We start from the raw sequence: 57,671 nt of genomic DNA on the forward strand, positions 1-57,671 counted from the left end.
CCAGATCAAGACGGCAGAAATTCTGATCCGTCATGGCGCGGGTACAGTCATTGACCAGCAGCGCCGCACCATCCGGTGTGAAAGCTGCCGGAGTGCGCCAGCCAGTGCCCTGATAAACACATTTGGCTTCACCTGTCGCAACTGTCATCACATAGAGATCCATATGGGTGCGGTCACGATAATTGGCGGAATAGGCAATCTGCGTGCCGTCCGGTGACCAGCAGCCCCAGCCATGCACCACGGTTACATCCGTAGTCAGCTTACGCGGCTCACCTTCCGCATTTTCAATCAGCCAGAACTGGTGACGCTCATCACCACCCCAATCGGTGCTGATCAGCAGGTCACGGCTTTTCGGGTTGAAAGACAGTGTGCCGACAGGTTCCCGCAGATTGGTCAGCTGCTTCGCTTCGCCACCGGCCAAAGGCTTGATCCAGACCTGTGCGGTGCCGCTTGCATCGCTCAAAAATGCCAGCAATTCGCCATCCGGTGAGATGGCCGGTTTTACGGCTTTGCGGATATCCGTATAGGAGGACATCTGAACTGCGGTAGGATCGGATTTCAGTGTATCAAACATGAAGCTGCCCGTTATTTTCAATTACAATGATGCGCTTTTCAAACGCTGACTGCTTTTGCCAGACGCGCAGAGGCGTCTGCAAGAGCTATGGCCATCGGACCGGTTGTCGACTGATGATTAGACAAAGTAACAATGGTGAAACTGGCTTCCGGCCATGCGGTTTTCAGCTTCCATGCTGTCACCATCGGGGTCACGGTATCATAACGCCCCTGTACAATTTCTGCCGGCAGATGGCGGATACGGTCGAGATTATCCAGCAATGCATTGGCAGGCATGAAGGCACCATTCATGCAATAATGCGTGAAAATGCGCGAAACAGCCAAAGCCGCATCACTCTGCAACAAGGTCGAGACATGCTCTGCGCTCGGCTCCAAAGTCTGAGTACGAGCAGAAAAACCGCGCAGGCTCTGCGCCGCTGCATGTTCCACCGCCGGATCACCGCAAGTCAGTCGTTTATAATAGGCTTTCAGCAGATCGCCGCGTTCATCCTCCGGCACAAATTCTGCAAATTCCTGCCAGTAATCAGGAAAAATCGTTCTGGAACCGTGGAACCACCAGTCACTGTCTTCGCGGTCACCAAGGAAAATCCCGTGAATGCGAAAACCGAGGCAGCGTTCCGGATGTGCCTGACCATAGGCCAGAGACAGGCAAGAGCCCCACGAACCGCCGGTCACCAGCCAACGCTCAATGCCGAAATGCTCACGGATGCGTTCAATATCTGAAATCAGATGCTGCGTGGTATTCTCGCGCAATTCTGCAATTGGTGTTGATTGTCCGGCACCGCGCTGATCGAAAGTAATGACACGATAGGTATCAAGATCGAAGCTGGCAACCTGCTTGGCCGATACACCGGCGCCTGGTCCGCCATGCAGAAACACAGCCGGAATACCATCCGGATTGCCGTAATCATAAACCGCAATTTCATGAATATCGCTGACTTTCAGACGAAAGCTGTCTCGTGCCTGACGCAGTTCTGCCACGGCCTGTCCTCCTGCTGCTGCTTGTTACAAACAGCACTCCATTGCCCACTCATACGTCTGAATTATTTTGCCTCTTTGTGGCATTTATTTTTTAATTTCAGACGTGAAATTTATAGGCGGCGAACAGCTTTCAAGGCCAATGCAATTTCTGACTACCCATACCAAAATGGAATAGTTTTATCATTCATCGCATCAAATTGCCGGAAATCGTCGTTTTTAACAGCGTTCCATCTTGGAAAAGCCTTTGATTTTTATGGGGAAATAAAAAACTCCGGCAGCGATGCCGGAGTTTCCAATCAGACTGAACCTTCTTCTTTAACGAAACAGGATCAGAGATTTTTCAAAGGTTGTCCACACACCCCAGATAATCGGGATACCCACAGCAGCCCATGCAAGAGCAGCTTTGGCATCCAGCCCGCCTGTGCCGATACCGAAGGAGCCACTCGGTCCTGTTGCTTCAGCTTTAACTGCGGCCTGAAGTTTGGCAACTTCCGCATCCGACATAAACCACTTATCGCCCAGCGGTTTGATGAAGAAATTCGCAATCAGACCCAGTGCCAGCATACCGGCCAGAATATACATTGTATAATCATAGACCTGCGCGCGTGGCACACCGGCAGCAATCTGGAACTCGCGGATATAATTCACCACGACCGGCCCGACGATCCCCGCCGTTGCCCAAGCCGTCAGCAAACGTCCGTGAATAGCCCCCACAAATTGCGTGCCGAAAATATCCGCCAGATAGGCAGGAACAGTCGCAAAGCCACCGCCATACATTGACAGGATAATACAGACCATCACCACAAACAGTGTGACCGAGCCCATATGCGCAGCAGTTGGCAACAGAGTGTAAAGAACGATGCCAAGGGCGAAGAAGGTGAAGTAAGTCGCCTTACGGCCAAGGCGGTCAGACAGAGAAGCCCAGAAAAAACGACCGCCAATATTAAACAGCGAGATCAGTCCGGTAAAACCGGCCGCAATCGCGGCAATTGCTGCCTTCTGTTCTGTGCTCAGTTCTGTGAAGGTCAGCCCTGCCTCACCGATCAGACGACCGCCGAAAATCTCCTGTAACATTGGCGATGCCATACCGATCACACCAATACCGGCAGAGACGTTCAAACACAGCACTGCCCAGATCAGCCAGAATTGCGGGGTTTTATGCGCATCACGCAAATGCACATGACGGCTGGTAATCATCGCTTTTTTAGCCTGCGGTGCTATCCAGCCTTCCGGTTTCCACCCGGCAGGCGGAATACGGTAGCCAAAGGCACCGCCCATCATGAAGACGAAATAACCGGCAGCCATTACCAGAAAAGTCTGCCAGACGCCGACTGTTTCCGGCGTTTTAAAATGCTCCATCAACAAATCAGCCAGCGGCGCACCGATCATCGCACCGCCACCAAAACCCATAATTGCCATTCCGGTCGCCATACCACGACGATCAGGGAACCATTTGATCAATGTTGAAACCGGTGAAATATAGCCAAGACCAAGACCGATACCACCAATGAAACCGGCACCAACCCACATCAGCCATAATTGGTGGGTCATCACGCCGATCGCGGCAATCACCATACCGCCGCACCAGCAAAGCGCTGACACGAAACCGGCTTTACGCGGCCCCACGCGCTCCAGCCAACCGCCCCAGATCGCGGCAGAACAGCCAAGCAACACAAAGAACAGCGTATAAATCCAGCCGAGATCAGCCACACGCCAGTTACAACTGGTGGTAAACAAGGCGGTCAGCAGGCTCATATCGGTACAGGCACCTGCCGCATCACCGGTCAGCGCACGGCTGAGCGGCAGCCAGAACACACTGAAACCATAAGCCATGCCGATACATAAATGGATTGCCAGCGCCGCCGGTGGCACCAGCCAGCGGTTAAAGCCGGGTTTGGCGATAATCCGCTCGCGGTCGAGTATCCCCGGCCCGCTCAAACCGCCCAGTGTCTGATCTGTAGCACTCATAACATAGTCCTCCCTTCTGCGGACGCGCCGCAGCCTGCCCTCTCCCGTGAGCATCCCTCAATTATCGTAATGAAGTGTATGTCTGCCTGAATCAAACAGCCGGACACAAAACTGTATCCGGCTGCGCTTTCTTACGCATTTGGGCGTTTAATCAGCGGTGCCGCTTTTATAACCAGAGGATGTAGTCCCTCTCCGCCTGCATCAATCAAATCGAATAATTGTGACCGCATACGCGGCTCCCAGAACATATTGATATGTTTGGCAACACCTGCCGCCTGATCAATCTGCGTCTGCGAACTAAAGAATGTGGCAATCTGCGATGCCATCATCGGAAGTCGGCTGCGATAAGTATGTTCACTCATAGCTTAACTCACCGTATCCAAAGCTGTTTCAATATGACGGCTGGCTTCGGAATGTTCGCGATATTCCTGCTGCCATTGTGTCGGGCCGTTGGATGCGCTGATCTGCACCGCAGTCACCTTATATTCCGGACAGTTGGTTGCCCAATCCGAGAAATCTGTGGTCACCACATTGGCCTGTGTGGTCGGGTGGTGGAAGGTCGTGTAGACCACACCCGGTGTCACACGATCTGTAACCAGCGCCCGCAAGGTTGTTTCACCGGCACGGCTGGCGATTTTCACCCAGTCACCATCACGCAAACCACGCACTTCCGCATCATGCGGATGGATTTCCAGACGATCTTCCGCATGCCATGCCACATTCTCGGTACGGCGGGTCTGTGCGCCCACATTATACTGCGACAAAATACGTCCAGTGGTCAGCAGCAGCGGGAAACGCGGGCCTGAGCGCTCGTCGGTCGCCACATATTCGGTGCGCATGAATTTACCTTTGCCGCGCACGAAATGATCAATATGCATCACCGGCGTGCCGAGCGGTGCTTTGGCATTACATGGCCACTGCACGGAACCTTCACGTTCCAGCAATTCATAGGACACATTGGCAAATGTCGGCGTGGTCATGGCAATTTCGTCCATGATCTGCGACGGATGCGTATAGTTCCAGTTCAGCCCCATCGCACGGGCAAGGTTCTGCGTCACCTCCCAGTCGGCATAGCCGTTGGTTGGTGTCATGACCTTGCGCACGCGGTTGATACGACGTTCCGCATTGGTGAATGTACCGTCCTTTTCAAGGAAGGTCGAACCCGGCAGGAAAACATGGGCGAAATTGGCAGTCTCATTGAGGAACAGGTCCTGCACCACCACACATTCCATAGCCTCCAGACCGGCAGCCACATGGCGGGTATCCGGATCGGACTGCAGAATATCCTCACCCTGAATATAGATACCCTTGAAGGTGCCTTCCACCGCCGCATCCAGCATATTCGGAATACGCAGACCCGGCTCATCCTGCAGGATCACACCCCAGATATTTTCATAAATCTCGCGGGTTGCAGGATCGGAAATATGACGATAGCCCGGCAGTTCATGCGGGAATGAGCCCATATCACAGGAGCCCTGCACGTTGTTCTGACCGCGCAGCGGGTTCACACCCACGCCCTTGCGGCCGATATTACCGGTGACCATAGCAAGATTAGCAATCGCCATCACGGTGGTGGAACCCTGACTATGCTCGGTTACACCAAGGCCATAATAGATTGCACCATTGCCGCCTGTTGCAAACAGACGGGCTGCGCCGCGCACTTCTTGCGCCGGAACACCGGTCAGCAGTTCCACAGCCTCTGGGCTATATTGCGGCTGGGAGACGAATTCCACCCAATCACGAAACTCTTCATTCTCGCAACGCTCGCGGATGAAAGCATCATCCTGCAGGCCTTCCGTCACAATCACATGCGCCAGCGCGGTCATGATTGCCACGTTTGTGCCCGGACGCAGTGCCAGATGATGTGCTGCCTCAATATGCGGTGAGCGCACCAGATCAATACGGCGCGGATCAATCACAATCAGCTTGGCACCTTGGCGCAAACGCTTACGCAGGCGCGAACCAAATACCGGATGGCCGTCGGTCGGATTGGCACCGATTACCATCACCACATCGGTATGTTCAACACTGTCAAAATCCTGCGTCCCCGCAGAGGTACCGAAAGTCTGGTTCAGACCATAGCCGGTCGGCGAGTGACAAACACGCGCACAGGTATCGACATTGTTATTGCCGAAACCGGCACGGATCAGTTTCTGCACAAGGAAGGTTTCTTCATTGGTGCAGCGTGACGAGGTAATACCACCGATGGAATTGCGCCCGTACTGGGTCTGCAAGCGTTTAAATTCGCTCGCCACACGACCATAGGCTTCTTCCCATGACACTTCGCGCCACGGATCGGTGATCTTTTCGCGGATCATCGGCTTGAGAATACGGTCTTTGTGATGGGCGTAACCATAAGCAAAGCGGCCTTTAACGCAGGAATGACCACGATTGGCCTTACCGTCTTTATACGGCACCATACGCACCAGTTCTTCGCCACGCATTTCCGCTTTGAAAGAACAACCGACACCGCAATAAGCACAGGTCGTGACTTTGGAATGTTCCGGCTGACCGATTTCGATCACCGATTTTTCTGTCAGCGTTGCTGTCGGGCAAGCCTGCACACAGGCACCACAGGACACACATTCCGAACCTAAGAAGCTCTCATGCATACCCGGTGAGACGCGGGAATTAAAACCACGCCCTTCAATAGTCAGCGCAAAAGTACCCTGCACTTCCTCACAGGCACGCACGCAGCGTGAGCAGACAATACATTTGGAAGGATCATAGGTGAAATACGGATTGCTCTCGTCTTTCGGCATCCATTTTGCATTCAGCGCACCGTCGTTGCGGCCTTGTTTGAACACGTGGTTCGCACCGTCCTGACCGTAGCGCACATCACGCAGACCTACAGCTCCGGCCATGTCCTGCAATTCGCAGTCGCCATTGGCGGCACAAGTCAGACAATCCAGCGGGTGATCGGAGATATAAAGCTCCATCACGCCTTTGCGCAAAGACTTCAGGCGACCGGTTTGGGTATGAACCACCTGACCTTCCATCACCGGTGTGGTGCAGGAAGACGGCGTACCGTTACGCCCTTCAATTTCTACGAGACACAGACGGCAGGAACCGAATGCATCCACCATATCGGTGGCGCAAAGCTTCGGAATGGCAATACCGGCTTCCATAGAAGCCCGCATGATCGAGGTGCCTTCCGGCACGGTCACCTGATTGCCGTCGATGGTCAGGGTCACCATTTTGTCCGAGCGTGAAGCAGGTGTGCCGTAATCGATTTCTTTAATTAAGCTCATCTTCTGTCACTCCTATTCCGCTGCCTGCACGAAAGTCTGGCTTTCAGGGCGCGGACGAAAATCCTCTTCAAAATGCGTCAGGGCACTCATCACCGGATAAGGGGCAAAGCCGCCAAGCGCACAAAGGGAACCGAACTTCATGGTCTGGCAAAGATCTGTCAGAACCTCGATCTGCGTATCGGTTTCTACACCGGCTGCAATTCTGTCGATCACTTCGACACCGCGTGTCGAGCCGATACGGCATGGAGTGCATTTCCCGCAGGATTCAATGGCACAGAATTCCATCGCGAACCGCGCCTGTTTCAGCATGTCTGCCCGATCATCAAAAACCACCAGACCAGCATGACCGATCAGACCGTCTTTGGCCGCAAAGGCTTCATAATCAAACGGCGTATCGAACAATGCGCGCGGGAAATAAGCACCCAATGGCCCGCCAACCTGAACCGCCTTAACCGGACGACCACTTGCGGTACCGCCGCCGATATCATCGACAATCTCGCCCAGCGTCAGACCGAAAGCGGTTTCAAACAACCCGCCATATTTAACATTACCGGCAATCTGCAACGGAATTGTACCACGGGAACGTCCCATACCAAAATCACGGTAATAGGCAGCGCCCTTGTCCATAATCACCGGAACAGAGGCCAGTGAAATCACGTTATTGATCACGGTCGGTTTGCCGAACAAGCCTTTATGGGCAGGCAATGGCGGCTTGGCACGCACCAGTCCGCGCTTACCTTCAAGGCTTTCCAGCAACGCGGTTTCTTCACCGCAGACATAGGCACCGGCACCGGTGCGCACTTCCATATCAAAGGCGAAACGCGAGCCAAGCACCGAGGCACCGAGAACGCCAGCTTTGCGGGCAATCTCGACAGCCTGTTCCATCATCGCAATCGCATGCGGATATTCCGAGCGCGTATAGAGATAGCCTTTGGTGGCACCCACTGCGATACCGGCAATCGCCATCCCTTCGATGAGAACGAAAGGGTCACCTTCCATAATCATACGGTCGGCAAAAGTACCGCTGTCCCCCTCATCCGCATTACAGACAATATATTTACGCGGGCTCTGGGTATCGTGAACCGTTTTCCATTTGATACCGGTCGGGAAACCGGCACCACCACGACCACGCAAGCCGGAATCCGTGACCTGAGCCACGATATCCGCAGGCTGCATCGCAACTGCATTTTGCAGGCCTTTCAGCCCATCATGAGCGCGGTAATCATCCAGCGACAAAGGATCGGTCACGCCGCAACGGGCAAAAGTCAGACGGGTTTGCTTTTTGAAAAACGGGATTTCTTCTGTCAGCCCCAGCGATAGCGGGTGTTCTTTGCCCTTAAGCAGGCCGCTGTCAAACAGCGAGGCCACATCAGCCACATCCACAGGACCATAGGCCATACGGCCTTTGTCGGTTGCCACTTCAACCAGCGGTTCCAGCCAGACCATACCGCGGGAGCCATTGCGCACCAGCTTGATATCCAGACCGCGCTTGACGGCTTCACCGGCAATCGCATTGGCAACCTGATCGGCACCAAGCGCCAGAGCGGCAGCATCACAAGGCACATAAATTGTTACACTCATGCCCGTGCCTCCGCGATCATTTGTTCTGCCTTGCCTTCATTCAGACGACCGATCAGCCGGTCACCCACTTGCGCCGCAGGCGCACAGGCACACAGACCAAGACAATAAACCGCCTCAAGTGTGATTTTACCGTCGCCGGTTGTTTCACCCCAGCCGATACCGAGCAGCTTTTGCACCGCCTCTGCCACGCGGTCGCCGTCCATAGACTGGCAAGCCTCAGCGCGACACAACCGGATCACATGGCGACCGGCAGGCGATGCGCGAAAATCGTGATAAAAAGTCATAACGCCATGCACTTCCGCGCGCGAAAGGTTCAGCGTCTCGGCAATCAGTGTCAGCGTTTCCGCCGGTACATAACCAAACTCTTCCTGTATGGCATGCAAAACAGGAAGCAACGGGCCTTCGACAGCCTTATACTCATTGATAATCTCTATCGTCCGCGCAGCAATGTCATTATTGACTGAACGCTTCTGAGGACTGCCTGTATTTCTCGTATAAACTGAATTCGAGCCTGACATACCGTCAAAGTCTCCCGCAATAGTCATGTTTTCTGTTCCCCACCTTAGAACAGATCAAAGCTATAGCTCGAATTCAATAGGGCAATCCCGTCGATCAATAGAAAAAATCTATCAAGATAGCGGCATCATAATACGGGACAGAGCACGTGCTTCATGCAAAAGCGCAGCGATCAGCGGCGTATGCGGTTCACGCTGCGCAGCAATCAGTCCGACACTATGGCTGGCCTGCGGTTCAACAATCGGAATTGAACGGATCGGCTCGCTAAAGCCCAGAATTTGGGAAAGATTCAATGGCATAATGCTTGCCCACTTACCCGTTCGGATATGGGAGAACAGCACAATCATCGAATTAGACTCCAATGTCGGCTGCACAGTTATACCCGCTTGCGCCAGATGCTGATTAATAATGCGACGGTTCTGCATATCGCTTGTCAGCAGGCATAGCGGCAGGCCACCCACTTCTGCCCATGTGACACTTTCACGCTCCGAAAACCGGCTCCCGACCGATGTAATCAACTGATAGCTCTCACGATAGATCGGCACCGCGGTAACTTTGCCAAGCGGCTCATTGTCCAGATAGCTGATTCCGGCATCAATATCGAAATTCTCGAGTGCCGCCAGCACTTCAACAGAAGTGCGGGAAATGACAGTAAAAGTCACATCCGGATGTTTTTCACGAAAAGGCGTTGTCAATTGTGAGACCATCGCCAGTGCAGTAGGAATTGCCGCAATACGGATATGCCCGCCAAGACCGAAACGTGCCGCCCGCATCTCTTCTTTCATCGTGCGTGCATCGCCGACAATGCGCCGCGCCCATTCCAAAACACGCTGGCCTTCCGGTGTCAGCCCCTGAAAGCGCGAACCGCGCTGTACCAGCATAACTCCCAGCATATCTTCAAGCTGACGAATACCGGCAGATAATGTCGGCTGGGTAATACCGCAATCTTCTGCTGCTTTGCCAAAGTGCTTTTCCCGTGCAAGCGCAATGAAATATTCCAGCTTGTCGATCATAGTGTTCCCCGTTATTTTCTGCTCTGTTATATGCAAGATTATAAGGACGACACAATCTGCCGTCTGAGATTATGCCTGACAAGACAGGCGGAGACAGCTTTTGGCCGATACCCAGCCCCGCAAAAAACCGCACCCGCACAAAAAGCTCATGATCCTGAGCGGCACCGCGATTGCCTTGGCTGTCACATGGGCCAGTCTCGAAATTCTCGACAAGGCTTTTCCGCCGCCACTGGAGGTTGTCCGCCAGACATCCAAAGAAGTGATGGATCGCGATGGTAATCTGTTGCGCGCCTTTGCTATTCCGTCCGGTCATTGGCGGCTTGCCACCACCCATAAAGATGTCGATCCGCAATTCATCGAAATGCTGATTGCCTATGAGGATCAGCGGTTCCGCGACCATGCCGGCATTGATCCGCGCGCTATGGGGCGTGCGGCGGTACAACTTGCCAGTCACGGGCGCATTATCTCCGGCGGCTCCACTCTGTCGATGCAGGTCGCCCGCCTGATTGAACCGCGCACAGAGCGCTCTTTTTTCGCCAAGTTCCGCCAGATGCTGCGCGCTGTGCAAATTGAACGGCGTTTGTCAAAAGAAGAAATTCTCGATGCCTATTTGACGCTTGCGCCTTTTGGTGGCAATCTTGAAGGGATCCGTGCTGCGAGCCTCGCCTATTTCGGCAAAGAACCGCGCAGGCTCACGACCTCGGAAGCAGCCCTGCTGATTGCCCTGCCGCAATTGCCGGAGCGCCGTCGCCCCGACCGCTACCCTGATAATGCGCGTGCCGCCCGTGATCGGGTGCTCAACCGCTTAGCCGTTGTCTCGCTGATCGGTAATGATGAGGCAGACCGCGCCGCACATCTGGCCATACCAAAACGCCGCTTGGCCATGCCCGCCCTTGCGCCGCATGTCAGCGAAACCGCTTTACGCAAAGATAGCCAAGCCAATGTGCATCATGTGACGCTCAAGCGCTCTGTGCAGCAGGCGCTGGAAACTGTGGCAATGGATTCCGCCAAGCGCCTTGGGCCTAAAATCTCCGTCGCCATGGTGATGGCCGATGCGATCACCGGTGATATTATTGGCGAAGTCGGCTCTTCGGATTATTTTGACTCCAGCCGCTCCGGCTGGATTGATATGACCAATGTTCAGCGCTCACCGGGCTCGGCACTCAAACCTTTTATCTTCGGTTTGGCTTTCGAAGACGGTCTGGTAATGCAGGAAACCATTATTGAAGACCGGCCAACCAATTTCTCCGGCTATCGCCCGCGCAATTTTGATATGAGCTATCAGGGCGATGTGACAGTGCGTGAGGCACTGCAACTCTCGCTTAATGTGCCATCTGTCCGTCTGCTCGACAGTGTCGGTGCAACACGTCTGATGGTGCGGATGCGCCGTGCAGAGGTCAAAACCACATTGCCACCGGGTGAAACGCCGGGGCTGGCCATTGGCCTTGGCGGGCTTGGCATCAGTCTTAAAGATCTGGTGCAGCTTTACACCGGCCTGTCCAATCGCGGCAAAGCCTCTATCATTTCCAATGGCGTCGACGACCGTACCAAAGACGGCACCAATACCATTACCGCAGAGCCGCTGCTGCAACCCGCTGCCGCATGGCAGGTTGCCGATGTGCTGGCAGGCGTCAAACCACCGCTTGGCTCGATGCAGCGCGGCCTCGCCTACAAAACCGGTACCAGCTATGGCTATCGCGATGCATGGTCGGTTGGTTTTGATGGACGTTATGTGCTGGGTGTCTGGGTCGGGCGTGCCGACAATGGCGCGGTTCCGGGTTTGAGCGGCTATGGCTCGGCGGCGCCGATCCTGTTTGAAGCTTTTTCCAAATCCGGTGTCGGTTTTACACCGCTCAGCCCCGCCCCCGTCGGCACCATGCGGCTGCGGCAGTCCGAGTTGCCCGTATCCCTGCGCCGCTTCACACCATATCTCGCACCGCTTGTCAGTGCATCGGTACGGGAATCCCCGCCGCAAATCCTGTTTCCACCGGAAGGTGCACGGGTTGAACTCTCCAACCAGCCTGACGGCAGCACCGCACCGCTGGCTTTGAAGATGCAGGGCGGCCGCGCACCGTTTATCTGGCTTGCCAATGGCAAACCGCTGGATAAAGCCTCACGCAAGCGTTCCGGCCTCTGGCAACCGGATGGTGCCGGCTATTCCACATTGACTGTGATTGATGCCGTTGGTCGTGCCGCCAGTGTGCGCGTATTCATCGATTAAAACCAAACTCGCATCCGCCTCTCATAACGCCCGCCATACACCACGCATAGCGGGCGTTTTTGTGCTGTTTTGAGCCATAAAAACCGATTCCGCACCTCTGCCACTTATTACGAAACGCACAATGCTAAATATAAACATATATTTATCTGCGATAGTTTTATTCGTAAATATCAAAAATTAAGCAAAAATATTCTAAAATTATCTTTTTCGTAGTCGAAACTTCCTTGTTATCAGACACCATTCTGTGAAGAATATGACCACACAATCCGCCTGCCTCCGTTTGAGAGCAAACAGGTGAGAGATTGGTGAGGCAAAACAGTGAAGCGAAGGATCGCTTCCTGACGAATTTATAAGGAAAACAGCAATGTCGTTGTTAGATATCGCCCGCGTCAAAACTTTAATTTCGCGCCGCACCGGCATGAAAATGATGCTGCTTTCCGCTGTTGCTATGAGCGTTGCATTTGCTGCACCTTTGTCAGTTCAGGCTGCTGATCAGTCGATCAAAGTCGGCATTATGGGCGGCGAAGATGAAGACATCTGGAAAGTTGCAATCGAACAGGCCGCAAAAGAAGGTCTCAAAATCGAAACTGTAATTTTCAATGACTACACCCAGCCGAATGAAGCGCTGGAGCGTAAAGAAATTGATGCCAACGCGTTTCAGCATGAGCCTTACCTGAATGAGCAGATCAAACAGCAAGGCTATAAGCTTTCTGTTGCCGGTTATACTGCCCTTTTCCCGATCGGCATCTATTCCCGTAAAGTTGAGAAGCTGGAAGATCTGAAAGACGGCGCTATTGTCGGCGTACCGAATGACCCTACCAATGAAGGCCGCGCCTTGCGTGTTCTCGAGAGCAAAGGTCTGATCAAGCTCAATCCGGATGCAGGTATTCTTGCAACCCCGATTGATATTGTTGAAAACCCGAAAAAGCTTGAAATCAAAGAACTGGATGCCGGTGTTGTCGGTCTTTCCATCGATGATCTCGATGCAGCTGTCGTCAACAACAACTGGGCAGCGAAATCCGGTCTGGATCCTGTGAAGGATGCCATCGGCTGGGAAGCTAAGGAAAACAATCCTTACCGTAACTTCATTGCGATCCGCACTGAAGACAAGGATGCAGCTTGGGTCAAGCCACTGATCGCAGCTTTCCAGAATGAGCCGGTGAAGGCAGAACTCGACCGCGCTTATAAAGGCACAGGTATTCCTGCCTGGGAATAAGAGCTGTTTTATCACGCTTAAACCGCGCATAGTAACGGTCCGGATTTATCCGGACCGTTTTGCACTCTGAGTATTGTCCTTTTTTGCACTTTGCTCCGATCATATTGCCTCAATTTAAAGAAAGAGCTCGAGGATAAAGTGAATACTTCAGCTCCAATAAAGAATACGCAGCAAAAGCTGTCTTCCGCATCCGGTCAGCCTCCCGTGACCGGTGATGAAGTTGTTAAACTCTCCAATATTAAACGCATGTTCGGCACGACACCTGCCGTCAATGATATTTCTCTCTCGGTCAAACGCGGCGAAATTCTCGGTATTATCGGCCGCAGCGGCGCCGGAAAATCCACTTTGATCCGCTGCCTTAACGGGCTGGAACAGCCGGACAGCGGCTCGGTCATCATTGAAGGTCAGGAAATCACCGGCCTTACCGAAAGTCAGCTGCAGCCGGTACGCCGTCGTATCGGCATGATTTTTCAGCATTTCAATCTCATGTCTGCCAAGACTGTCGCCCAGAATATTGCACTGCCGCTTAAAATTGCAGGCATTGCAAAATCCGAGCGCCAGAAAATCGTTGAGGAACTGCTGGAACTGGTCGGTCTGTCGGAACGTGCACAGCATTATCCGGCACAGCTTTCCGGTGGCCAGAAACAGCGCGTCGGCATTGCCCGCGCTCTGGCAGCCAAACCGAGCCTGCTCTTGTCTGATGAAGCAACATCCGCGCTTGATCCGGAAACCACCCAGTCCATTCTGGCGCTGCTGAAAGACATCAATCAGAAGCTCGGCCTGACCATTCTTCTAATTACCCATGAAATGGATGTGATCCGTAAAATTGCCGACCGTGTGATTGTTCTCGACCACGGACAGATTGCCGAGCAAGGCCCTGTCTGGGAAGTTTTTGCCCGCCCGCAGGCAGAGACAACCAGAAACCTGCTGAAAATGCTGACCCCTGCTTTGCCAGAGAGTATTGCCACGCATCTGACACAGGATCAGCGCTCTGCAGATGAAGCGATCATCCGCATCCGCATTTCCGGTGAAGCAGCCCGCAGACCGATCATCAATGATATCGCCTCTGCCTCCGGCCTCAATGCCCGCCTTGTTCATGGCGGTATTGATACAATTCAGGGAGAGCCGGTTGGCACATTATTCCTCGGTCTCCCCGCGCATGACCAGTCAGCTCTGCAAAAGGCTGTCGGTTTTCTGAAGACAATTTGTGATGAAACGGAGGTTGCCGGATATGTTTCAGTTCCTGACACCCGCAATGCTTGATCTGCTCTGGCGCTCCCTTGGCGAAACCCTGATCATGACCGGTTTCTCCAGCCTGTTCACATTGATTTTCGGTCTGCCGCTCGGCCTGTTGCTGATCCTGACAGATCGTAACGGCTTGCTGCAAAACTTAGCCGTCAATCGCGTTGTCGGCGCAGTGGTCAATGCCTTCCGGTCTGTGCCGTTTATCATCCTGCTGGTCGCGCTGATCCCCTTCACGCGCCTGATTATGGGCACTGCACTCGGCACCTGGGCATCCATTGTGCCGCTGTCGATTGCAGCCATTCCCTATTATGCCCGTATGGCGGAAGTATCACTGCGCGAAGTTGATCACGGTCTGATTGAAGCCGCCCGCTCCATGGGTGCGAGCCGCTGGACGATTATCAAGGAAGTGCTGATACCGGAATCCATGCCGGGTCTGATTGCAGGCTTCACCGTGACAATCGTCACCCTGATCGGTGCCTCTGCTATGGCCGGTGCAATCGGTGCAGGTGGTCTGGGCGACCTTGCTATCCGCTATGGCTATCAGCGCTTTAACTACCCGATTATGGCGGCTGTTGTGGCTGTATTGATTGTGATTGTCTGCCTGATCCAGTGGATCGGTGACCGTCTGGTACAAAAAGTCGATAAGCGTATCGTTAAGCGCTAAAGCATGTCTCCCAAAAGTGGACACCGGTTTTGGGATAAAAAACATGCGCAAAAACAAAGGCCGGTGAAAACCGGCCTTTTTGGTATCTCATAAAATTAGAGCGCCGTGTGCCAGACTTGGCACACAAAGGTCGCTCTAACACTTTAAAATTAGAGCATAATTTCATCTTAAACTAATTCAAGTTTAGAGAATTATGCTCTAAGTGCGCTTTTCGTGAACGCCGACTTCAACCGTATTGCCGTCGGGATCAAAGACCAGAGCCGCGAAATATCCCATTTCTTTAGGCCCCTGATAGGATGGTGCACCGCTGTCACGTCCGCCGGATTTCAATGCGGCCTGATAAAAGGCTTCAACCTGCTCCCGGCTCTTAGCGCTGAATTTGAGGTGCAAATGCTGCCCCGGTTTAAGCTCTGCCTCTTCAGCAGCGCCACCCTTTGCAGCAATCACCCGCAAAAACGGCAAGGGACTGCGGGCATTACCGCTGACAAAAAACAGGTTCTCCGCCGTCTGCAACACCCTAAGCTCCAGTGCAGACATGCTGCCGGAGTAAAATTGATAGGATGCCGGAATATTCCGGCTCTCAAAGCCGATATGGTCAAATAAAGACATAGCCAATAATATAGAGAGCTTCTGCCATAAGAAAAGAGCCGCCGGATACTGAATCCTGCGGCTCTTTAACTTGCTATGCTCAGTTTATTAAGAACTGAACCATTACCGCGTACGGCTCAGACCATCTTTGGCAGGCTTGTATTGCGGATCAAGCTGCACAGCACGGGCATAGGACGCCGCTGCACGCTTTTTATCGCCGCGGTGCTCATAGACCAGCGCCTGATTAGCCCAGCTCTCAGCAACCTTATCATCCAGCCCGATCGCCGTATTGAAATCATCAAAGGCATTATCATAATCGCCGAGTGCCGCATAGGAAATGCCGCGGCCATTATAGGGCTCCGGCGCATTCGATTGCAGAGAAGCAGCAGCCGAGAAATCCTCAATCGCCTGCTTGTGCTGACCGCGTGCCTGATAGATCAGACCACGATTGTGATAAGCGCGGCCATCCGTTGTATCCAGCTGGATTGCGCGGTTAAAATCTGTCATCGCCTCGTCCAGACGCCCTGCCTGACGATAGACATTACCACGGCCGATATAGGCGGCATCATATTGCGGATTGATCTGAATGGCGCGGCCATAGTCCTGCACCGCAGCAGCATCATTCTTCAGATAACGCTGAATGAGCGCGCGATTGGCATAGGCCTGATAATAATTCGGATCGAGCTGGATCGCCGTATCAAAATCCTTCATCGCCTCGCGATAGCGCCCTGCCTTACCATAGGCAGAGCCACGCACATTGTAGCTTTCAGGATTACGAGGGTTACTTTGAATAACAGTCGTCAGCGAGCCGATATTTTCGCTGGAGCCCTGCGCCAGATCAACCGGCGTCAGAATGGAGTTGGAAGTGCTCTGACAACCTGCAAGAGCCAATACAGCGCAGGACGCTGCGGCCAGCAGCATATTACGCCCAAACCGGCGCGGTTCTTGTCGCGTCAGACTTACACTTACCAAAGATGCCATTCATGCACTCCTCAAAAGCAGTTTACCAACGCTCTGAACAGAGGCGACAAACCGCATATTATATCTCAAGGCTGGCGCGGACGATGATCGCCTCTTACCCGACAGCTTTGCCCCGCCATACAGAAAAAAGGCGGAAGCGAATATTCACCCCACCTTAAAGCTGTTTTTCAGCGATGCAAATATATTGGCATGGTCAAGTTTTACAATAAAGCTACACATTTTACCAATTCCTGTGAACGGGTAACATGTTTTGTAAATGCTAATGACACATAAAGCAAAACGCACGATCCGGAGACCATGCGCTGCTTAATCAGTATATCTGATCAGAAACCATACAGCAGACAGCCGCAGGTTCAGTCTGATTAGCGAGCCGCTACGCGGCTTGCAATTAACTGGTCGCTAAGCGACCGGCTAATTAACGGGCCGCTACGCGGCCGCCGCCTACCAGACCTTCACGCTGTGCGCGCTTACGAGCCAGCTTGCGTGCACGGCGAACGGCTTCAGCCTTTTCGCGAGCGCGCTTTTCAGATGGCTTTTCATAATGGCCGCGCATTTTCATTTCGCGGAAAATACCTTCACGCTGCATCTTTTTCTTAAGAGCGCGGAGAGCCTGATCAACATTATTATCGCGTACGAGTACCTGCACGTGTAATCCCGTTCCGTTTCAGTTAGATTTTTCAGTTTAGCCTGAAGGCATCGGTGAGCCTCGAAGACAACTCAGTCTGGCAGTTCCGCTAGGGAGCCGTCTGATGGCTGGAAATCTTAAGACTTCGCAACGGCCTTCCGATGCAAATTCGAGTGCCGTTTAACAGTATCCGGCGCAATTGTCCACACGGAATCCGCAAGAGTGCCCCTGATCAGGCCTTATCAACCTCATTATTGCAGTTTTTATCGCAAAAATCACATTTTATTTAGATTTTTTGGCGTGCGGACAGGGTTGTTTTTCTTTCAAAGCAGTCAAAAATCCAAGCCATTTTGCCGGAGATTCTCTGTCATATTTTCATCATCAGGCCACGTAAAACGAAGTGAGTCCTTCCCTCGATTACAAGTAAGAAATCCTGACCGGCTTTTGCAGTAATTCTGCAAACAAAAACCACATGATACGCCATAACCCGTCGTAAAATGGCAAAGTCAGTGTCGGCATATGGTTTATCTTTCATGGAAACGGCGGAAAAAATCTTCCGCCCCCAAAAAGGGGACATTATGCGTAAGTTTTCAGTATTTGCAGTTGCCCGTGAAGCACTGCGCGGAAATAAAGGCTGGGAGCCACAATGGGCTTCACCGGAACCGCGTGCCAGCTATGATGTAATTATTGTCGGCGGCGGCGGCCACGGTCTGGGTGCAGCCTATTATCTGGCCAAAGAACACGGCATCACCAATATTGCAGTACTGGAAAAAGGCTGGATCGGCGGCGGCAATACCGGCCGCAACACCACTATCATCCGCTCCAACTATCTCTATGAAGAGAGCATGAATATCTATGAGCATTCGCTCAAGATGTGGGAGAACCTGTCACAGGATCTCAACTACAACGTCATGTTCTCACCGCGCGGTGTGCTGATGCTGTCGCATAATATCCATGACAAGCAGTCCTTCCAGCGTCACGTCAATGCCAACCGCCTCTATGGCATCGACAATGAATGGCTGACACCGGAGCAGGCCAAGGCCTATTGCCCGCCGCTGAATATTTCACAAAACTCCCGCTATCCGATCAATGGTGCCGCTTTGCAGCGCCGCGGCGGTGTTGCTCGTCACGATGCGGTTGCATGGGGTTATGCACGCGCGGCTTCCGACCGTGGCGTCCATATCATCCAGAATTGCGAAGTGCTGGGTATTCGCCGCAATACAGACGGCAGTGTCAGCGGTGTCGAAACCAATCGCGGCTTTATCGGCGCCAAGAAAATCGGCGTCTCCGCCTCCGGTCACTCCTCAGTCATCATGAATATGGCCGATGTACGTGTGCCGCTGCAAAGCTCCCCGCTGCAGGCACTGGTTTCCGAACCGATGAAGCCGATTGTACCATGTGTGGTCATGTCCAATGCGGTTCATGCCTATATTTCCCAGTCGGATAAAGGCGAGTTCGTCATCGGTGCCGGTACGGATCAGTATAATTCCTACTCCCAGACCGGCGGCTTGCAGATCATCACCCATACACTGGATGCGATCTGTGAGTTGTTCCCGATGTTCCGCCGCGTAAAAATGATGCGCCAATGGGGCGGGGTCACTGATAACACCATCGACCGCGCTCCGATCCAAAGCAAAACGCCCGTGCAAAACCTGTTCATCAATGCAGGCTGGGGCACCGGCGGTTTCAAAGCAACGCCGGGTTCCGCCCATTTGTTTGCGCACCTGATCGCCCGTGGTGAACCGCATGCGCTGGCTGCCGGCTTTACACTCGATCGCTTCCGCACCGGCCGTCTGATCGACGAAGCTGCCGCCGCCGCTGTTGCACACTGAATAAGGATAGCCAATCATGTTACTGATCCATTGTCCTTATTGCGGCGAAGACCGCTCGGAGCTGGAATTCCGTAATGCGCATGATGCGCATATTGCCCGCCCTACCAATATAACCGAGCTTTCGGACGAGGAATTCGTTGAGTTTCTCTATTGGCGCGACAATCCCAAAGGCGTGATTTTTGAACGCTGGCGGCATATTCATGGCTGCGGCCGCTTCTTCAATGCCGCGCGCGATACGGTGAGTGACCGGTTCCTTCTCACCTATAAAGCCGGAGAGCCGAAACCGGATCTCAGCCAAATCGTACAGACAAACAGTGTTGCGGCCAAGGAGAGTGGTAAATGAGCGGCTCAAAACGCATTACTGGCAAAGGCCGTCTGACACCGGCGAAAACTGCCCGCTTCACTTTTGACGGCAAAACCTATACGGCATTGGCAGGCGATACCGTCGCCTCGGCTCTGCTTGCCCATGATATTCACCTGATCGGACGCTCATTTAAATATCACCGTCCGCGCGGCTTTCTGTCCGCAGGGCCGGAAGAGCCGAATGCGCTGCTGGATATTTCCCGCGACAAAGCCCATCGCCAGCCGAACGTGCGTGCAACCGTGCAGGAAGTTTTCGACGGCATGCACTCAGAGTCGCAGAACCGCTGGCCGTCTTTGTCTTTCGATATCGGTGCGGTGAATGATCTGTTCTCACCTTTCTTTGGCGCAGGCTTCTACTATAAGACTTTCATGTGGCCGAGAAAGGCGTGGGAGAAGGTCTACGAGCCGATTATCCGCCGTGCAGCCGGTCTGGGCGTCACGCCAACAGAACCTGATCCTGACCGCTATGCAGGCCGCTATGAGCATTGTGATGTGCTGGTTGTCGGCGCAGGTGTGGCAGGCTTAAGTGCTGCGCTCGCTGCCGCACGCACCGGTGCCAAAGTTATCCTCTGCGACGAACAGCCGGAAGTTGGTGGTGCCCTGCATCATGAAAACGGCACCAAGATCAATGGTGACGACGGCTTTGTCTGGGCGCAGGTCACAGCGGCTGAACTCAATGCCATGCCGAATGTGCGTGTTCTCACCCGCACCACGGCTTTCGGCTATTATAACCATAATTTCGTAGCTCTGGCCGAGCGGGTCACCGACCATGTTGCATTGCCGGAGAAGAACACCGCGCGTGAACGACTGTGGCAGGTGCGTGCCAAACGCGTTATTCTCGCGAACGGTTCGATTGAACGGCATATGGTCTTTGCCAATAATGATCGTCCGGGAGTTATGCTGGCTTCGGCTGCCCGCACCTATCTCAATCATTTCGGTGTGGCTGTCGGCTCGCATGTCGGTGTCTTCACCGCCCATGACAGCGCCTATGAAGCCGCCTTTGATCTTAAAAATGCAGGCGTTGATATTCCGGTGATCGTTGATGCCCGCGCCCATCCGGGTGAAGCTGTGCTTACCGAGGCCCGCCGGTTGAATATTCCGGTTCTGACCAATCATTGTGTGCTGAGTGTTAGCGGCAAGCTGCGTGTCAAATCCATGACTGTTGCGACCAATGGCGCGAAGTCAGGCCGCAAATATACGATTGATGCGCTGATCACCTCCTCCGGCTGGACACCATCGGTGCATCTGTTCTCGCAATCGCGCGGCAAGCTGCGCTTTGACGATGCCAAACAGCGCTTTCTGCCGGATGTTTACGCGCAGGATTGCATCTGCGTCGGCACCTGTAACGGCACCGACGATCTGCAAGCGGCAATTGATGAGGCCGTTGCAGCAGGCACATCTGCCGGACTAGCAACCGGCGGCAAAACTTCCGCAACCACCACTGTCAGCGCAACAACAACCTATAGTTGGAGCGGCGGCATGGTCGGCACGACAGCCGGCGCAGGCCCTGACAGCAATGTGAAGGCGTTTATCGACTTCCAGCACGATGTCTGCGCCAAGGATATTCGTAATGCCGTGCGCGAAGGTATGCACTCTATCGAGCATATTAAACGCTTCACCACCAACGGCATGGCATCCGACCAAGGTAAAATGTCCAATATGCATGGACTGGCGATTGCCTCGGAAGCGCTCAACAAGCCAATCCCGCAGGTCGGTCTCACCACCTTCCGCCAACCGTATACGCCGGTGACGTTCGGCACGCTCATCAACTCGTCCCGCGATCATCTGTTTGATCCGGCACGTCAGACTGCACTGCATCAGTTTGAAGTCAAAAACGGTGCGGTTTATGAGGATGTCGGCAACTGGAAACGTGCATGGTACTATCCGAATGCCGGTGAAACCATGCATGACGCGGTGTCCCGCGAGTGCAAAACCGTGCGCGACGTCGCCGGCATCTTTGATGCTTCCACCTTGGGTAAAATTGAAGTTGTCGGCCCTGATGCGGCTGAGTTTCTCAATCTGATGTATACCAATGCCTGGGACACGCTGAAACCGGGTCGCTGCCGCTATGGCATCATGACCGGTGAAGACGGTTTTGTGATGGATGACGGTGTGGTTGGCCGTATGGCACATGATCGCTTCCACGTCACCACCACAACCGGTGGCGCACCGCGTGTGCTCAACCATATGGAAGATTATCTCCAGACTGAGTTCCCGCATCTCAATGTCTGGCTGACCTCCACCACCGAACAATGGGCAGTGATTGCCGTTCAGGGGCCAAAAGCACGTGAAATCATCGCGCCATTTGTTGAAGGCATTGATATTTCTAACGAAGCCTTCCCGCATATGAGTGTGGCAGAAGGTAAATTCTGCGGTGTGCCAACCCGCCTGTTCCGCATGTCCTTTACCGGCGAGTTAGGCTTTGAAATCAACGTCCCGGCCGATTACGGTCAGTCTGTGCTGGAAGCTGTCTGGGAACGTGCAAAAGCCATGGGCGCCTGCCTCTATGGCACTGAGACCATGCACATCTTACGTGCTGAAAAAGGCTACATCATTGTCGGTCAGGATACAGACGGCACTCAGACCCCGCATGATGCAGCGGTTGGCTGGGCTGTTTCCAAAAAGAAAACCGACTTTGTCGGTATTCGCGGTATGCGCCGTCCCGATCTGGTGGCGGAAGGCCGCAAACAGCTGGTCGGCCTGCTGACCAAAAATCCAAACACTGTGCTGGAAGAAGGCGCGCAGATTGTTGCCGATCCGAACCAGCCAAAACCGATGAAAATGCTCGGTCACGTCACCTCTTCCTACTGGTCGTCCAATCTTGGCCGTTCCATTGCCATGGCTGTGGTGCATGACGGATTTAATCTGCACGGCAAAACCTTGTTCGTGCCGATGCTGGATCGTGTGATTGAAGTAGAAGTAACCGGCCCCGTCTTTATTGACGAAAAGGGAGAGCGCCTGCATGTCTAAGTCCGAAGCAATCGCACAGCGCATCACAGTTCTGGGCAACAGCCGTGCTGGTAACGGTTCGGTGCAAATCACTCCGGCAGAACCGGCGGAGCGTATTTCGCTCCGCGCCCGTACCAATGACCTCGCCGACCTGTCCAAAGTCCTTGGCGTTACCCTCCCGCAAAAGCCGAAACACAGCGCTACCAAGGACAAACGCTCGGCATTGTGGCTCGGGCCTGACGAATGGCTGGTGATTGATACCGGCGGGCAGTCACCCTTTGCGGATTTGCAAGGCATTGAAACCCTGCACGCCGCAACAGATGTGTCGCACCGCAATATTGGTATCCTCATTTCCGGCGAAGGCGCAGAGGCAACCATCAATGCCGGTTGCCCGCAGGATCTGTCACTGTCGGTTTTTCCGGTTGGTGCGGCAACTCGCACGATTTTCGGCAAGGCCGAGATTGTGCTGTGGCGCCTGTCTGAAACCGAATTCCGGCTGGAATGCTGGCGCTCCTTTGCACCCTATGTTTTCGGACTATTGAGTGAAGGCGCACTGGACGCAGCCGTCTGACAATAATATCAGCGTCCTGAAACTGTCATAATTACACTTTAAGCACCGCGTCTTTCCTAAGGCGCGGTGTTTTTATTTGAGCAAAGATCAATAGCTTTAATGTGATTGTTCATTTACAGCGGAGCGCTCTAAAGCATCTTCTGCGCCGCATTACCCTGATTTATTTTGACAAGCACCGTTCATGACCATTCAAAAACGCCTCATCATCAATTTTACCGGTTATGAGGGTCTCCATCCCAAAGCTGTCCGTGTGCGCCATCGTAAGATTATGAGCGACTTCGACAAGCTATGGGGTACAAAAACTGCAATATCACCGATGATCGACACTGATCACGGCAGCGGTGTCATGCAGGTTCGTACTCAAGGTGAGAACTGGGAAACGCAAAGCGAATTCTGCCAGTTCGGAACAGCTGATATTTTTGACGATTATGCGGCACGTTCCCTGCCGCATCGTTTGTTTGCCGGTAGCCGCGCCTTTCTGAACATTCTCTTCACCGGCACTTTGTGGCGCTACGGCCGTACCAGCTGGCGCTTTGTGATGTTCTTCCTGTGGCCGTTTCTGATGGTGCTGGCTATGCTGGCCTTAACACTCGGCATCACTGCCGCACCGGTATTGGCAGGCTTTTCAGCTTTGCACATGCTCTGGTCACTGCCGCTGGCGCTTTGTATTTGCTACGGGTTGATACGCGCACTGGATGAAAAACTTTTCATCTCCTACCTGCTTGATGACTGGTCGGCAGCCTATGACCGGATTTATGACAACAGCCCTAAACTGCTGGAACGCAAACAAATCTTTGCACAGATGCTTGCAGAGAAATTGCGTGGCAGCGATGCGGATGAAGTTATCATCATGGGGCATAGCCTCGGCACAGTACCGGCAATTGAAGCGCTGGCCGAGGTCTGGCGCACCGAGCCGGAACTTCTGCGCAAGCAGCCGGTCTCTTTACTGGCTGCCGGTTCCTGCCTGTTGATGATTGCTCTGCACCCGCGTGCCAAAACCCTGCGGGAAGATGTGCGCGTGCTGCTGAATGACAGTCCGGTTTTCTGGGCAGAGTTTCAGGCTCTGACGGATATTATTCATTTTTATAATTCAGAACCTGCCAAGGCACTGAAAATTCAAACGAATAATCCCCCGCTGATCAGCCATATCCGGTTCAAACACATTCATTCCCCAGCCCGTTACAAACAGGCCAAGGGCAACTTCTTCAAAATGCATTTGCTGTTTATTTCCGGCAGCCAGAAGAAAAATGCCTATGATATCGGCATGTTCCTGCACGGGCCTTTTGCGCTTAAACCCCTGCTGACCGAGTATCCTGATCGGCCAGCACCGCTGGATACATTACACTAGAGCGGTTTACGTTCATGTTGGATCACAGTGCCCGCTCTAGATTCTTTAATTTGTCGCATTATCCCGACGTCAAGTTGATCCAACTTGACTGTGAAATGCTCTAAAACGGCGCGGCCACGTTTCTGGTCAGTACGCGGCGAAAATGGCGTTTTTCGAGAACCGAAACGGAGCGTACTAAAAGTACGTGAGTATCGGAAGTGTAGAAAAACGCCATTTGCAGCCCGTTCTGGCCTGAAACTTCATTCAACGGGCGGGACAACGGCAATGGTGAGCCACCGCGCGGTGAGCGCCGGTTTAACCATGCCTTCCACTTCCAGTGTCACATCATAATGATTGACCACACGACCCGAAGGGCGGATATCCGCATCAGCCAGTTTGAAACGGGCGCGGACACGGGTGCCGGTTTTAACCGGCGACATAAAACGCACACTGTCAAAACCGTAATTGATGCCCATGGTTGCGCCCTGTAGCATCGGCAGTGCTTCAAAAGCCAAAGTCGAGAGCAATGAAAGCGTCAGGAAACCATGCGCGATTGTGCCGCCGAATGGTGTTTCCGCAGCACGTGCCGGATCGACATGGATATATTGATGATCGTCCGTTGCATCCGCAAACTGGTTGATCATTTCCTGTGTCACCACCCGCCACTCGGAGCAGCCGATTTCTGTGCCGATCGCTTCACGCAGCTGATCCAGAGTGATCGCATCTTTCATTGCTATTGACCTTTATGATGGATTCGCACTTTCAGAGAAGGTTATTCTCTATCTCTTTCCAGCTGCTATAAACCGCTTTTGCACCTTTTTCCAAAAGCTTTTCCGTGTGTCCCGCATAAGTATGTCCGCCACCGGTATAACCGATTGCTGTCATACCCGCTGCAACCGCCCCTTCCACGCCGAAAGGTGAATCTTCAAACACCACGCAACGTGCCGGATCAGCACCGAACTTTTCTGCGGCAAACAGAAACAGATCCGGTGCCGGTTTACCGCGTTTGACCATTGTTGACGAATATAATGCACCGTCAAACGCATTGATCAGACCGGTCTTTTCCAGACTAAAGGCAATACGCTGCGGTGAAGAAGAAGAGGCCACGCAACTGCGGGTTTTCAGGCGCTCCAGCACACCGGCAATACCGTCACAAGGTTGCAAGGCTTCAGAAAACACACGATGTGTTTCCGGCCAGATATCATCCTGCGCTGCATCCGGCAGATAATGGCCGGTCAGGTCACCGATCAGGCGAATAATATCCGCCTGCTTCATTCCCACACCTTTGGCTACCGTGCCATCAGGAATTGGCATATTATGACGGGCATAAACATTATGAAAAGCCAGTGCTGCCAGTGGCTCGCTGTCAACCAACACACCGTCACAATCAAAGATCACGAGATCCCATTCAGGCTTTTTTACGCTATCCGGCACTCTAACTACTCCTGCTCTGTCATGCCGCACTGATGCAGCCTCTTATTGATTGATCTTTAATCTAGTCTTGATTACGTGTCATTATCAGGCGGGTCTCACTCCCGCAAAACACTATTTGCGGAGAAAAATCATGGCTACTAATGTCGCTCTCACCGGCTTAGCACGCGATATGAAAGCCCGGGCTGATACCGGCAAACCTATCCGCATCGGCCTGATCGGCTGCGGCGAAATGGGAACCGACATTGTTACCCGTGTTGCCCACATGCCGGGCATCGAGATTGGCGCCATTTCAGAAAACAATCCTGAACGCGCCCTCAAAGCCGCTGAAATTGCTTATGGTGAACAGGGTCATGCCCGCGCAGTTGGTACCGGCTCTGATCTGAGTCTTGCGCTCGAAGCCCGTAAAATTGCTGTTACTGATAATGCAGACCTCATTCTCAATGACGACCGGATTGATGTTGTAATTGATGCGACCGGCATTCCGGCAGTCGGTGCGGAAATCGGTCTGCGTGCGATGGAGCACGGCAAGCACCTCGTAATGATGAATGTTGAAGCTGATGTGACAATCGGCGCTTATCTGAAAAGTGAAGCGGAACGCCTTGGTGTGGTCTATTCGCTCGGTGCCGGTGATGAACCTTCCGCCTGTATGGAGCTGATCGAATTTGTTACCGCTATGGGGCACCCTATTGTCGCCGCCGGTAAAGGCAAGAACAATCCGCTCAATATTGATGCTATTCCGGATAACTACATCGAAGAAGCCACCCGCCGTAACATGAATGTGCGCCTGCTGGTGGAATTTGTGGACGGCTCCAAAACCATGGTGGAAATGGCAGCAATTGCCAATGCCACCGGCTTAGTGCCGGACAAAGCCGGTATGCATGGCCCTGCGGCCACACTGGATCAGCTCTCCTCAACACTCATCCCTGAAAAAGACGGCGGCGTGCTATCTCGTGTTGGTGTTGTCGATTATACGATCGGCAAAGGCGTTGCACCGGGTGTATTCGTCGTCGCCGACATGTCTCACCCGCGCATTACAGAGCGTATGGAAGATCTGAAAATGGGCAAAGGCCCTTATTTCACCTTCCATCGCCCGTATCATCTGACCTCGCTGGAAGTGCCGCTCACCTGCGCCCGCGCAGTGCTGTACGGCAAAGCGGATATGGTGCCGCTGAGCAAACCGACAGCGGAAGTTGCAGCCGTTGCCAAGAAAGATATGGCAGCGGGTGAAACACTCGATGCAATCGGTGAATATTGCTACCGTGCATGGATCATGACGGCCGGTGAAGCACGCAGCGCCAAAGCCATTCCATGCGGCATGCTAACCGGTGCAAAAGTGCTGAAACCAATCAAAAAGGGTGAACTCATCACCTATGACAATGCCGCTCTGCCAGCCGGTTCCCGCCTTGCAGAACTACGCGCCCGTCAGGACAAGCTGGTTTACGGCGTTTAAACGACAGTAACCTGCCCCTGAATTTGTTTTCAGGGGCAGGAACTCAGTCACTCTTATCATCATCAGTAATATAATAAGCGATCGGCGCTGTTATAATCTGAGCGGCCACATCTGAGATAATGCCCTTCTCTTTCGCTTCATCAGGCAGCAGAAATTTCCGGTCATTTTCACTTGAGAGCAAGGTGCTGATCTCAGCATCTGAATACCGGCTGCATTCTTTATAAACTTCTGTAAATTGTTCGATATAACCCTTCAGATCGCGGCCTGCTGTCATGAAATGGTCAGGCTGAAAAGCCCCCTGTTGAGGAGTAATAGAAGGCGGGTGCATAATAAAACGCCCGCCTCTACGGGACTGGCGGTCTTTGGCTCCACAAAATATCATCGTTGCAGAAGACATCACCGTCGACAGGTTCACTGTTGTAATCGGGATATGCGAGCTTTTGACAGCCCAATATCCCGCATAGCCACTATCCATATCCCCGCCATAGCTGCTGATATAGAGATAGATATTTTCCAGCTTTTTATAATTCGTGTTCAGACTATCGATGGCCTGTATCAGCTCACTGACGCTTTTCGTATTCACACCGGCAGTAAAATAAATCTTTGCCTCAGTGGCATTTTCAAGCACTTTCTCATCCTGAGGCATGGTGTTTTTCAGCTCAGCTTGCGCCGTCGTCCCCGTTATCAAGAACAGTGCTGTTACTTGCAAAACCCGCTGATATTTTTTCACATCCGCCTCATGTCACAAATGAAAATGTCCGGCATTGAAGCGCAGATCAGCAATCATCAAAATCCCAATTAATTAGGAGAAGCGGACAGTTTTTTGAAACCGGAATCTATCCGTGAACAAGCCGTTCCAAACCTTTAATGACACGAGTATTTCACATCATAACGGTCAAAATTCGATCTGAAATCAGCATTAAACACTTATAAAACAACAATAAAAAAGGCGGCTCAAAAGCCGCCTTTTCTTTTATCGTTCAAGAACACGATTTAGTCGAGTGCCTTGACGATATTTTCAACCATCTTCTTCGCATCAGCAAACAGCATCATGGTATTGTCACGGAAGAACAATTCATTCTCAACACCCGCATAGCCTGAGCCCATGCCGCGCTTGATAAACAGCACCGTTCCTGCCTTATCCACATCGAGGATTGGCATACCGAAGATCGGAGATTGCGGATCAGTCTTAGCCGCCGGATTGGTCACGTCATTCGCCCCGATCACGAAAGCCACATCGGCCTGTGCGAATTCAGAGTTGATATCTTCGAGCTCGAAGACCTCATCATAAGGCACATTGGCTTCTGCCAGCAGCACGTTCATATGCCCCGGCATACGGCCTGCCACCGGATGAATGGCATATTTGACCTCAACCCCCTCTTCCTTCAGCTTGTCAGCCATTTCACGCAGCGCATGCTGTGCCTGAGCCACCGCCATACCATAACCCGGTACGATGATAACCTTGGCAGCATTTTTCATGATGAAAGCCGCATCATCTGCCGAGCCCTGCTTGACCGGACGCTGCTCCACTTCACCCGCTGCACCAGCAGCAGATGTATCACCACCGAAACCACCAAGGATCACGGAGATAAACGAGCGGTTCATGCCCTTACACATAATATAAGACAGGATCGCACCGGAAGACCCAACCAGCGCACCGGTGATAATCAGCGCCAGATTGCCCAGCGTAAAGCCGATACCCGCCGCAGCCCAGCCGGAATAGGAGTTGAGCATTGACACAACCACCGGCATATCCGCGCCACCAATCGGAATAATAATCAGCACGCCGAACAACAGCGACAACACGACAATCGCCCAGAACACCAGATAGCTCTCGGTCATTGCCAGCGCCACAACCAGCACCACAATAGCAATCGCTAATACTGCATTGATCACATGGCGCGACGGCAGCATGATCGGCTTACCCGACATGCGTCCGTCCAGCTTGAGATAGGCAATAATAGATCCGGTAAAGGTAATCGCACCGATAGCCACACCGAGCGACATTTCCACCAGCGCCTGCGCATGGATAGTGCCAACTTCACCAATGCCGAAAGAATGCGGCGAATAGAGAGCCGCAGCGGCCACCATCACGGCTGCAAGACCAACCAGCGAGTGGAAAAAAGCCACCAGCTGCGGCATGGCTGTCATCGCAATGCGCTTGGCCACAACGGCACCGATACCGCCACCGATCACCAAACCTAATACAATCAGCGCTAGGCCTTTAAAGGACGGCTGTGCCAATACCAGCGTCGTGACAATGGCAATGCCCATACCGAGCATGCCGTAAAAATTGCCCTGACGGCTGGTCGTCGGATGAGAAAGCCCGCGCAATGCCAGAATAAACAGCACGCCGGAAACGAGATAAAAAAAGGCTGCCAGATTAACACTCATATCCAAGCCCCTCACTTATCTTTTTTCTTATACATGGCGAGCATGCGTTGTGTGACCAGAAAGCCGCCAAAGATATTGACGCTGGCCAGCACCAGAGCAACAAAGCCAAAACCTGTTGCCCAGCCGGACAGGGAAAGCCCGACGGCTAACAGTGCGCCGACAACAATCACCGAGGAAATCGCATTGGTCACCGCCATCAAAGGCGTGTGCAAAGCAGGTGTTACCGACCAGACGACGTAATAGCCGACAAAGATCGACAATACAAAGATCGCCAGCTGAAACACAAAAGGATCAATCACACCACCGCTGGCAACATGCACAGCATTACTGATTGAGTCTGAACTGCCCAGACTTTCCGCAGCAGCCCTCAGATTTTCAACGGCTTTATCGAGACCGCCCAGTGCCTCATTCAAAGAATCCGCACTCATGCCTCATCTCCTTTATTTCCGGCCTCTGTTCCGGTCTTCTTGCGCACAGTGGTTTTAACAGCCGGTTTTGCCGTCTCTTTTGCTGTTACCGGCTTCTTCGGCGCAGCTTTTTTCACCGGCGCTTTCTTTGGCGCAGGCTTGGCTGCGGCTTCTGCTTTCTTGACCGGTTCAGCTTTTTCCGCGACGACAGCCACATTGGCAAATGCCGGATGCACAATGGCTCCCTGATGGGTCAGTGCCGTTGCTTTAACGAGTTCATCCTCAAGATTAATGACAACCTGCTTGGTCTCTTTGTCGATCAACGTCTCAAGGAAAGCGAACAGATTGCGGGCGTAAAGCTGCGAAGCAGATGCAGCAATACGACCGGCTGTATTCATATGACCGACAATTTTCACACCGTCTTTTGTCGTCACCTGTCCGGCAACGGCACCTTCCACATTACCGCCGCGTTCAACCGCCAGATCAACCAGCACAGAGCCCGGTTTCATACTGGCAACCATCGCCGCACTGACCAGTTTTGGTGCAGCACGCCCCGGAATAAGCGCCGTCGTGATCACAATATCCTGCTTGGCAATATGGTCAGCCACGAGTGCCGCCTGCTTTGCCTGATAGTCTTTCGACATTTCCTTGGCATAGCCACCGGCGGTTTCAGCCGCTTTAAATTCTTCGTCCTCAACGGCCACAAATTTCGCACCGAGCGACGCAACCTGCTCTTTCGCTGCCGGACGCACGTCCGTCGCCGTAACCACAGCACCGAGACGTCGTGCAGTCGCAATTGCCTGCAGACCAGCAACACCCGCCCCCATGACAAAGACTTTGGCAGCTGGCACAGTCCCCGCAGCTGTCATCATCATCGGCATTGCGCGGTCATATTCTGACGCTGCATCAATCACCGCCTGATAACCGGCAAGGTTAGCCTGCGACGACAGCACATCCATAACCTGCGCACGGGTAATACGCGGCATGAACTCCATCGTAAAAGCTGTCAGGCCAGCCTGTGCGATCGCAGCAACACTATCCTCATGACCATAAGGATCAAGCATTGCGATCAGCACCGCACCGATCTTGTAATTTTTCAATTCGGTCTGTGAGGGGCGGCGTAATTTAAGAATAATATCTGCGGTTTTAATATCGGTGGTTTTACCAATCGTAGCACCGGCCTCAGCATAGGCCTGATCGGTAATGCGGGACTGCGTACCTGCAGCACTTTCGACAATGATCTTAAATCCGTAACTAATCAGCTTCTTCACGGTTTCCGGCGTCGCCGCCACCCGTGTTTCAACCGGATCAGTTTCAACAGGAATGAATATTACCTGAGACAAAACTGCCCTCACTTTCCTTATCCCCAATCAAGTCAAAATCTGCCCGGCTTCCTCACCAGGCACAATTTTAGACGAGCGCAGTAAATCACGGAAAAATCAGGCCGCAATAGTTAATATGCAAAAAATCTCTGATGTGATCGAAAATACGCATTTAAGTCAGCCTTACTGACCCGTGAGCACCCCATAATGCTTAAAAATTATACCGCCCTGAAGGCGGCATAATTAAACTTTGAATATATCCGGCTCTCTGTCCGACGAAGAACAGCGCAATCTCACATGAGAAAAACAGCGGCAGCCATAATCAATGCAAATAAGATAATCCCTGAGAACCAGCCAGCCGCAAAAAAAGCAAATGCCATTGAGGCCATGAGAGCGACAAGCACAGTTGTTCCCCACTTCACCAGAAAGGTAAAGCCGTGATAAGTCCGCTCATGCTCCGGATAGTCCATCTGCGCACCAAGCTCTGCCGGACCATGCTGAATTTCTGCCATATCTTTATTCCTCCCCAAAGATATCTTCCTTTACGGCCGTCTTCCGGTTCAGAAATCTTGTAAGAGCAATTGATCACAATTTTCCCATAATAGGCAAGCCCAGTTCACAGGCAATGTTGCGACAATCTGCTGCAATGCCTGTTGCTGTGCCGGATCAGACACCCAATCCCGTATATTTGGCCGTTGGCAGGATAGTCAGCGGCACATTGCCGGCGCGCATGTCAGCAAACATATTCCGGCGCTCATGGGGTTGTGACTTAAAGAACGGAAAACGTACTGCAACCGCATCGCGGATTGAGCTAACAGCAGCAGCCCCCAGTCCCACCTGAATACCATAGCCTTCATGATCGCGCGGATCGGCCAGCATTTGCGAACCGAAAATGCGCTTATAAAATGCCATATGCTCGGGCTTGACCGCCGCCAGACAAAAACTGGCATTGAAATATTCCGACGCCATCGCGGCAATACGCAAAGTCAGATAAGGAATTGCGGGAAATTCGGCGAGATAAGCTGGATCAGCCGCAAAACGTGTCGGGTCAACAAAGCTCATATTATTATCGAGCATCGGCCCCAGAATATCCGGAAATAATTTGGCACTGGTACCAATCCGGTGGTCTGCCGTAATATGATGCACGCGCAAAGTGCTAACCAGAATATTGTCGACATAGACGCCATAGACATAGGCCTGATGGTCGCGGTCAACCTCATCAATGATCGTGCCCAGAAAATTATCGTCCATGACATTGCGTGTCATATAGGAACGATAGCGCAAACGGCCGATCTCCTCGAGATCCTCCGCGTGTATAACCCGCCGGTATTCCACTCGATCCAGAAACTCCAGCATATGCCGGGCAAAATTCGATATGGATGGTGCTTTCGCAACCGGTTGAGAGACTGCCATAAATTATCGTCCGCCACCAATAAACTAAAGCTATGGTGCAGCCATTTCCCAATGCTTCTGTGCAGCCAGGCACATTGCATATGCTATCCGTTTTAAGAAGTGGCAATTCAAGCCAAATCTAAAATACAACATATTTTCAAAGCACTAACCTGCCCTCACAGTTCACTGCTTTGCAAAATATCAAACGTTGGAAACAGCAACATCCCTTTCGGGCCTCACCGTACATATTTGCCCGCTGACAGCAATTCGCAAATATGCTGGTAACCATTTCTCTTAATACGGGGAAAAAGCAAGTACCCGATGAGACGCAACTGATATTTTTTGCATTTACGTGCAAAGAATTTGTGTTTACGGAGATATATCTTTCAAAGCGCCGTTAAAATGATGACAATCCGTCGGTCTCAGCAGTGACTTTATAGCCCTTGGGCGTGATCGTCAGTGACTGTTCAAGCTGCGCATTAATCTCTGCTGCGCTCAGCGGCGTGCCTAACAAGAAGCCCTGAACCAGATCAGCACCACCGGTGCCACGGATCAGCTTCAGCTGCTCTTCAGTTTCCACGCCCTCAATCGTCACGCCGAAACCCAGCTCATGGGAAAGCTGCGTAACCCCGCGAAGCAACATGAAAGCACGGCGATCAGTCACGATATCGCGCACGAAAGAACGGTCAACTTTGACCTTAGTCAGTGGCAATGTGTTCAGATAGCTCAGGCTGGAATAACCGGTGCCGAAATCATCAAGCGCAATATTAATGCCAGAGTTTTTCAGCTTTTGCAGCATTTCACAGGTTTTCAAACGATCACTGATAATCGCGCTTTCCGTCACTTCTACTTCCAGCAAATAGGATGGCAATTGTGCTTTCTGCAAAGCATCTACCACCATGTCGACAATGCCGTTATTTTTCAGATCAATCGCTGAAAGATTGACTGAAACACCGATCTTATGTCCCCAGCTTGCACAATCCTCACAAGCGCGGCGCAACATGAATTGCGTCAGCTCGGTGATAATGCCCATTTCTTCAGCCAGCGGAATATAATCAGCAGGGCCGATTGGTCCCAGTTGCGGATGATGCCAGCGTGACAGTGCTTCCACCGCGACGATACGCAAAGAGTTAAGGCTGACAATCGGCTGATAAACAACCGTCAGACTGCCCGCATTCACCGCTTCGCGCAGATCATTTTTCAGCTTTTGCCGTGAGCGGTATTTAGTATCCATCGCTTCAACAAAAGCGACCCAGCGGTCATGTTCACTGCTTTTGGCTTCATAGAGAGCGAGATCCGCATTCACATGCAAACCGCGCAGATCCAGATTTTTTGTAACGTCAACCGCCACACCGGCGCTGATATCGAGATAAATCTGCTGTGAAGCAAATTCATAAACGCCGCACAGGAAGGAAATAACCTCATCCATCACGGTGTTGATATGCGCGCGGTTCTTTATCCCCTGAATGAACAGCACGAACTCGTCACCGCCAAAACGCGATGCCACAAAGCGCTGCGGATCAAGGCCTGCCATGCGTTCGGCAAACTGTCGCAACAATTCATCGCCGGCATGATGACCGTAAGTATCATTCACATGCTTGAAATGATTGAGATCGATGACAGCTAAGGCCACCAGATCATCCGGCTTATTACCGGTTGTCAGCGAGCGAACCAGCGTTTCAAAATAGAAGCGGTTCGGCAGTCCTGTCAGGCCATCATAGCGTGCCATATGCTGAATTTGTGCCTCGGCCTCAATGCGACCGGTCACATCGTCAAAAATCAGCACTGCCCCTTCTTCGCGACGCTGATTGCACATCACTTCGATGTAACGCTCATCGCCAAACTGAAAAACATCGCGCTGACGGCGTCCCTCAAGCAGGTCATCAATGCGCATACGCACATTATCCAGCTCTTCACGCGGAAACAGGCCATGTTTGCTGCAATAACGCAGCACAACCTCAAAAGACCGGTTAAGCAGGCTGATATTCTGCGAAATATTAAGCATATCCCGCACCTGCTTATTGACCACGGCTATCGCAGCGCGGCCATCCAGCATCACCAGTCCTTGCGGCATATTATTCAATGCACTGTCAAAACGGCTGACAACAGTACTCAGACGGCGCTCATTCATCACCGCTGCAAAGAGTGACTGGCGCAGGCCGTTGGCCATCTGAATATTGCTGAGAAAATACGGCACCAATAATGCGCCGATAATAATATGAAAAATACTATTGGTTAAAACAAAGCCCGCGAGAACGGGCAAAAGAGCACAGACTGACATCATGACCACCGCATTACGTGAAGCGTAATTGCGGCCGACAATCGAAACGACCGATGCCAGAAGCACAGCCAGACTGGCAAGTTCGGCGAAAGAATCACTGATGATGTAAGTGCTGTAAAAACACAGAAGCCCCAGCAACAGACAAATCGCGCAGGCACCGATCAGATAGTGCAGCTCCCAGCGGTTGATTTTATCATGCGATAATTTGCTGAAATCTTCCCTGTCGAAAAGATACATATCCAGCATACGGATGCTGGTGAACAGGGCAAACAAGCCCGCAAAGCCTAGGAAAACAGTGTCGTTGGTTTTTAAATAAATCACCGCGCAGGTCAGCAGATGCGCCGCCAACCCGAACCATAAAGTTTCACGATTGCCGTATAACGCTCTGACAAATGACAGGCGAACATCCACCGGAATATTGGTTTTAAATAACCACGTCATTTGTTACTGCTCCCCCTTGCGGGGAAGTATGCCCAAAATACTTTAAAAATTAGTATCAATTTTTTCTACTTTTAAGTGTTTTCACATTAAAATCAACGCCATAGGTTGTTAATGCTGTGACAGGCTTAGTATGAATTATAACTATAAAAATATATTTAAAAATTCTGCTATACGCAGCACCATGGCACTACAATGCAAATCAGCACGGCAGCAGTCGTTTTTTAGCCGGATTTCTCAGCTTTGCAAGCTGTGATTATCCTTAAACACGCGCTTCTGACACGCATATCAGACCCGATGCAATTATGCTTTCAAATCATTCCGGCCATTAGAAAATCAGTTTCCAATCTACCCGCTTTGCAGTAGAAAATGCAAAGCCTGAAAGCTGATGATCCGGCCTGCTTGCAATACCGGCCATAGTTTCAATCCGGCTCTTTCAATTGTCACCCTGTTCTGTGCCAATGATTGCCCTGCTGCCACGCGCAACCACGACAAGGCCTGTTTTATCATGCAGAAATCCCGCCCTTTGATTGCTGTCACCTCCGATATTCGTGATATTGACGGCAATAACTGGCATGCCACGCCATCCGAATATATTACGGCGCTTGCAGAAGTTGCCGAAGTTACGCCGCTGCTCGTTCCCAACCTGCGCGAGAAAATTGATCATGACGCACTTTTTGCTGCCGTCCATGGACTGCTGATCACCGGCTCTCGCTCCAATGTGCATCCGGAATATTACGGACAGGAAGCCACCGAGCAACATGGCCCGTTTGATCCGGATCGCGATGCAACCACTCTGCCGCTGATCCGTGCAGCAATAGAACGCGGTATTCCGGTTCTCGGCATCTGCCGCGGTCTGCAGGAAATGAATGTAGCGCTTGGCGGTTCACTGGCCAATGACATTCAGGAGCTGGACGGTAAAAATGACCATCGCGCACCGGTTTCCACCATCCGCGATGAACGCTATGCCATTTGCCATCCGGTTGAAGTCACTGAAAATTCCTGCCTCGCAGCCATTCTGGAAAGCAGCAGCATTAACACCAATTCGGTGCACCGTCAGGCGATTGATCGCCTGTCTGATAAGCTCTCTGCTGAGGCCGTTGCAGAAGACGGAACGGTTGAAGCTGTCACCGTGAAAACCGCTCAGGATTTTGCGCTGGCTGTGCAGTGGCATCCGGAATACTGGGTGCGAAGTGATGCTCCTTCGGCAAAAATCTTCCACGCTTTCGGTGATGCCGTCCGCAAACATGCCGGTATCACAAAATAAACAATGCAATCAACCTGATTTAAAAAAAGCCGCAGCTTCGTAGAACTGCGGCTTTTTTTATTATTCATTCATCAATTTGTTCAATTCGGCTTGCTGGTGGATTGGCGAATATGCAGTTCAGGTTTGATCAGCGGCTGATCACTGTGCATTTCAACACCGTTCAGCTGATCCAGCAGCGCGCGGGCAGCCTGACGTCCGACTTCGCGCTGGCCGTTCCACACTGTTGTCAGCGCCGGAGTGGCAATTGCCGCTTCTTCCAGATCATCATAACCGGTCACGGAGATATCTTCACCCGGCACCAGACCGGCACGGGCAATACCATTCATCAGGCCGATAGCGACCAGATCATTCCAGCACACTGCTGCAGTCGGCTTATCTTTCAGAGACAGGAATTGCGGCGCAACCTCAAAACCGCCCTGCTTGGTGCGCGGTCCCGGAATACGCCATTCCGGCTTCACAGTCAGACCGGCTTTTTCCATGGCGTTAACATAACCCTGATAGCGATCGCGACCGGTTGAGGTCTGATCTGTACCGCCGATCATTGCGATGCGGGTATGTCCTAGAGAAATCAGATGGTTGGTTGCGAGACTGATGCCATAGGCATCATCGCCACGAAACACCGGCACATCTGCGCCTTCAACATTACGGGCAATGAGAACAACCGGAAGACCGTTATTTTCTGCCAGCTCAATATCTTCGGCTGGTGTACCGATAGCCGGTGACATAATCACGCCATCCGCGCCAAGCTGCAAAAGCGTATCAACAAATGTACGCTGTTTCTCCAGCTGATCATAATGGTTGCTGAGAATGAATGTCTGGCGGGAACGGTCAAGTTCGGTTTCGATTGAGCGCAGAATTTCGGCAAAAAACGGGTTCATAATATCATGAACGACAACGCCGATAATTCCGGAACGGGATGTGCGAAGAGAGGCTGCGCGGCGGTTATAAATATAGCCGATCGTGCGGGCATATTCCTTAATACGGTCACGGGTCTGATCCGCCACCAAAGGACTGTCACGCAATGCCAGAGAAACCGTGGCCGTTGATACGCCAAGCGCATCAGCAATCGTTGAAAGTTTGATTTTCTGGGCCAAAAGCCAACCGCCCCTTATTGAACAAACATATCCGCTGTCACGATGTCCACCAACAGATCATTCTGCTATCTGCAGTGTTCATCCCATCTCTGCTTATCAAGCTCTAGATTATCCTTAAACAAATAGCGAGCCGGTTTTTTGCATCTTGTCTGGCAAATTATGCATTAAAGCCATTTCAGGTGAAAATACGAAGCGGTTTTACGAAGATAAAACACCCATTACTGCACAATTTGCACGCATTATTGATACTGAACAAACTTAATCAATGTCACTGTCATTATCGCTATGATTGTCAGCGGTATCATCCGCTGCCGGTTCATCAGACGTTGCTGTACGCAGCGGGCGACCGACCGAAGCTGCATTCAGATTATTTTCCATCCGCGCCAGTAATTTAAGCAGTACCTTGCGCTCTTTCTTTTCAAAGCCGCGCAGGCAATCTTTTTCAGTTTTGCGCACGAGTTTTTCAATTATGCGGATAACATCGTGCCCCTGCTCGGTCAGAAACACATGGGTCTGGCGTTGATCGCTGGCCGATGCCTGCTTGGTGACAAATCCCTGCGCCTGCAACCGGCTGATCGTTTTAGTTACTGTCGGCGGGCGCACGCCCAAACGCTGCGCCAGAACACCGGGCGGCAAACCATCTTCTTCAGCGAGCTTCAGTAAAACAGCATCCTGTCCGGCATAAAGCCCGTGTTCCAGCAGCCGTGTAGCCAGAACCGTCCGCATCATACGCGCACTATGTTGTAACGGCTGAAGAATACCGGCTTTCCCTGTCTTACTCATAGTTATCCCATCTGCGCATATTATCTCTGATATATAACTTAATGGAATGCACTAGCACTGACAAGCAACAGTCTTACGACAAAACAGAACAGGAGAATCCAGTCAAATATGCCTTAAAGGCGTATTTAGAATAGCCGACACTCTTCTCAGCCGTTATGCTGCTCCCCTAGCTGCACAATCAGAGGAGAAATATTTTGCCGGAGATCGCCCAGCATACAAATTCCGCCCTTTCTGAAACCACGACGCAACCCGCAAGCCTTTTATCGGGAGAGACAGTGCAGGAAACCGTACCGGAAAATCTCATCGCGGTACTGCCTCTGGGCGCGCATGAGCAGCATGGCCCTCATCTGCCGTTTGAAACAGATACGATAATTGCCGACGGCATTGCCGCGCGCCTAGCCGGTGCTCTTCCGGAACATATTACAGCCCGTTTCCTGACCACCGAACCGGTTGGCTATTCCATTGAGCATATGGATGTAGAAGGCAGCCGTACGCTGGCTTTTTCCGAAGCTGTGAACCGCTGGGTCGGCATTGGTGAAAATCTTTGTGCCGCCAATATCCGCAAACTGGTTATTCTCAATGCCCATGGCGGCAACTCCCCGCTTGCCACCATTGTCGCTACAGAATTGCGCGCACGTTTAGGCATGCTGGCTGTTGCAACCCACTGGACGCGGTTCGGCATTCCGGAAGAGCTGATCAGCCCCGAACAGAAACATCTGGATATTCACGCAGGCTATATTGAAACCTCAGTGATGCTGGCTTTAGCGCCGGAGCTTGTGCATATGGACAAGGCACAGAATTTCACCAATGTGCAGGGGCAGCTTATTGAAGATTATCAATATCTGCGTGCCTATGGCCCCCATGCTTTCGGCTGGATGATGAGTGATCTGAACAAACAGGGTGCCGCCGGCAATGCACTTCGCGCCAATGCGCAAGACGGTGAAAAGATCATCGCTCATGCTGTCAAAGGCCTTACTGGCTTAATGGAAGATGTGCATCGTTTCGACATCTCAGCCTTTGGCGAGGCTCCGGCACTTTGAAAAGTGCGAACAATCGCACTGAGGTGATTGCTCTATATAACCCGAGCAGTTTCAGGAAAAGTGGGAACCGGTTTTCCGTCCGAAACTGCGGCTAAAGAAATTAACAGAGCGTTTTTAACTGCCCGTTTCGAATTGAAACGCTCTGTACACTGTTCTATAGAATTACGGTTTCGCAGTTCTTATATGCACAAAGATTTCAACACAGACCGGCTTGGATTGAACATTTCCCCCGATCCGGTAAAAATTCTGACGATGAAGAGGCACTCACCCCATGAGCGATAGCCCAGCAGCAGATCAGGTTGCGTCCGCCGCAACCGAGTTCCCTAAAATTCCGGTAACAGTCCTGACCGGTTATCTCGGCTCCGGTAAAACCACCCTGCTCAACCGTATCCTCAGCGAGAACCACGGCAAACGTTATGCTGTGATTGTCAATGAATTCGGTGAAATCGGCATTGATAATGATCTCATTGTCGAATCCGACGAAGAAATCTACGAAATGAACAATGGCTGCATTTGCTGCACCGTACGCGGCGACCTGATCCGCGTGGTTGAAGGCCTGATGCGTCGTCCGGGTCGTTTTGATGCGATTATCGTTGAGACCACCGGTCTTGCTGATCCGGTGCCGGTTGCCCAGACATTCTTTATGGATGATGATGTACGCGCAAAGACCCAGCTTGATGCTGTGGTTGCCCTCGTCGATGCCAAGCATCTGCCGCTGCGCCTGAAAGACAGTCAGGAAGCTGAAGACCAGATCGCTTTTGCCGATGTAGTTCTGCTCAATAAAACCGATCTGGTGAATGCGCAGGAACTGGCAAATGTGGAAGCCACCATCCGCGCAATTAATCCGCATGCCATTATTCACCGTACCCAACGTGCAGAAATTGATCTGACCAAAGTGCTTGATCGCGGTGCGTTTGATCTGAAGCGTGCGCTCGATAATGATCCGCATTTCCTCGGCCATGATCATCCGGATCATGTTTGCGGCCCTGACTGCGATCATGATCACGGGCACGGGCACGACCACGGACACCATCATCACGGGCATGACCATCATGGTCATCATCACCACCATGATCACGATCATACCTGTGGCCCTGACTGTAACCATGATCACGATCATGGCCATGCTTCGGCCATTCACGATGTCACGGTTATGTCTGTCTCTTTGCGTACCGGTGAACTGGATGCCGCAAAATTCTTCCCGTGGATTCAGAATGTAACGCAGGTACAGGGCCCTGATATTCTCCGCCTTAAAGGCATTATTGCCTTTGCCGAAGACGATGACCGCTACGTCGTACAAGGTGTACATATGATCATCGAAGGTGATCACCAGCGCCCGTGGAAACCGGATGAAAAACGCGAAAGCCGTCTGGTGTTTATCGGTCGTAACCTGAATGAGCAGGCACTGCGTTCCGGCTTCGAGAAATGTAAATAACCATGCCGACGATTGCCCCTATTGATCTGGGAAGCCATTGCCTGAAAGCGGGCTTCCTCAATGATAATGCCTATTATGCACTGGCCGATGGTACACTCCATTGGCTGGACGAAGCCCATAAGACCGTCACCATGCATGATGGTTTGCTGTGCATCACACCAACGGCAGACAATAAAGCGCTGATCACCGGCGGTGAAGACGGCCGTATTTGTCAGACTGACGACAAGGGTAGTGTTCAGGAGCTGGCAGTTCTGCCACGCAAATGGATTACTGCTGTTGCCAGCGGCCCGCATGGCGCGGTGGCCTACGCATCCGGCCGTACTGCATGGGTGCGTGAAGCCAATGGCAAAACGGCAGAATTTGCCCATGAGCGCAGTGTTGAAGGTGTGGCTTTCGCCCCCAAAGGCCTGCGCCTTGCCATTGCCCGCTATAATGGTGCGACATTGCATTGGGCAGGCACCACCGGCAAACCGGTTGATCTGGAATGGAAAGGTGCCCATACCGGCGTCATTTTTTCACCGGATGGCCGTTTTCTGATCACCACAATGCAGGAAAATGCCCTGCATGGCTGGCGCCTGGAAGACAACCGCAATATGCGCATGACCGGCTATCCGGCCAAGGTCAAAGACTGGTCATGGAGCCCCAAAGGCAAATGGCTGGCGACCTCCGGCGCACCGGCGGCAATCGTCTGGCCGTTTGCAGGCAAAGATGGTCCGATGGGCAAAGCGCCGCTGGAGCTTGGCCTGCGCGGCGATACAATGGTTACAGCCGTCGCCTGCCATCCGGTCGAAGATATTGTAGCGGTCGGCTATCAGGACGGTATGGTGCTGTTGTGCCGCTTTGCCGATCAGAAAGAAGTGCTGCTGCGCCGTCCGGGCAAAGGTGCCATCAGCTCGATGGGCTGGGATAAAAGCGGCGAGCGCCTTGCTTATGGTTCAGAGAGCGGTGATTGCGGTCTCATCAATATCAAATGGTAATAAAAAAGGCGGTTTTGAAACCGCCTTTTTCTTTTAATTTATTTTGATTGATCCAATGCCTGCCCACTAAGCGTAGCAGGTTCCTGTGCATCAGGCAGCGGTTTGGATTTATCAGCCTTATCTTTGACCTTCGGCGTCACAGCCTGTGATATTGCAGGCGTACCATCAGGCCCCTGCCCCGAGAACCATGCGGTCACCAGTGACACATCACGCTCGCCGATCATATGTCCTGCCTTAACAACACGGGCATCAACCTTGGCACCGCTGCTACGCAGCAAATCCGACAAGGCCGGAGCAAAAGGCGCATACATTTTATCGTCAGCACCGGTCACCACCAGCACTTTAGCCTTGCTCAGATTAGCAACCGGCGTGTGATCCAACACCGGCATTGAACGCATCAATACGGCTTTCTTGACCAGATCCGGATGCAACATCATCGCCGCCGCCAGCAAATTCGCGCCATTGGAATAGCCGACAAAAGTCGTGCGGCTCAGATCAATCTGGTCGTCCTCAGACAGTTTCGTCAGAAACTGCACGAAAGCATCAGCCTCATGACGCACATCTTTCTGGTCGAATTTCACCGGTGTGATACGCGCATACCAGCGTGTGCGGCCTTCCTGCAGAACCCGTCCGCGAATGCCGAGCAATGTGGCACGCGGCCAAACCTTCTGTGCAAAAGGCACAAGGCTCCCCTCATCACCACCCGAACCATGCAGCAGCACAATCGTGTCGCCGCTGCCATTTTCCGGCTTGGTAAAGTGATAAACAAATTTTTGACTGCGGGAAATAACTTCTTTCGCCGCTTTGTCCGCATCTTTCGCTGCCTCATCAGCAGCTTTTTTCGGGTCATGCATGATCACCCCCGCGCCTGCAGCAGGCGTCATAATATCGGATTTCTTGATAAAAGCCGCATTGCCTGACGCATTGTCAGATTGCGGTCGCTCAACCTGCGCAACAGCAATCTGCGGCAAAGCCGAAGCCAATGTAGCCGCCAAAATGACAGAAGCGGAGAAATTAAAGAGTTTGTTTACCATAAGATAAATTTTGCCGGACAAATATTAAAATAATCTAACAAGTCGGTAAATTCATGCCGCAATACGACGAAAGACTTGTGCAACGGCTATGACAGTCACCTGCACGCAACCGGAACCACCCATTAATGCGCAATCGCGGCGAAAACATGCCATACATAATTATTTTAGTTTAATGGCAGATAATAAATAATTATGTACAATAAACCGATCGTCCCAACGAAAACGGAACCGCATGACATACAAACCAGCTCTGATTTTTCTGACATTTCTGGCGCAAGCTTTTTTTAGTCTGGTTCTCATCATTATCACGATCTGGGGAAGTCTTGCACTTTATTACCAGCTCTCGGAATCTCGACTGATCACCTATGCAGTGATCGCTTTATGGGTAGTGATTGCTCTGGTTGCCTTCAGCACAATCTGGTTCTCTGACCTGCAACATTATCGCAAACCCGCATTCATCGGCTTCGTCATTGTCTTCGCAGCCTTGCTGATATGGTGGCAGACGATCAAACCATCTCTGAACCGGGACTGGGCGCCGGAGGTTTCGCAAACCGTCACCGCTGAATATAATGACGACATGGTACGCCTCGATCACATCCGTGATTTTGACTGGCGCACAGAGCAGGATTACACGATCAACTGGAAAAGCGCTGACTATGATCTGAGCAAAATTCAGAGCGTCGATCTGTTTCTCTCTTACTGGTCAAGTCCGGCCATTGCCCACACTCTGGTCAGTTTCGGTTTTGAAGACGGGCGTCATGTCGTTTTCTCCGCTGAAATCCGCAAGAAACGAGGTCAGGCTTTCTCGGAAATCGGCGGTTTCTTCAAAGATTTTGAACTGGCGATGATCGCAGCAGAGGAAAGTGATATTGTCTATTTGCGCACCAATGTGCGTGGTGAGAGGGTTTATCGCTATCACGTTGATATTGCGCCGGAACAGGCACGCCAGCTTTTCAGACTATATACCGATACCGGCAACCGCCTGAGCAAAGAGGCAGGCTTCTATAATACGCTGACAGCCAATTGCACCACGGTCGTGTTTGATATGGCGCGTATTCTTGATCCGTCCATCGCCCTTGATTACCGCGTTTTGCTGTCGGGCTATCTGCCGGAATATATGTTTGAAAAACAACTGATTGTGACAGCGGAGGATAATACGCAATCGATGCGCCTCAACGCCGATATCAGTGAACAGGCAAAGGGCAGCCGGGAAGGCTATTCACAACGTATCCGCACAATGGCCATGCCTCTGCCTCAGGCGGCAGAATAAAAAAACCGGTGCCGCAGACATAAACCCGCGGCACCGGAAACAAATTAGTCGAGAGCAGCAGTAACGATGAACTCTACTTTGTAGCCGGATGTTGCCAGATGGGCAGAACCGGTTGCACGTGCCGGTGTGTTTGCTGGATCAACCCATGCTTCCCACACAGCGTTCATTTCTGCGAAATCTTTCATGTCATCGAGCCAGATGATGGTCTGAAGGATCTTGGATTTGTCTGTACCGGCAACGGCCAGCAGACGATCAACTTCTGCCAGAGCAGTTTTGCACTGTTCGGTTACGCTGGCATTTTCTGTACCAACCTGACCGGCCAGATAAACAGTGTTGCCATGCACAACTGCACCGCTCATGCGCTTGCCGGATTCGAAACGTTTAATGGACATAGTCTTTTCCTCTCATTTAAATTGGATGCGTGCTTTATAAGCGGCAAACAGCACAAAGACTATTTGCAACGGTCAAGAAAACGAAAAAACAGCACATATTTTTTCAGATTTTCAGAAACATCTGCAGAACAGCCGAATATTGTGCTGCATTCTTGACTCAAAACCCGCCTGCATTTATAAGCCGCCCCACGTTCAGGCATCATATGCAGGTCTTTAACAGACCGCGCCAGAACCAGCTCCTGTTAAAAAACAGACTTAAGAAGGGCCGCACACCGCGGTATTAAACAAATGAAGCGCACATATCAGCCATCTAAACTCGTCCGCAAGCGTCGTCACGGTTTCCGTACACGTATGGCAACACCAGGCGGTCGTAAAGTTATTGCAGCCCGCCGCGCACGCGGTCGTGGCAAGCTTTCTGCATAATGTTGCTCCGCGTGAAGCGGTGACACAACAAGCAAAAAAGCAGACCAAATCACTCCGCCTTCGCAAGAGAGCGGAGTTTTTGGCCGTTCGCACCGGAGAAAAACGTCGCGGTAAATATTTCCTGATGGAAGTCAAAACCCGCGATGAAGCGACCAGCAAACAGGCAAAAACCGGTGATACCCCGCGTATCGGTTTCACGGTTACAAAGAAGAACGGCAATGCCGTCATTCGCAACCGGATCCGCCGCCGCCTGAAAGCTGCCGCTGCCCTCAGCGAGGCCGTAATGGCTCCGCAAACCGATTATGTCATAGTTGCACGCAGGGAAGCACTAAATGCCCCCTTCAGTGCGCTGACCAGAGAACTCAACAGGCGGTTTAAATAGCTGCCTGTCAAAATAGGCCTGAATTATGATGTCTGAGCGTTCGCTTTTCTGAACAGCTCGTATTATAAGGCAGGCACTTAACTCTGACAGGTATGGGGCATAATCTGCACAACGCTCTGTCAGCCAGCATATTACAGGAAAAGGCAGCGCAGCCCCGCTGATGCCGCTCTACTTGTAATGAACTGACAGGAACCAGGACCCGTCAATGGAAAAAAATCGTAATTTCTTTCTCACCATTGGCCTGTCCATTCTGATTCTCACGCTCTGGCAGGTATTTTATCTGGGCCCGAAGACTGAGGCTCAGAAAGAACAGGCACGGATTGAAGCGCAGAATACTCAGAATGCGCAGACGCCGGCTGCAAGTGGTGATGCATCCGCCAATATTCCTCAGGGCACAGCGCCTCAGGCCGGTATTCCGGGTCAGGCCGCAGAAGCTCCGGCTGCTCAGCCTCTGACCCGCGAAGTTGCTCTGACCCAGAGCAAGCGTATCAGCATTGATACACCGCGCGTCAGCGGCTCCATCAACACAGTTGGTGCCCGTCTTGATGATCTTTTCCTGAAAGATTATCGCGAAACCGTTGATCCGACATCTCCTGAAATTGAACTACTGGCACCATCAGGCGTCAAAAAGGGCTATTTCGCTGAGCTCGGCTTCTCCGGCAATGATGCGATCGGTACTGTTCCGGGTCCTGCGACCGAGTGGAATATTGAAGGCAATGACAAGCTCACCCCTTCAACACCGGTAACACTGACCTATGCCAATGAAAAAGGCATCCAGTTCAAACGCGTGATCTCCGTTGACGAGAACTATATGTTCGCCGTTGAAGACACGATCACCAACCCGACAGATGCTGCTGTTTCTCTGAGCTCTTACGGTCGTGTAACCCGTTTTGAAAAGCCTGAACATGCCAGCGGCACTTATGTGCTGCACGAAGGTCTGATCGGCGTTGTCGGCGATCAGGGCTTGCAGGAAATCTCCTATTCCAAGATCGAAGACGAGAAAAACAAGCCGCTTGCCAAAGCAACCGGCGGCTGGGTCGGTATTACTGACAAGTATTGGGCTGCGACACTGATTCCGCCGCAGAACGAAAGCTACGAAGCACGTTTCTCTTACTTCACCGACGGCACACCGCGCTATCAGGCTGATTTCCTCAGCGCGCCGGTAACAATTGCTGCCGGTCAGAACACCGTCATTAAAAACCACGTTTTTGCCGGTGCCAAAGAAGTTGCCAAGATCAAAGAATATGAAGAAAAACTGGGCATCAAACAGTTCGAACTGCTGATCGACTGGGGCTGGTTCTACTTCATCACCAAGCCGATGTTCTACCTCATCGACTGGATCTATAAATTCTCCGGCAATTTCGGTGTCGCCATTCTTTTGGTAACCGTTCTGCTGAAGGGTCTGTTCTTCCCGCTGGCTAATAAATCATACAAGTCCATGGCGCGTATGAAGATGATGCAGCCTGCTATGCTGGAAATCCGTGAAAAATATGCGGATGACAAAGTTAAGCAGCAGCAGGAAATGATGCAGCTTTATAAACGTGAGAAGATCAATCCGCTGGCTGGTTGCTGGCCGGTACTGGTGCAGATTCCGGTATTCTTCGCGCTCTATAAGGTTCTCTATGTCACCATCGAAATGCGTCATGCGCCGTTCTTTGGCTGGATTCATGACCTTGCAGCACCGGATCCGACATCGCTGTTCAACCTGTTCGGCTTGCTGCCATGGGATGTTCCGTCGATCCTGATGGTTGGTGTATGGCCGCTGATCATGGGTATCACCATGTTCCTGCAGATGCGCATGAACCCGACCCCTCCGGATCCGACACAGGCTGCGATCTTCACATGGATGCCGATTATCTTCACATTCATGCTGGCTGCATTCCCTGCAGGTCTGGTTATCTACTGGGCATGGAACAACACATTGTCCATTCTCCAGCAGGGCATGATCATGAAGCGTCAGGGTGCCAAGATTGAACTTTTTGACAATCTGAAAGGCATGTTCAAAAAGAAAGAACCTGCGGCACCGGCCAAAGATGACAAGCCGACCAAGAAATAAATAAGAAGAAAAGCCCCCTCCTCGGGGGCTTTTTTGTATCTGGTGCGCATTGATGGTTGACAAAAGCCACTGAAAGCTCAATGCCATAAAGAACAGTGTTATCCCGTTATGACACCCAAGATAAGTTACAGGAAGAATTGAGTGACCGAAGCAGAACTGGCCGTCGCAAAAGAAGCAGAGAAATATGCAGCACTTGTTGCCGAGGGTAAGGCTCTCTTCAACAAGCGATGGATCTTTATCCGCGGCGTACCATCCATGAAGTTCCTGCCGCCGGAAGGCCCTGTGGAAATTGCTTTTGCCGGTCGCTCCAATGTCGGTAAATCCTCGCTGATCAATGCGATTGTCGGCCAAAATGGCCTGGCACGCACGTCCAATACGCCGGGTCGTACGCAGGAACTCAACTATTTTGTGCCGGATGGCTATTCCGGTGAGAATGGTGACCTGCCGCCATTGGCACTCGTGGATATGCCGGGCTACGGCTTTGCCGAAGCACCGAAATCCATGGTTGATGCATGGACACGTCTGGTCTTTGATTATCTGCGCGGTCGTACTACGCTTAAGCGTGTTTATGTGCTGATTGATTCCCGCCATGGCATCAAAAAGAATGATGCCGACGTGCTTGATCTTCTGGACAAAGCCGCAGTTTCCTATCAGATCATTCTCACAAAGATCGACAAGATCAAGGAAGCAGGCGTGCCGCGCCTGATGGAAGAAACGCAGAAAGCGATTGCACGCCGTCCGGCTGCCTTCCCGCAGATTCTCGCCACCTCCTCTGAGAAAGCAACCGGCTTTGATGCCGTGCGCGCGGCGATTGCTCTGCTGACCAAAGAATAGAACCACGCAAGGTGGTTTCTTTATCACTCACATAACCCTTCATGCCGTGGAGTGCTCCATGACCGCGACAAGCCCTGAAATTCAAGCACAACTTCTCTCAGCCGCGCTGCCTTTCATGCAGCGCTATGAGAATAAAACTGTCGTGGTCAAATATGGCGGTCATGCCATGGGCGATGCGGCACTCGGCAAAGCCTTTGCCCGCGATATCGCCCTGCTCAAGCAGTCCGGCATCAACCCGATTGTTGTGCATGGCGGCGGCCCGCAGATTGCGGCAATGCTGGGCAAACTTGGCATCGAGTCCCGTTTTGAAGGCGGTCTGCGTGTGACAGACGCCAAAACGGTTGAAGTGGTTGAGATGGTTCTCGCCGGTTCAATCAACAAAGAAATTGTGGCGATGATCAATGCCGAAGGCGAATGGGCAATTGGCCTATGCGGCAAAGACGGCAATATGGTTTTTGCTGAAAAAGCCCATAAGACCTATCGCGATCCGGATTCCAATATTGAGCGCGTGCTTGATCTGGGCTTTGTCGGTGAGCCGGTTGAAGTTGACCGTACCCTGCTCGATCTTCTGGCACGTTCGGCTGTTATTCCGGTGATTGCACCGGTTGCACCGGGTCGTGACGGCAATACCTATAATATCAATGCCGATACTTTTGCCGGTGCAATTGCCGGTGCGCTGACTGCAACCCGTTTGCTGTTCCTCACCGATGTGCCGGGCGTTCTGGATAAGGACAAAAATCTGATCAAGGAGTTGTCCGTTGCTGATGCACTGGCATTGATTGCAGACGGCACCATTTCCGGCGGTATGATCCCGAAAGTGGAAACCTGCATTGAAGCCATTAACCGTGGTGTGGAAGGCGTGGTTATCCTCAATGGTAAAACCCCCCATGCGGTTCTGCTGGAGCTATTCACGGAGCACGGTGCCGGCACGTTAATCGTGCCGTAACTAACAATGCACGTTGATCGTGCCATGAACGAAAGAGCACACTTATTGTGCCGTAAAATACAAAGCACACTAGTTGCGTCTTAATCAAAAAATCCCGCAATTTGCGGGATTTTTTATAAGTATTTCCAGCAAAAATGGAAACCGGTTTTGCGATGGATAATGCGAGATATAAATGTTTACTGCCATAACAACAAAAACAGAATGCCGGTGACGATCAATACACAACCGGCCACTTCCATACGGTTGATACGCTCTTTAAAAATGAACACTGCCGAGATGAACGTAAAAATCAGCTCAATCTGTCCGAGCGCACGCACATAAGCCACCTGCTGCATAGCCATCGCTGTAAACCAGCCCATTGATCCCAGCACGCTGGACAAACCAACGAGCGATGATGAACGCCATGATTTCAGCACCAGCACAATCTCGCTTTTGTCCTTAATCAGCATCCATACCAGCATAAAAACTGTCTGGAATGTCGTCACACAAGCAAGCGTCACAGCCGCCTGCATAATCGGGTTCGGCCCATCCAATGACAAAGCAGCGGAGCGATAGGCAACCGCCGAGATACCGAACACACCGCCCGAAGCAATACCGATCAGCGCCGTGCGGCTCACCAGCGCTTTAAACAAATTACCCCAGCTCAGCGGCATGCGCGCGACTGAAATCAACATCACACCCAGCACACCGACAATAATCGCCAGTACCGCACCGGTTGTCAGGCGCTCGCCCAGCAGGATCAGACCAAAGATAGCCGCCTGTACCGGCTCGGTTTTGGAATAGGCTGTCCCCACGGCAAAGTTGCGCAGCGTGAACAAATAAACCAGCATGATGGTGGCAAAAATCTGCGCAAGACCGCCGACAACACTCCAAAACAGGAACGCGCCATTGACCTGCGGTAATGCAAAGCCCGCAAAGAAATGCAGCCCCAGCACATACAGAATAGCAACCGGAAAACCATAACCAAAACGCACAAAGCTGGCACCTCTGGTGCCGAGTTTACCTTGCAGCTTCTTTTGCAGCGTCGTGCGCACATTCTGCATAAAAGCAGCGCCAATCGTAATCGGTATCCAGAGTTCCATGATAATGCTGAGCTTTTCTGTGTTGCGTAAATATATCAGGCTCTGTTTGCCCTGCTCTGCCAGTAAATACAAGCCACCGGCTTCAGTGCTTAAAGGTCACGCTAAATAAAGGCTGATCTTTCGCAAACTTCATGGCATAACACCTGCATGACCAATTTACCTGAACCACACCACTTCGCCCATGTCACAGACTGGGTGTTTGATATGGACAATACGCTCTATCCGCATGATACCAATCTGTTTTCACAGGTGGATGTGCGGATGACATCCTATGTTTCGGAACTGCTGCAGCTGCCCCGTGATGAGGCGCGTAAGGTTCAGAAGCAATTTTATCAGGACTATGGCACCACCCTGAAAGGGCTGATGGAATGCCACAATATTGATCCTGACGACTTCCTCGCCAAGGTGCATGATATTGACTACACGTGGCTCAAGCCGGACCCGCTGTTAGGCGAGGCCATTGCCCGCCTGCCCGGCCGCAAATTCATCTATACCAACGGCGATCGCAAACATGCGGAAAATGCTGCGGCACAGCTTGGTATTCTCGACCGTTTCGATGATATTTTCGATATTGTTGCCGCACAACTGGTGCCAAAACCGGAACGCGCGCCCTATGAGCTTTTCTACAAACAATGCGGCATCAATCCGCAAAAAGCAGCGATGTTTGAAGATCTGGCACGCAATCTGGTTGTGCCTAAAACCACCGGTATGCGCACGGTGCTGATTGTGCCGAATAATTTTGAACCGGATTTCAGCGAAATCTGGGAAAGCGATCCGGCCTTTACCGATCATGTGGATTTTGTCACCGACAATCTCACTGAATTCCTGACAGCCCTGCACCCTTAGATCGGCTCCAGTTAATACTGAATTGTTCAAGCCGATCTAATTGATTGTTTTTACGCATTATCCTACGTAAAACCGCTTCGCACTTTTACTGGAAATGCTTTACATGTCTCAATCCGTGAACGGAAAACGCCGTTTTACCTCACTGGAGGCGATGATTGATGCAGCCGCACACCGGCTGCTCGATCAGCTGCCTCGTCACGGCCTGTCCGGCGCACTGGTGGAGTTTCTGGTTTTCGGGCTGAAACAGGCATGGGCATGTCTGTTCGGCGGCGTCATGCTCGGACTGATCATCCTCAGCAAATTTCTCTGGGCAGATGGTTCTGCCCTGCCGCACCTCGTCACACGTTATGATTTTCTGTTTCTGTCAGCCGTTACAATTCAGCTGCTGATGTTGCTGTGCCGCTTGGAAACTTTACGTGAAGCCAAAGTCATTCTGATTTTCCATATTGTCGGAACAGCAATGGAAATCTTCAAAACCCATATGGGGTCGTGGATTTATCCGGAGGAAAATCTGTTTCGTATCGGCGGCGTGCCGCTGTTTTCCGGCTTTATGTATGCCGCAGTCGGTTCCTATATGGCGCGGATCAACCGGATTTTTGACATCAGACTGGCGAACTATCCGCCATTACCACTGACTTTTGCGCTCGCCACCGGCATTTATATCAATTTCTTCAGCCATCATTATTTACCGGATATGCGCTGGCTGCTCTTCGCAATCACCGCACTGATGTTCTGGCGTACTAGCATGCATTACCGTGTGTTCCGTTTTCGCCATCGTATGCCACTGCTGCTAGCGTTCTTCCTGACCTCGCTGTTTATCTGGATTGCCGAAAACATCGGCACATGGTCACGCGTCTGGCTCTATCCGGGGCAGCATGACCAATGGGTGCCGGTCTCGCTGTCAAAGCTCGGGGCATGGTATCTGCTGATGATTATCTCCGTGGTGCTGGTGACTATTATACATCCACCGAAAAAGCCGGACGATCAGCCATAAAAAACGCCGGTGCAGAGACTACACCGGCGTTTTTCTGAATTCATACCGAGCACAAATTACAGATTGTAATGGTCTTTCACTACCGCCCACGCTTCATCAGCCGTATCCACGTAATGGAACAGCTCCAGATCTTCCGGTGAGATCGTTCCCTGCTCGGAGAGATACGGAATATTGATCGCTTTCGTCCAAAACTCTTTGCCGAACAGCACCAGCGGCACACGTTCCATACGACCGGTCTGCATCAGGGTCAGCGTTTCAAACAGCTCATCCATGGTACCAAAACCACCCGGGAAAACTGCAAAAGCCTTGGCACGGAACAGGAAGTGCATCTTGCGCAATGCGAAATAGTGGAAGTTGAAGCACAGTTCCGGTGTGACATAGGCATTCGGCGCCTGCTCATGCGGTAGCACAATGTTCAGACCAATAGACGGCGCACCGATATCGGCCGCACCACGGTTGCCCGCTTCCATCACACCTGGGCCGCCACCGGTGACGACAACGAATTCGCGGTAATAGGTAGAGGCTGAATATTCCGAGCAGCGGCGGGCAAATTCACGCGCTTCCTCATAATAAACAGAATTGGCTTCGAGGTTCTTTTTCTGAACTTCGTTTTTCGCAGCCCATGCCTCGCCACCTGGTTCCGGAATACGCGCACCGCCAAACAGCACCACGGTTGATTTAATGCCACGCTCTTCCATAACCATTTCTGGCTTCAGCAATTCAAGCTGCAGGCGGATCGGACGCAATTCACGCTTGGTCATAAATTCCGTATCACTGAATGCCAGTTTGTAGGCAGGTGCACGGGTCTGCGGTGTATCCGGCACCGCCGCCACACGTTTAACAGTTTCACCGGAATTGCTGAAAGGTGTCCAGCCGTCTTTCTCAAGCGGATTCATGCAATCTTATCCTATCGTCGCTGAACCATAAGCAAAGATACCAAGCCGCCGGTTCGTTCTTTTGTTTATTTGAGGCATATAGTGCAAAAGCGGCATTGCCAAGATTGACCCTGCATTGAGCATAGCCTAATCATTTGCCGAAAATATTTCGTAATTTACATATTTCGTCGTTATTTTCGTCTGAACGCCGAAATAAAACTGATTTAACCGCGTTTCAACGCCTCAGGAGCAGTAATATGTCCCAGCCTGATCTGTCAGCTCTCGAAAAAATTATCACAAAAGCTTTTGATGAGCGCGACACAGTATCGGTATCAACCACCGGAGAAATCCGTGATGCCGTCGCACAGTCCCTCTTGCTGCTTGATCAGGGTAAAGTACGTGTTGCCGAAAAACAGCCTGACGGCAACTGGACGGTCAATCAGTGGCTGAAAAAAGCCGTGCTGCTTTCATTCCGTCTTAACCCGATGGAAATCATCAAAGGCGGTCCGGGTGAATCTGTCTGGTGGGACAAAGTCGCTTCCAAATTTGACGGCTGGTCTGCCGATGAATTTACACAAGCTGGTTTCCGCGCTGTGCCAAACTGCGTCGTGCGTCACTCCGCTTATATTGCACCAAACGCCATTCTGATGCCGTCTTTTGTCAATCTCGGCGCTTATGTCGGTGAAGGCACTATGGTTGATACATGGGCAACCGTCGGCTCCTGCGCACAGATCGGTAAGAACGTGCATCTGTCCGGCGGCGTTGGCATCGGCGGCGTGCTTGAGCCGTTGCAGGCCGAGCCAACCATCATCGAAGATAATTGCTTTATCGGCGCCCGCTCAGAAGTTGTCGAAGGCTGCATTATCCGCGAAGGTTCCGTACTGGGTATGGGTGTCTATATCGGCAAATCCACCAAGATCGTGGATCGTGCAACCGGTGAAGTCTTCTATGGCGAAGTGCCGCCTTACTCGGTTGTTGTTGCCGGTACCATGCCGGGCAAAAATGTACCGGGAGAAAACTGGGGCCCGAGCCTTTATTGCGCGGTGATCGTCAAGCGTGTTGATGAAAAGACCCGCTCGAAAACTTCGATTAATGATCTTCTGCGCGACTAGAGCATGTTGCATTTAACCGTACCCACTGCGCTCGCTCTAGATTCTTTTAATTATCGCATGTTCGCGAACGCTAAATGAATACATTTAGCCGCGACATGCTTTAAGATTATTGATTACTACAAACAGAAAAAGCGACAGGCCAAAACCTGTCGCTTTTTTATTTTCAGACACAGTCGTTCTTAGCGACGTGTGCTTGAAGGCGAATGATCGCCGAAGCCATGAGCCGAACCATCTGTATAAGTATTCGGCTGGGTGTTTTTCAGTGTGAAATTAGCAGCAACCGGAGTTGTGTCATTGCCATAAAGATTATCCGGAATACCAACATTTGGATTTTCCGCCATAGCAACACCGGCAGTCATAGCAAGAGCGGCAACAGTCAAAGCAAGTTTTTTCATTTCAATTTTCCTTTTAATCGCCGGTCATTCTGATCAGGACACTTGGGAGGTCTGTCTTGGTACGTTTCAGAATGATCGGCTGTTCATCTTCAAAAAATATTCAGTAAAATGACCGGCGTTATCAGCCGTTGTAGCTTGATGGTGAGTTGTCACCAAAACCGTGAGCCGAACCGTCTGTATAGGTATTCGGTGCAGTGCTCTTCACAACGGAATTTGTAACCACCGGTGTCTGATCACTGCCATAGAGGTCAGCTGGAATGCCTACATTCGGATTATCTGCAAGAGCCACACCGGCAGTCATAGCAAGAGCAGCAACAGTCAAAGCAATCTTTTTCATTTTCATATTCCTTGTTCAACTTATGTGAACGTGCTTGGGAGGAGCGCCGTTCCGATGACCATGAGATATGTCTGATTGTTTATGATTTCAACTCACATAAATTTTACGAAAATTACAAATTTAGAACACATTTCCACAAATGTTTAAATCTTTAATTTAAATTGATAAACAATTACAGTAATTTAACTGAAAATATTTTACAATTCCCTGAAAAATCGTCATTTATCGTTCGTAATTAGCAAACGATCTGTATCCTTTATAGTTCACAAATTGAAGACAATGACGCTTTTCTCACAGAAATATTACCAATCGGAAGATGCTGTTATCGACACCCAAAACACATTATCGTGAGAAGTTGAGGGGCTGAACGGAAATTCCGGATGCGCGGCTCTGCGGCATCTGCTAAGCCTTGACTATGATGACCACATTTGACCCCGCAGAAAATCTCGCTGCTCTGATCCGCTGCCCGTCTGTAACACCGGCAGAAGGCGGAGCCCTTACCGCTCTTCAATCAATGCTGGAGCCGCTCGGCTTCCATATTGACCGCCCTGTCTTCACCGCAGAGGGAACACCGGATGTAGAGAATCTCTACGCCCGCCTTAACGGTACAGGCCCGCATCTGATGTTTGCCGGCCATACTGATGTGGTGCCGACCGGTGACCTGTCGCTCTGGAAGCATCCGCCCTTTGGCGCAGTGATCGACAATGGCGAGCTCTATGGTCGTGGCGCAGTGGACATGAAAGGCGGCATTGCCTGCTTTGTTGCGGCAACGGCGCGTTACTTAAAAAAACACCCTGATCGCAAACCTAATATCTCATTTCTGATTACCGGCGATGAAGAAGGCCCTGCCATTAACGGCACAGTCAAAGTACTGGAATGGGCAGATGCCAAGGGTGAAAAATGGGACGCTTCGCTGGTCGGCGAGCCAACCAATCCTGATCGTCTGGGTGAAGCCATCAAAATCGGCCGCCGCGGCTCGGTCACCGGCACTGTTATTGTTCATGGCACTCAGGGGCATGTCGCCTATCCGCACAATGCCGATAATCCGGTGCGCGGTATTATGGCACTGCTCAACAACCTGCTGATCCCGGCTTATGACCAAGGCACTGAGAATTTTCAGGCCACCAATCTGGAAATCACCTCGATTGATGTTGGCAATCCGGCCACCAATGTTATTCCGGCCAAGGCAACCGCTTCATTCAACATACGCTTTAATGACACATGGGCTGCAGACACCCTGCAACAGGAAGTGTCACGCCGCTTGCAGGCAGCAGCAACGGACAGCCCGTTCAGACAGGGCAAATCTGAACCGGTCAATTACGAGCTGATCTGGAGTGAAGATCCGAGCCATGTTTTCCTGACCCGCAATGACAAGCTGATTAACGCCCTTAACGGCGCTATTAAAGCAATTACCGGCAAACAGGCTTCGCTTTCAACATCCGGCGGCACATCCGATGCCCGCTTCATCAAAGATTATTGTCCGGTTGTGGAATTCGGCCTTGTCGGCCAGACCATGCATATGGCCAATGAGCGGACATCATTGCGGGATCTTGAAAATCTCACCGCTATTTATGAAAAATTCCTTGAGGATTTTTTCGCCTGATTCATAAGGTCTTCAGGTGCCGGTAACAATACAGGCACCTGAAATTCATTTGTTGCGCAGGGTACCTATGCCTAGTTTTGAAGAGATTCAGTATTATTTCTCCGCAGTCTGGCGCACGATGACCGGCCACCCGGAAGCGCTGAATAATTTGAATACCGACGCCGATGGTTTCTGGCGGTCATTTTATGCCATTCTCATTTCCCTGCCACCGATGCTGATCGGCTGGGTCGAGATCGCAGCCCGCCTGACCGACGGCGATGAGACTGCTCTGCGGCTCATCAATACAGTCAAACTTGCAACGATTGACATGATTGTCTGGCTGCTGCCTTTGCTGATTATCGGCTTTCTCAGCCGCAGTCTCGGGCTGGAGCGCCGTTTCTCAACCTATGTCGTGGCAACCAACTGGGCTACGGCTTTGTTCGCGTGGATTTACGCCCCGCTGTCATTTCTCAACCTGCTGCAGCCGGATTTGTCCCCTGTATTTGCAGGGATAGGCTTCGGCCTGTTTCTGGCCACTTTAGCCCTGAGCTACAGGCTCACCCGTGCGGCTCTGCAACGACCGCATAGTTTTGCAGCACCATTTTTTATCTCGGTGATATTAGGCAGCATCATGCTGACAATTATCCTGCAGGGACTGACAGGACTAATTCCCGCCTCATAAAATCAGCGGATAATCCGCGCCAATCATATAAAGCCCGTGCGCAGGTGCCACGACACCACAGGCTTTGCGATCACGTGCCTCAAGCGCTGCCACCAGATCACCTGTCGTCCAGCGGCCTGTGCCAACCTCGGAGATACTACCGACCAGCGAGCGTACCTGATTATGCAGGAAAGACCGCGCGGAGGCACGAACCTCAACCAATTCGCCATGGCGCTGCACATTCAGCACATCCAGCGTTTTCACAGGGCTT

At 51.8% G+C, this 57,671-nt stretch carries 53 protein-coding genes and 1 pseudogene (2 of these 54 only partly in view); 25 read left to right on the forward strand and 29 right to left on the reverse strand.

Annotated elements, in window-relative coordinates; translation table 11 throughout:
• From DFR47_RS14350 to DFR47_RS14385, 8 genes are all read right to left on the reverse strand, one after another.
• Positions 1-574, reverse strand: partial view of a S9 family peptidase gene (locus DFR47_RS14350; RefSeq protein ID WP_113945104.1) — the beginning only. It extends 1,247 nt beyond the left edge of the window; only the first 574 of its 1,821 coding nucleotides appear in the window; it begins with the start codon at positions 572-574; the stop codon falls past the left edge of the window.
• 38 nt (positions 575-612) lie between these two features.
• Positions 613-1,554, reverse strand: coding sequence for a prolyl aminopeptidase (gene pip, locus DFR47_RS14355; RefSeq protein WP_113945105.1), 942 nt, complete (start codon positions 1,552-1,554; stop codon positions 613-615).
• A gap of 315 nt (positions 1,555-1,869) precedes the next feature.
• Entirely contained in the window at positions 1,870-3,522 is a 1,653-nt protein-coding gene (locus DFR47_RS14360; RefSeq protein ID WP_113945106.1) for an OFA family MFS transporter, read from the reverse strand.
• 131 nt (positions 3,523-3,653) lie between these two features.
• Entirely contained in the window at positions 3,654-3,884 is a 231-nt protein-coding gene (locus DFR47_RS14365) for a formate dehydrogenase subunit delta (RefSeq protein ID WP_113945107.1), read from the reverse strand.
• A 3-nt stretch (positions 3,885-3,887) separates the two neighbouring features.
• Complete coding sequence (fdhF, locus tag DFR47_RS14370) at positions 3,888-6,773, reverse strand: formate dehydrogenase subunit alpha (protein WP_113945108.1); 2,886 nt, start codon at positions 6,771-6,773, stop codon at positions 3,888-3,890.
• A gap of 12 nt (positions 6,774-6,785) precedes the next feature.
• Entirely contained in the window at positions 6,786-8,354 is a 1,569-nt protein-coding gene (locus tag DFR47_RS14375; RefSeq protein WP_113945109.1) for a formate dehydrogenase beta subunit, read from the reverse strand.
• Positions 8,351-8,872 (reverse strand): formate dehydrogenase subunit gamma, encoded by a 522-nt coding sequence (locus DFR47_RS14380; RefSeq protein WP_113945215.1) that lies wholly within the window; start codon positions 8,870-8,872, stop codon positions 8,351-8,353. Before DFR47_RS14380 ends, DFR47_RS14375 begins: the two co-directional genes overlap by 4 nt.
• A 111-nt stretch (positions 8,873-8,983) precedes the next feature.
• On the reverse strand, positions 8,984-9,883 hold the full coding sequence (locus tag DFR47_RS14385; protein ID WP_113945110.1) for a LysR family transcriptional regulator: 900 nt from the start codon (positions 9,881-9,883) through the stop codon (positions 8,984-8,986).
• Positions 9,884-10,031: 148 nt separating this feature from the next.
• Between DFR47_RS14385 and pbpC the strand changes: the two genes are divergently transcribed.
• The 4 genes from pbpC (at position 10,032) to DFR47_RS14405 (ending at position 15,229) form a co-directional block, all read left to right on the forward strand.
• Positions 10,032-12,104 (forward strand): penicillin-binding protein 1C, encoded by a 2,073-nt coding sequence (gene pbpC, locus DFR47_RS14390; RefSeq protein WP_113945216.1) that lies wholly within the window; start codon positions 10,032-10,034, stop codon positions 12,102-12,104.
• 364 nt (positions 12,105-12,468) lie between these two features.
• Positions 12,469-13,320 (forward strand): MetQ/NlpA family ABC transporter substrate-binding protein, encoded by an 852-nt coding sequence (locus DFR47_RS14395; RefSeq protein ID WP_113945111.1) that lies wholly within the window; start codon positions 12,469-12,471, stop codon positions 13,318-13,320.
• A 246-nt stretch (positions 13,321-13,566) separates the two neighbouring features.
• On the forward strand, positions 13,567-14,583 hold the full coding sequence (locus tag DFR47_RS14400) for an ATP-binding cassette domain-containing protein (protein ID WP_113945217.1): 1,017 nt from the start codon (positions 13,567-13,569) through the stop codon (positions 14,581-14,583).
• Positions 14,564-15,229, forward strand: a complete 666-nt coding sequence (locus tag DFR47_RS14405) for a methionine ABC transporter permease (RefSeq protein ID WP_113945218.1) — start codon at positions 14,564-14,566, stop codon at positions 15,227-15,229. Before DFR47_RS14400 ends, DFR47_RS14405 begins: the two co-directional genes overlap by 20 nt.
• 198 nt (positions 15,230-15,427) lie before the next feature.
• Here DFR47_RS14405 and DFR47_RS14410 read toward each other — a convergent pair whose 3' ends face one another.
• From DFR47_RS14410 to rpsU, 3 genes are all read right to left on the reverse strand, one after another.
• On the reverse strand, positions 15,428-15,838 hold the full coding sequence (locus tag DFR47_RS14410; RefSeq protein WP_113945112.1) for a VOC family protein: 411 nt from the start codon (positions 15,836-15,838) through the stop codon (positions 15,428-15,430).
• Between the two features lie 102 nt (positions 15,839-15,940).
• Positions 15,941-16,798, reverse strand: a complete 858-nt coding sequence (locus DFR47_RS14415; protein ID WP_113945113.1) for a tetratricopeptide repeat protein — start codon at positions 16,796-16,798, stop codon at positions 15,941-15,943.
• A 415-nt stretch (positions 16,799-17,213) separates the two neighbouring features.
• Complete coding sequence (gene rpsU / locus DFR47_RS14420; RefSeq protein WP_022712514.1) at positions 17,214-17,444, reverse strand: 30S ribosomal protein S21; 231 nt, start codon at positions 17,442-17,444, stop codon at positions 17,214-17,216.
• A gap of 557 nt (positions 17,445-18,001) precedes the next feature.
• Between rpsU and DFR47_RS14425 the strand changes: the two genes are divergently transcribed.
• From DFR47_RS14425 to DFR47_RS14445, 5 genes are all read left to right on the forward strand, one after another.
• A complete protein-coding gene (locus DFR47_RS14425; RefSeq protein WP_113945219.1) occupies positions 18,002-19,255 on the forward strand; it encodes a sarcosine oxidase subunit beta family protein in 1,254 nt (417 codons plus the stop codon).
• A gap of 16 nt (positions 19,256-19,271) precedes the next feature.
• Positions 19,272-19,598, forward strand: a complete 327-nt coding sequence (locus DFR47_RS14430; RefSeq protein ID WP_113945114.1) for a sarcosine oxidase subunit delta — start codon at positions 19,272-19,274, stop codon at positions 19,596-19,598.
• Complete coding sequence (locus DFR47_RS14435; RefSeq protein WP_113945115.1) at positions 19,595-22,588, forward strand: sarcosine oxidase subunit alpha; 2,994 nt, start codon at positions 19,595-19,597, stop codon at positions 22,586-22,588. Before DFR47_RS14430 ends, DFR47_RS14435 begins: the two co-directional genes overlap by 4 nt.
• Positions 22,581-23,138, forward strand: a complete 558-nt coding sequence (locus tag DFR47_RS14440; protein ID WP_113945116.1) for a sarcosine oxidase subunit gamma — start codon at positions 22,581-22,583, stop codon at positions 23,136-23,138. The genes DFR47_RS14435 and DFR47_RS14440 overlap by 8 nt, the downstream gene beginning before the upstream one ends.
• A 181-nt stretch (positions 23,139-23,319) precedes the next feature.
• Positions 23,320-24,486, forward strand: a complete 1,167-nt coding sequence (locus tag DFR47_RS14445) for an alpha/beta hydrolase (protein WP_113945117.1) — start codon at positions 23,320-23,322, stop codon at positions 24,484-24,486.
• Between the two features lie 239 nt (positions 24,487-24,725).
• Here DFR47_RS14445 and DFR47_RS14450 read toward each other — a convergent pair whose 3' ends face one another.
• Entirely contained in the window at positions 24,726-25,196 is a 471-nt protein-coding gene (locus tag DFR47_RS14450) for a MaoC family dehydratase (protein ID WP_113945118.1), read from the reverse strand.
• Positions 25,197-25,227: 31 nt separating this feature from the next.
• Complete coding sequence (locus DFR47_RS14455; protein WP_113945119.1) at positions 25,228-25,899, reverse strand: HAD family hydrolase; 672 nt, start codon at positions 25,897-25,899, stop codon at positions 25,228-25,230.
• Positions 25,900-26,029: 130 nt separating this feature from the next.
• On the opposite strand from DFR47_RS14455, the gene DFR47_RS14460 reads away from it, so the two are divergent.
• Positions 26,030-27,349 (forward strand): NAD(P)H-dependent oxidoreductase, encoded by a 1,320-nt coding sequence (locus tag DFR47_RS14460; RefSeq protein ID WP_113945120.1) that lies wholly within the window; start codon positions 26,030-26,032, stop codon positions 27,347-27,349.
• A 43-nt stretch (positions 27,350-27,392) separates the two neighbouring features.
• Here DFR47_RS14460 and DFR47_RS14465 read toward each other — a convergent pair whose 3' ends face one another.
• The 7 genes from DFR47_RS14465 to DFR47_RS14495 all read right to left on the reverse strand — a co-directional run bounded on the left by DFR47_RS14465 (position 27,393) and on the right by DFR47_RS14495 (position 35,586).
• The gene (locus DFR47_RS14465; protein ID WP_113945121.1) at positions 27,393-28,079 is read right to left on the reverse strand and encodes an ATP-dependent Clp protease proteolytic subunit; all 687 of its coding nucleotides are present in this window, start codon (positions 28,077-28,079) and stop codon (positions 27,393-27,395) included.
• 263 nt (positions 28,080-28,342) lie between these two features.
• Positions 28,343-29,743 (reverse strand): NAD(P)(+) transhydrogenase (Re/Si-specific) subunit beta, encoded by a 1,401-nt coding sequence (locus DFR47_RS14470; RefSeq protein WP_113945122.1) that lies wholly within the window; start codon positions 29,741-29,743, stop codon positions 28,343-28,345.
• Between the two features lie 11 nt (positions 29,744-29,754).
• Positions 29,755-30,171: a proton-translocating transhydrogenase family protein gene (locus tag DFR47_RS14475; protein ID WP_113945123.1), complete on the reverse strand. Its 417-nt coding sequence runs from the start codon at positions 30,169-30,171 to the stop codon at positions 29,755-29,757.
• Complete coding sequence (locus tag DFR47_RS14480) at positions 30,168-31,493, reverse strand: Re/Si-specific NAD(P)(+) transhydrogenase subunit alpha (RefSeq protein WP_113945124.1); 1,326 nt, start codon at positions 31,491-31,493, stop codon at positions 30,168-30,170. The genes DFR47_RS14475 and DFR47_RS14480 overlap by 4 nt, the downstream gene beginning before the upstream one ends.
• A gap of 272 nt (positions 31,494-31,765) precedes the next feature.
• Positions 31,766-31,984: an aa3-type cytochrome c oxidase subunit IV gene (locus tag DFR47_RS14485; protein WP_113945125.1), complete on the reverse strand. Its 219-nt coding sequence runs from the start codon at positions 31,982-31,984 to the stop codon at positions 31,766-31,768.
• Between the two features lie 154 nt (positions 31,985-32,138).
• On the reverse strand, positions 32,139-32,885 hold the full coding sequence (locus tag DFR47_RS14490; RefSeq protein WP_113945126.1) for an N-acyl amino acid synthase FeeM domain-containing protein: 747 nt from the start codon (positions 32,883-32,885) through the stop codon (positions 32,139-32,141).
• A 376-nt stretch (positions 32,886-33,261) separates the two neighbouring features.
• Positions 33,262-35,586: a putative bifunctional diguanylate cyclase/phosphodiesterase gene (locus DFR47_RS14495; RefSeq protein ID WP_113945127.1), complete on the reverse strand. Its 2,325-nt coding sequence runs from the start codon at positions 35,584-35,586 to the stop codon at positions 33,262-33,264.
• Positions 35,587-36,091: 505 nt separating this feature from the next.
• On the opposite strand from DFR47_RS14495, the gene DFR47_RS14500 reads away from it, so the two are divergent.
• Entirely contained in the window at positions 36,092-36,850 is a 759-nt protein-coding gene (locus DFR47_RS14500) for a gamma-glutamyl-gamma-aminobutyrate hydrolase family protein (protein WP_113945220.1), read from the forward strand.
• An 80-nt stretch (positions 36,851-36,930) separates the two neighbouring features.
• On the opposite strand, the gene DFR47_RS14505 is transcribed toward DFR47_RS14500, so the two are convergent.
• Both DFR47_RS14505 and DFR47_RS14510 read right to left on the reverse strand, forming a co-directional pair.
• Positions 36,931-37,944, reverse strand: coding sequence for a LacI family DNA-binding transcriptional regulator (locus DFR47_RS14505; RefSeq protein WP_113945128.1), 1,014 nt, complete (start codon positions 37,942-37,944; stop codon positions 36,931-36,933).
• A gap of 258 nt (positions 37,945-38,202) precedes the next feature.
• A complete protein-coding gene (locus tag DFR47_RS14510) occupies positions 38,203-38,727 on the reverse strand; it encodes a MarR family winged helix-turn-helix transcriptional regulator (RefSeq protein ID WP_113945129.1) in 525 nt (174 codons plus the stop codon).
• Positions 38,728-39,002: 275 nt separating this feature from the next.
• Between DFR47_RS14510 and DFR47_RS14515 the strand changes: the two genes are divergently transcribed.
• The 3 genes from DFR47_RS14515 to DFR47_RS14525 all read left to right on the forward strand — a co-directional run bounded on the left by DFR47_RS14515 (position 39,003) and on the right by DFR47_RS14525 (position 42,179).
• The gene (locus DFR47_RS14515) at positions 39,003-39,767 is read left to right on the forward strand and encodes a creatininase family protein (RefSeq protein WP_113945221.1); all 765 of its coding nucleotides are present in this window, start codon (positions 39,003-39,005) and stop codon (positions 39,765-39,767) included.
• A gap of 271 nt (positions 39,768-40,038) precedes the next feature.
• Positions 40,039-41,202 carry a CobW family GTP-binding protein gene (locus DFR47_RS14520; protein WP_113945130.1) on the forward strand — a complete coding sequence of 388 codons (1,164 nt, stop codon included), beginning with the start codon at positions 40,039-40,041 and terminating at the stop codon, positions 41,200-41,202.
• A 2-nt stretch (positions 41,203-41,204) separates the two neighbouring features.
• A complete protein-coding gene (locus DFR47_RS14525) occupies positions 41,205-42,179 on the forward strand; it encodes a WD40 repeat domain-containing protein (RefSeq protein ID WP_113945131.1) in 975 nt (324 codons plus the stop codon).
• Positions 42,180-42,325: 146 nt separating this feature from the next.
• On the opposite strand, the pseudogene DFR47_RS14530 reads toward DFR47_RS14525, so the two are convergent.
• Positions 42,326-43,213: pseudogene (locus tag DFR47_RS14530) on the reverse strand (alpha/beta hydrolase); the annotation flags it as partial.
• A 232-nt stretch (positions 43,214-43,445) separates the two neighbouring features.
• Between DFR47_RS14530 and DFR47_RS14535 the strand changes: the two are divergent.
• Positions 43,446-44,483 (forward strand): lipoprotein N-acyltransferase Lnb domain-containing protein, encoded by a 1,038-nt coding sequence (locus DFR47_RS14535; protein WP_113945132.1) that lies wholly within the window; start codon positions 43,446-43,448, stop codon positions 44,481-44,483.
• A 44-nt stretch (positions 44,484-44,527) separates the two neighbouring features.
• On the opposite strand, the gene DFR47_RS14540 is transcribed toward DFR47_RS14535, so the two are convergent.
• Positions 44,528-44,875, reverse strand: a complete 348-nt coding sequence (locus tag DFR47_RS14540) for a RidA family protein (RefSeq protein WP_113945133.1) — start codon at positions 44,873-44,875, stop codon at positions 44,528-44,530.
• Positions 44,876-45,163: 288 nt separating this feature from the next.
• Between DFR47_RS14540 and rpmH the strand changes: the two genes are divergently transcribed.
• From rpmH to argB, 5 genes are all read left to right on the forward strand, one after another.
• A complete protein-coding gene (gene rpmH / locus DFR47_RS14545; RefSeq protein ID WP_113945134.1) occupies positions 45,164-45,298 on the forward strand; it encodes a 50S ribosomal protein L34 in 135 nt (44 codons plus the stop codon).
• Between the two features lie 19 nt (positions 45,299-45,317).
• Positions 45,318-45,680, forward strand: a complete 363-nt coding sequence (gene rnpA, locus DFR47_RS14550) for a ribonuclease P protein component (RefSeq protein ID WP_113945222.1) — start codon at positions 45,318-45,320, stop codon at positions 45,678-45,680.
• 205 nt (positions 45,681-45,885) lie between these two features.
• A complete protein-coding gene (gene yidC / locus DFR47_RS14555) occupies positions 45,886-47,736 on the forward strand; it encodes a membrane protein insertase YidC (RefSeq protein WP_113945135.1) in 1,851 nt (616 codons plus the stop codon).
• A gap of 141 nt (positions 47,737-47,877) precedes the next feature.
• Complete coding sequence (gene yihA / locus DFR47_RS14560; RefSeq protein WP_374788397.1) at positions 47,878-48,570, forward strand: ribosome biogenesis GTP-binding protein YihA/YsxC; 693 nt, start codon at positions 47,878-47,880, stop codon at positions 48,568-48,570.
• 58 nt (positions 48,571-48,628) lie between these two features.
• Positions 48,629-49,516 carry an acetylglutamate kinase gene (gene argB / locus DFR47_RS14565; RefSeq protein WP_113945136.1) on the forward strand — a complete coding sequence of 296 codons (888 nt, stop codon included), beginning with the start codon at positions 48,629-48,631 and terminating at the stop codon, positions 49,514-49,516.
• 176 nt (positions 49,517-49,692) lie between these two features.
• Here the strand turns inward: argB and DFR47_RS14570 are convergent, their stop codons facing one another.
• The gene (locus tag DFR47_RS14570; protein WP_113945224.1) at positions 49,693-50,598 is read right to left on the reverse strand and encodes a DMT family transporter; all 906 of its coding nucleotides are present in this window, start codon (positions 50,596-50,598) and stop codon (positions 49,693-49,695) included.
• Positions 50,599-50,745: 147 nt separating this feature from the next.
• Here DFR47_RS14570 and DFR47_RS14575 point away from each other — a divergent pair, with 147 nt between their 5' ends.
• On the forward strand, positions 50,746-51,444 hold the full coding sequence (locus DFR47_RS14575) for a pyrimidine 5'-nucleotidase (protein WP_113945137.1): 699 nt from the start codon (positions 50,746-50,748) through the stop codon (positions 51,442-51,444).
• 103 nt (positions 51,445-51,547) lie between these two features.
• The gene (locus tag DFR47_RS14580) at positions 51,548-52,438 is read left to right on the forward strand and encodes a DUF817 domain-containing protein (RefSeq protein ID WP_113945138.1); all 891 of its coding nucleotides are present in this window, start codon (positions 51,548-51,550) and stop codon (positions 52,436-52,438) included.
• Positions 52,439-52,494: 56 nt separating this feature from the next.
• Here the strand turns inward: DFR47_RS14580 and DFR47_RS14585 are convergent, their stop codons facing one another.
• On the reverse strand, positions 52,495-53,334 hold the full coding sequence (locus DFR47_RS14585; protein ID WP_113945139.1) for an LOG family protein: 840 nt from the start codon (positions 53,332-53,334) through the stop codon (positions 52,495-52,497).
• Between the two features lie 236 nt (positions 53,335-53,570).
• Here DFR47_RS14585 and dapD point away from each other — a divergent pair, with 236 nt between their 5' ends.
• The gene (dapD, locus tag DFR47_RS14590; protein WP_113945140.1) at positions 53,571-54,425 is read left to right on the forward strand and encodes a 2,3,4,5-tetrahydropyridine-2,6-dicarboxylate N-succinyltransferase; all 855 of its coding nucleotides are present in this window, start codon (positions 53,571-53,573) and stop codon (positions 54,423-54,425) included.
• A gap of 179 nt (positions 54,426-54,604) precedes the next feature.
• Here dapD and DFR47_RS14595 read toward each other — a convergent pair whose 3' ends face one another.
• Positions 54,605-54,820, reverse strand: coding sequence for a hypothetical protein (locus DFR47_RS14595; RefSeq protein WP_113945141.1), 216 nt, complete (start codon positions 54,818-54,820; stop codon positions 54,605-54,607).
• 121 nt (positions 54,821-54,941) lie between these two features.
• Positions 54,942-55,157 (reverse strand): hypothetical protein, encoded by a 216-nt coding sequence (locus DFR47_RS14600; RefSeq protein ID WP_113945142.1) that lies wholly within the window; start codon positions 55,155-55,157, stop codon positions 54,942-54,944.
• A gap of 415 nt (positions 55,158-55,572) precedes the next feature.
• Here DFR47_RS14600 and dapE point away from each other — a divergent pair, with 415 nt between their 5' ends.
• Together dapE and DFR47_RS14610 are read left to right on the forward strand one after the other, a co-directional pair.
• Complete coding sequence (gene dapE, locus DFR47_RS14605) at positions 55,573-56,760, forward strand: succinyl-diaminopimelate desuccinylase (protein ID WP_113945143.1); 1,188 nt, start codon at positions 55,573-55,575, stop codon at positions 56,758-56,760.
• Positions 56,761-56,827: 67 nt separating this feature from the next.
• Positions 56,828-57,421 (forward strand): hypothetical protein, encoded by a 594-nt coding sequence (locus tag DFR47_RS14610; protein ID WP_113945144.1) that lies wholly within the window; start codon positions 56,828-56,830, stop codon positions 57,419-57,421.
• Here DFR47_RS14610 and truA read toward each other — a convergent pair.
• Positions 57,416-57,671 carry the end of a tRNA pseudouridine(38-40) synthase TruA gene (truA, locus tag DFR47_RS14615; RefSeq protein WP_113945145.1) on the reverse strand. Its footprint extends 500 nt past the window's final position, so only the last 256 of its 756 coding nucleotides appear in the window; the start codon falls outside the window, past its right edge — the gene reads right to left on this strand; the stop codon is at positions 57,416-57,418. The two genes, DFR47_RS14610 and truA, sit on opposite strands and share 6 nt — an antisense overlap.

It is taken from the genome of Pseudochrobactrum asaccharolyticum, assembly GCF_003314995.1.
Classification (GTDB): Bacteria; Pseudomonadota; Alphaproteobacteria; order Rhizobiales; family Rhizobiaceae; genus Pseudochrobactrum; species Pseudochrobactrum asaccharolyticum.

Bases quoted from the DNA above. Each gene is read 5' to 3' on its own strand.
- DFR47_RS14610 (WP_113945144.1), top strand. From the start codon at position 56,828: ATGCCTAGTTTTGAAGAGATTCAGTATTATTTCTCCGCAGTCTGGCGC.
- DFR47_RS14525 (WP_113945131.1), top strand. From the start codon at position 41,205: ATGCCGACGATTGCCCCTATTGATCTGGGAAGCCATTGCCTGAAAGCG.
- dapD (WP_113945140.1), top strand. From the start codon at position 53,571: ATGTCCCAGCCTGATCTGTCAGCTCTCGAAAAAATTATCACAAAAGCT.
- DFR47_RS14425 (WP_113945219.1), top strand. From the start codon at position 18,002: ATGCGTAAGTTTTCAGTATTTGCAGTTGCCCGTGAAGCACTGCGCGGA.
- DFR47_RS14490 (WP_113945126.1), bottom strand. From the start codon at position 32,885: ATGGCAGTCTCTCAACCGGTTGCGAAAGCACCATCCATATCGAATTTT.
- DFR47_RS14595 (WP_113945141.1), bottom strand. From the start codon at position 54,820: ATGAAAAAACTTGCTTTGACTGTTGCCGCTCTTGCTATGACTGCCGGT.
- DFR47_RS14365 (WP_113945107.1), bottom strand. From the start codon at position 3,884: ATGAGTGAACATACTTATCGCAGCCGACTTCCGATGATGGCATCGCAG.
- DFR47_RS14435 (WP_113945115.1), top strand. From the start codon at position 19,595: ATGAGCGGCTCAAAACGCATTACTGGCAAAGGCCGTCTGACACCGGCG.
- DFR47_RS14470 (WP_113945122.1), bottom strand. From the start codon at position 29,743: ATGAGTGTTAATCTGGCAGCCTTTTTTTATCTCGTTTCCGGCGTGCTG.
- DFR47_RS14535 (WP_113945132.1), top strand. From the start codon at position 43,446: ATGACATACAAACCAGCTCTGATTTTTCTGACATTTCTGGCGCAAGCT.
- DFR47_RS14510 (WP_113945129.1), bottom strand. From the start codon at position 38,727: ATGAGTAAGACAGGGAAAGCCGGTATTCTTCAGCCGTTACAACATAGT.
- DFR47_RS14360 (WP_113945106.1), bottom strand. From the start codon at position 3,522: ATGAGTGCTACAGATCAGACACTGGGCGGTTTGAGCGGGCCGGGGATA.
- fdhF (WP_113945108.1), bottom strand. From the start codon at position 6,773: ATGAGCTTAATTAAAGAAATCGATTACGGCACACCTGCTTCACGCTCG.
- DFR47_RS14600 (WP_113945142.1), bottom strand. From the start codon at position 55,157: ATGAAAAAGATTGCTTTGACTGTTGCTGCTCTTGCTATGACTGCCGGT.
- DFR47_RS14440 (WP_113945116.1), top strand. From the start codon at position 22,581: ATGTCTAAGTCCGAAGCAATCGCACAGCGCATCACAGTTCTGGGCAAC.
- DFR47_RS14450 (WP_113945118.1), bottom strand. From the start codon at position 25,196: ATGAAAGATGCGATCACTCTGGATCAGCTGCGTGAAGCGATCGGCACA.
- DFR47_RS14495 (WP_113945127.1), bottom strand. From the start codon at position 35,586: ATGACGTGGTTATTTAAAACCAATATTCCGGTGGATGTTCGCCTGTCA.
- DFR47_RS14375 (WP_113945109.1), bottom strand. From the start codon at position 8,354: ATGAGTGTAACAATTTATGTGCCTTGTGATGCTGCCGCTCTGGCGCTT.
- DFR47_RS14410 (WP_113945112.1), bottom strand. From the start codon at position 15,838: ATGTCTTTATTTGACCATATCGGCTTTGAGAGCCGGAATATTCCGGCA.
- dapE (WP_113945143.1), top strand. From the start codon at position 55,573: ATGATGACCACATTTGACCCCGCAGAAAATCTCGCTGCTCTGATCCGC.
- DFR47_RS14575 (WP_113945137.1), top strand. From the start codon at position 50,746: ATGACCAATTTACCTGAACCACACCACTTCGCCCATGTCACAGACTGG.
- argB (WP_113945136.1), top strand. From the start codon at position 48,629: ATGACCGCGACAAGCCCTGAAATTCAAGCACAACTTCTCTCAGCCGCG.
- DFR47_RS14415 (WP_113945113.1), bottom strand. From the start codon at position 16,798: ATGGCATCTTTGGTAAGTGTAAGTCTGACGCGACAAGAACCGCGCCGG.
- DFR47_RS14460 (WP_113945120.1), top strand. From the start codon at position 26,030: ATGGCTACTAATGTCGCTCTCACCGGCTTAGCACGCGATATGAAAGCC.
- DFR47_RS14540 (WP_113945133.1), bottom strand. From the start codon at position 44,875: ATGTCCATTAAACGTTTCGAATCCGGCAAGCGCATGAGCGGTGCAGTT.
- DFR47_RS14430 (WP_113945114.1), top strand. From the start codon at position 19,272: ATGTTACTGATCCATTGTCCTTATTGCGGCGAAGACCGCTCGGAGCTG.
- DFR47_RS14570 (WP_113945224.1), bottom strand. From the start codon at position 50,598: ATGGAACTCTGGATACCGATTACGATTGGCGCTGCTTTTATGCAGAAT.
- DFR47_RS14395 (WP_113945111.1), top strand. From the start codon at position 12,469: ATGTCGTTGTTAGATATCGCCCGCGTCAAAACTTTAATTTCGCGCCGC.
- DFR47_RS14400 (WP_113945217.1), top strand. From the start codon at position 13,567: ATGTTCGGCACGACACCTGCCGTCAATGATATTTCTCTCTCGGTCAAA.
- DFR47_RS14485 (WP_113945125.1), bottom strand. From the start codon at position 31,984: ATGGCAGAAATTCAGCATGGTCCGGCAGAGCTTGGTGCGCAGATGGAC.
- rpmH (WP_113945134.1), top strand. From the start codon at position 45,164: ATGAAGCGCACATATCAGCCATCTAAACTCGTCCGCAAGCGTCGTCAC.
- yidC (WP_113945135.1), top strand. From the start codon at position 45,886: ATGGAAAAAAATCGTAATTTCTTTCTCACCATTGGCCTGTCCATTCTG.
- DFR47_RS14520 (WP_113945130.1), top strand. From the start codon at position 40,039: ATGAGCGATAGCCCAGCAGCAGATCAGGTTGCGTCCGCCGCAACCGAG.
- DFR47_RS14445 (WP_113945117.1), top strand. From the start codon at position 23,320: ATGACCATTCAAAAACGCCTCATCATCAATTTTACCGGTTATGAGGGT.
- DFR47_RS14385 (WP_113945110.1), bottom strand. From the start codon at position 9,883: ATGATCGACAAGCTGGAATATTTCATTGCGCTTGCACGGGAAAAGCAC.
- DFR47_RS14380 (WP_113945215.1), bottom strand. From the start codon at position 8,872: ATGTCAGGCTCGAATTCAGTTTATACGAGAAATACAGGCAGTCCTCAG.
- DFR47_RS14475 (WP_113945123.1), bottom strand. From the start codon at position 30,171: ATGAGTGCGGATTCTTTGAATGAGGCACTGGGCGGTCTCGATAAAGCC.
- pbpC (WP_113945216.1), top strand. From the start codon at position 10,032: ATGATCCTGAGCGGCACCGCGATTGCCTTGGCTGTCACATGGGCCAGT.
- DFR47_RS14500 (WP_113945220.1), top strand. From the start codon at position 36,092: ATGCAGAAATCCCGCCCTTTGATTGCTGTCACCTCCGATATTCGTGAT.
- DFR47_RS14585 (WP_113945139.1), bottom strand. From the start codon at position 53,334: ATGAATCCGCTTGAGAAAGACGGCTGGACACCTTTCAGCAATTCCGGT.
- DFR47_RS14580 (WP_113945138.1), top strand. From the start codon at position 51,548: ATGTCTCAATCCGTGAACGGAAAACGCCGTTTTACCTCACTGGAGGCG.